Origin of the sequence: Spiroplasma sp. TIUS-1, from assembly GCF_010365785.1 — a bacterium.
Taxonomy (GTDB): Bacteria; Bacillota_I; Bacilli_A; order Mycoplasmatales; family Mycoplasmataceae; genus TIUS-1.
The window spans coordinates 57672-115342 of the sequence record NZ_CP048387.1 but is presented as its reverse complement, the minus strand read 5'-3'; the positions used below and the strand labels follow the sequence as shown (position 1 = coordinate 115342).

The window sequence follows — 57671 nt, the reverse complement described above, 5'->3', positions numbered from 1 at the left end:
AATCTAAACCAACAGATCCAAAGTTTGTAATTGTAAATGTACCTTCCGTCATTTCTGCCATACTTAATTTTTTGTTTCTAGCTTTAGAAGCAAGTTCATTTATTTTTGCAGCTATTTCAAATACATTGTATTTATCAGCAGATTTAATAACTGGAACAACCAACCCTTCAGGAGTATCGACAGCTATTCCTAGATTAATATTTTTTACATGTTTTATTGCACCATTTTCAAAATCATTTCTAACATTAATGTTAGGCATTTCTTTTAATACTAAAGCTGTAGCTTTTACAATAAATGGCAGAAATGTTAATTTAACTTGAAGACCATCTGCATAATCTTTAAGCTGTTTTCTTAGATTAACCATTTCAGTTACATCAATATTTTTTATTCCACTAAATGTTGCTTGAGTGTCATGGGCTTTTTGCATTGATTTAACAGTTGCTTTTCTAATTGAATTCATTTTTATTGATTCAAATTGCAGTGGTTCACTATAGTTAGGAATGCTAATTTTTGGATTATTGTAATCAACTTTTGAAACTGGTTTGTTTGACAATGCAGGACTTGGCATACTTATAGGATTGAATGATTGTGATGTACTTATAGATACATTTCCATTTTCAATATCTGCTGCAAGTATCCTACCATTGGGTCCACTTCCTTTAATTTGGGAAATATCAATCCCTTTTTTGGCAGCCATTTTTCTTGCTAAAGGTGATGCTTTGATAGCACCATTATTAATTGATACATTATCAGTTTTTATAATTTCTCTTTGAATAACTTCATTAGAAACAGGAGTTGATCCAACAACACTTGCATTTTCTTCAACTGGTTCTGAAACAGATTCTTCTACTGTGGCGCTTCCATCATCTATTTCTACAACAACTTCACCAACACTAATATCTTGGTTGGCTTTAATTAATATTTTGGCAACTTTTCCGTCAACAGGTGATGGTATTTCAGAATCAACTTTATCAGTTTCTACATGAAATAAACTATCACCCATTTTTACGCTATCTCCAACTTTTACTAAAACTTCAGTAACTTTACCTTCAGTTAAGCCTTCACCGATATCTGCAAATTTTACTTTAAACATCGACCCTCCTAAAATTTAAAACCTAAAGTTTTTTTCATTTGTTCTAATACTCTGTATGGATTTATGTGGAAGTATTTTTCACCACTATCAAATGGGATTACAACATCATATCCTGTACATCTTGCTAAAGGTGCTTTTAAATATTCAAAACATTCTTCTTGAACACTGGCAATTATCTCTGATGAAATTGAAAAAGATTTTACAGCTTCATGAACAACTACTAGTCTTCCTGTTTTTTTAACAGATTCAAAAACCATTTTTTTATCTCATGGTTTGATTGAGCGTAAGTCTATTAAATCAACACCAACACCTGGGTTTTCTACTTTTAACATTTCCACTGCTTTTTGACAGTCAACTGTTTGAGCTCCATAAGTAACTACTGTTATATCACTACCTTCAGAAATTTTATAACCCTCACCAATTGGTACTGTATAAAATTCATCAGGTACTTCTTGTTTGAATGCTCTATATAATTTTGTTGGTTCTAGTATGATTACTGGATCATTTGATTCAACAGCTGCACATATTAAACCTTTAGTATCATAAGGTGTAGAAGGACAAACAACCTTAACTCCTGGTAAGTGAGCATAAATTACTTCCATAGCCTCTGAGTGAAGTTCTAATGATCTAATACCGCCACCCATTGGCATTCTAATAACCATTGGTAAAAAATATTTACCTCGTGTACGGTTTCTCATTCTTCCAACATGTCCTAAAATATTTTGTAAAGAGGCTCAACCTAGTCCTTGGAATTGAATTTCTACAATTGGTCTTACTCCATTCATAGCCATACCAATTGCCATACCTGCAAATAGTGCTTCTGAGATTGGAGCATCGAAACATCTTTCCTCTCCAAATTCTTTTTGTATACCTTGGGTAGCTCTAAAAACTCCACCTTCATATCCAACATCTTCACCATAAATAATTACGTTGTCTCATTTTTTCATTGTTGCAGTAATACCTTCGGCAACTGCTTTAATATTATTGATAGTTGACATACTAGTGTCCTCCTTTTAATACTTGCGGATATTTATCAATGAACTCTTTGGCTTCAGCCAATTGGTCATTTAGATCATCTGTCATTTTTTCATATGTATATTTGAAAATATCTTCCAATGGGTAAGCCTTTTTCTTTTCTGCAAGATCAAATTCAGATCTTACTAAATCACTTTGTTCTTTATCCAATTGTTCTTGTTTTTTTTCATCTCAAATATTTAATGAAATTAAATATTTTTTCATTCTTACTAATGGATCAAATTTTACCATTTCTTCATACTCACCTTTTGGACGATAAACATCAGGATTATCAGATGACGAATGGGCTCCCATTCTGTATGTATCAAATTCAATCAAAATTGGTCCGTTGCCTTTTCTTGCATATTCTATTGCATCAGCTGATGCTTTATATGAAGCAAGAAAATCATTTCCATCAACTTTGATAGAAGGCATACCTGTTGCAATTCCTTTTACTGCAAAGTTCATTGATTTAGTGGCTAATCTAACTGGAGTTGAAATAGCGTATTTATTATTCTCAATAATAAATACAACGGGTAAATTATGTAAGACTGCAAAGTTCATTGCTTCATAAGTTTCACCCTCTGATGATCCTCCATCCCCGGTTGTAGTAACCGCTACACCTTTACCTTTTCTTAATTTTTCAGCATATGCAATACCTACTGCTTGTGAGTATTGACTTCCAATGATAATGTTTGGTGGCAGTGAATTAACACCTTCAGGTGATTGGCCTCCAAACTCATTACCCATTCAGTACATCATAATTTTGTGTATTGGCATACCCATTGTTAATCATGCTGCATTGTTTCTGTATCCTGAAGCAAATCAATCTAACCCTTTTTTTAATGCAATAGTATATCCAACTTCACAAGCCTCTTGTCCTGTTGAAGAAAGAAATGAAAGTAGTCTTCCCTGGCGTTGCGCTTTATTTTGGAAATCATCTTGTCTTCTTGATAAGTTCATAATTTTATATGCTTCTATTAAATCTTTGTTTTTTAAATTTGGAACCATTGTTGGATTAACAATTTTTCCATCTTTGTCTAATATTTGTAGAACCTTATTTTTTAAGGGATCATATTTTTTTAAGTAGTCCATTTTATCCTCGTTTAATTTAATAATATTTTTAGAAGATCTTCTGGTTCAAAACTTGGACCAAAAATACCTTTAATATCTGCCTTTTTAAGACATGTTAATAATTCATCATGTTCGAAATTTATACCTATCATTTTTTCTTCTAATTGTTTAGTACCAGAGAAGCCTAAGAAGTCACCATAAATTTTGCATTCGGTAATAATATTTGAATTTATATTTAAAAATATTTCCACCATTCCTTTGTTCTCTAAATACTCCCTAAACTTAAATTCAAAATCAGAATTTTTATTTAAGTTTCATGAATTTTGACTATATTTATTTTTAACAATTTGTTCAACGTTTAATTGATCTTGATTGTCTAAGATAATTGTTTTAATTTCTTGTTTTGTTAAATACTGATCTAATAGTTTAAATTTGAAATTTTCAATATCTATTTTTTCAGAAACTTCATTATTTATATTTGTAACATTTGATTTTACTGAACTAACACTTTTTGTTTTTATTTTATCTTTACTACCAGTTAAGTATTTTTGTATCTTATCAAGGTTTGAATTAAATAATAGTGTTCCGTGCTGTAAGAATCTATTACCACTTTTCCACATAGCGTTTCCAGATATTTTTTTTCCGTTCAAAACTATATCATTCTTGCCACGTATTTCAGCTGGCGCACCCAATTTATTCAATGTTTCAATAACTGGTTGCAAACTATTTTTAAACATAGAAACAGCTGTATTATTATGGTCAGGATATATAATACTAAAGTTTACATTTCCTAAATCATGAAAAACTGTTCCACCGCCTGTATTTCGTCTAACAATTTTCACAAAATCTTTATTAGCTATTTCTAAGTTTACTTCTGATGCAACGTTTTGATTTCTACCTACAATAATTGAATTGTCATTTTGAAATATGAATAATATATTTTCTTTTGCAAATTTTCTATCTGTTACAAAATATTCTTCTAATGCCAAGTTATACATTGGGTCATTATTTTTGCTTATATATGTGTACACTGTTTGCTCCCTTTCTCCTTCTCCTTTATTATATAATTTTTTTTATTCAAAACTACATAATGACAAAAAATTACCAATCTTTTCAAATATGTTAAACAACTGTACTTATTCTTAAAATAAAAAAAACACCTTTTTATTGGTGTTTTTCTAAACTTCGTATTTAGATACAAATGATTTATTATTTAGATATTCAAAATCACTTTCAAAATTAAAAAATGCAACAGATTTTGCAACTAATGCAATTTCTCTTTTCATACTTCTTTTTGCCCCATATCTAAAGTCTCCTTCAATTGGAGAATTATAATATCCCATAACTGCACGAATTTGATGTTTTCTACCTGATCCTAAAACTATATCAGCTACGCCTCTTCTAAATTCAACAGACATCTCACAAGATTTAATTCCATATTCTTCTTCAATATACTCAGGAAAAAATAAAGATTTTTGAATATCTGAATCATATTTCATAAATCCCTTAACTTCGTTTGGTCCTTTGTATATTTTTTCTAATCTAGCAATGTATCGCTTTTCAATTTTATTTTTATCTTTGATTACTTCTAAAAAATAATCTAATGCTTTTTTATTTTTTGCATAAATAACTAAACCTTTTGTCAGTTTATCAATTCTGTGAACATGACTAACAACAAAACTATTTTCTTTATTTGGTTGATATTCTTTTTTCTTAAATAAATATGATTTAACCATTAAATCCAATGAGTCATTTATATCAGAATGCACCTCTAGATTAGATGGTTTGTCAGCAATCAATATATTTGTATCTTCAAATATTATTTTCAACTCCTTGTATGGTATCGGAACAAATTCATCTCTGTTTTGTTCAATTGCAATTTTAGAATAAATTTTAACATTGTCTCCAACATTTAAAATTACAGAATGATCTTTTACTTTCTTGTTATTAATTTTTACATTTCCTGTTCTAAATAATTTATAGATTATTGAAAGAGACATATCCTTTTGAACTTTTTTGACAAACTTAAATATTGTTTGCCCCTCATCATTTGTATTTACTGTATATTCAATCATCTTATTACTCCTTAAAATTTACTAATTACTAACGACACATATGCAATAGTATTTCACGCAATATGTATTGATGTTGAATGTCCAATTGATCCAAAAATTGTAAATGCAGCAGACATTACAAATGAACCAAATATGTATATAGGAATACTAGCAAAGTCCCCTGTATTTGTTACATGCATAGTTGCAAAAAAGATTCCACTAATTACTAGTGTAACTCATCTATTACCACTAAATAAAGCTATAAAGTAACGAATAGTTAACTCTTCAAAAATTGGAGCAGCTAATATTACAAAGAAAAATAATAATATAAAGATAAAAATCTTTTCTGTCAGATTATTTGCTATAAATATTAAATCTTCAATTGATCCTTGATTAACTGAACTCCTTATACCAGCCTTGTTCATTCCTCACCCTCATAAAAACATTAATGGCACTGCAATAACAACAGCTAATAGAACTGTGAATCATTGTTGATTTTGAAAACCACTTATAAAGTTTCTTCTAAATCCCTTAATCTTTATAAAAGCAAATATGATGACTGTAATCTGATATATTGTTTGAGTGATTAAACTCAACAGCATATTATTCAGATTTATTTGAAGTGCAGCAGCAATAAAAGAAACAAATATCAGAATGCCAATAGATATTAAATTGGCAGAGAAAAATATTACTTTATATTCATTGAAGAATTTAGTTCTTGAAGCATATATCAGGGCAAATATTCAACTAGCGATTGTGATTATCATTTGGGCAAGATCAAAACCATAAGACTCAGAAAATTGATTTCCGTTTAGTATCGTAAAAAGTAAGCTTGTTGCAAACGGAATAAACAAGGCAATCGCCATTATCATTCCACCATCTCTTTTTCAGTTAGTTACTGAAAAATAACTCTTTCATTTGGTATCATCTAATATTAATTTGTGTTTATTTTCAATCTCATTCATATGTTTATTATATATATAAAAAAATCGCCTTAGCGATTTTAGATTAATATTAAGCGATTGTAACGATTAAGTCTCCAGCTTTTACTTCTCCAGTTTTAACAATTGTCATTTTTTTACCAGCAACTGAGTCTGTCATAAAAATAATTGGTGTTTCTATTGAAGGTACTTTAGGTGTAACAGATGCAAGATCAACATTAACTAATGCTTCACCTTTTTTAATTTTGTCCCCTTGGTTAACTTTGATATCAAATCCTTCTCCTGCTAATGCAACTGTGTCTAATCCGATGTGAATTAATAATTCAACTCCGTTATTAGCTTTAATTCCATACGCATGACCTGATGGTTTGAAAACTGTTACAAGTTCTCCATCCATTGGTGATACAAAGTTTCCATTTGCAGGAACGATTGCTACACCGTCTCCCATCATTTTTTCTGCAAACATTTCATCTTGAACTTCTGTTAAGTCAATAATTTTTCCATCTACTGGTGCGAAGATTTCTAATACTGCATTAGATGCAGCTTTTACTTTTTTTGAAAATAGTCCCATGTGTTCTCCCTTACTACTTATATATTATTTTATAGTTTTTCTTACTAAATTTAACACTTCTTCTGAAGTTTCACATTCTAATGCTTTAGCTGCCAATTCTTGAGTTTCTTTTAGTGTTAATTTTGACATTATGCTTCTAGCTCTTGGAATTGATGTAGCTGACATTGAGAACTCATCTAATCCTAATCCCATTAATAATGGGACTGCTTCTGGTTCTCCTGCCATTTCTCCACACATTCCAACTCATTTTCCGTGTTTGTGTGCTCCGTCAATTGTTAGTTTTAATAAGTTTAATATTGATGGTAAATATGGTTGATATAGATATGACACTTTTTCGCTCATACGATCTGCAGCCATTGTATATTGAATTAAATCATTTGTTCCTACTGAGAAGAAATCTGCATACTTAGCAAACTTATCAGCAATAACTGCTGCTGCTGGAATTTCAATCATCATACCAATTTCTAGATCTTTTCCAACTTTCACGCCTTCTTTTTCTAATTCAGCTTTACATTCTAAAGTGAATGCTTTAGCTGCTTTGAATTCGTCAACTGTTGCAATCATAGGGAACATTATACCAAGAGGTCCAAAAGCTGAAGCTCTTAATAATGCTCTCAATTGAGTTCTAAAGATTTCTTTTCTGTCCATTGTAAATCTTATCGCTCTATAACCTAAGAATGGGTTTTCTTCGTGAGGGAATTCAAAATATGATAACTTCTTGTCCCCTCCAATATCAAGTGTTCTAATGATTGTTGGTTTACCTTTCATTAAATCAACAACTTTTTTATATGAAGTAAATTGTTCTTCTTCTGTTGGTCAGTTTGAATTATCCATATATAGGAATTCAGATCTAAATAATCCGATTGCTTCACCACCATGTGATAAAACATTTTCAACATCATTTGGAGAACCAATGTTAGCTGCTAAGATGAAATCCTTAAAACCATCTTTTGTAACTGTGGGTGCATTAATGAATTTTTTTAATTCTTGTTTCTGTGTTGCAAAAGCAGCCGCTTTTTTTTCTCAAACTTTTTTGTCTTTTGGATTAATTTCAATTTCACCAGTTAATCCATCCATTGCTACGATGTCTTTTTCTTTAACTGAATGAAGAATGTCTTTTAATCCTAATACCGCAGGTATCTCTAAACTTCTTGCCATAATAGCTGCATGTGAAGTTCTTCCCCCAACATTACAAGCAAAACCCTTAACTAGTTTTGGATTTAACTGTGCTGTCTGTGAAGGTGTTAAGTCATCTGCAACAATTACAACTTCTTCATTGATAGCTGCAAGGTCAATAATTTTTAATCCTAGTGCATGTTTTAATAATCTCTCTGAAATATCTTTAACATCAGCTGCTCTTTCTCTAAAGTAATCGTCATCCATTGCCTCAAACATAGTTACGAAATTTCCTGTAACTTCATGAATAGCTTTTGAAGCTGAGTATTGAGAGTTATTAATTAAATCTAAAATACCTTCTCCAATTGCTGGATCTTCAAGAATACTTAAGTGAGCTTCAAAGATTTCTGCTTTTTCTGCTCCTAATTTTTCAAGCGTTGTTGCTTTTAGTTTAACTAAATCATCTTTAGTCTTAGCCATAGCACTTTCGTACTTAGCAATTTCAGCTTTTGGGTCTTTTGATTTAGCATCAACAATAACTATTTTTTCTTCTTTTAAGATGAAAACTTTAGCAACCGATATACCTTCAGAAGATCCAATACCTTTGTAAACTTTGTTTGTCATTTAATAATTTCTCCTAGTGTCTCTTTAAATAATAACACTATTTAAGAATGAATTATAATCAAAAAAAATGACACTCCAAAGTGCCATTTTTAAATAATTCAATAATTTTAATTAATAATTTATTCTTGATTTTTTAGGTTTTTTTTCATGTGTTTTATAATTATTGTTTTTAGATTCATTGTTTATTAAACCATTTGAATTTACATTATTTTCATTTTTATTTTCATGCTCATCAATATATAATGTTTTCTCGTAATTTATTAATTGGGTATCTTCAGACTTTACTCTTATTTTTGTTACTTCAATTCCTCTATCTTCACAAATATACTTATTAACTGTTCTATAAACTTTGGATATCATGTTAGGACTTCTTTGTATTATTGAATCCTTTACAGCTCACAAAGTTGAACTTCTATTATCACTTATTATACTTTTAACTTCAGACACCATTGATTCATATATGTAATTGTTTTCAAAACTATAATTAGCTTTTTTAAGATATAATTTGGATTCATTTATTAATCCATATAGTATCGTTTCAAATCTTTCTTTTCTTTTAGCTTGTTCAAAAATACTTCAAATTATTAGAACTATAAAAAATATTACAGCAAAAAAAATCAAAACTCCAAAATATCATGGCATATTACTCCTTATCTATATGTAGTATTTTTTCAATACTACTTCATAGTTTATCTTTATACTTCTCTTCACTTCATCATAATGTAGATGGAATCCTTACAAACTGCCATCCTCTACTTTCCAAATAAGATTGTCTTTCAAAATCCCTTTGTACTTGAATATCGGATGAATGATAAGCTCAACCATCACACTCTATAGCAAGAATAAATTTGTTTAAATTTTTATCAAAAATTGCTTGATCTAAATAGAACCCGCTCGTTTCTACTTGAGTCTTTAATTCATATCTGCTTTTATCTAATTTGCTTTCTAAAAAATTAAATACTTCAACTTCAAATTCAGAATCAAATATTAATCCATCTCCACCTTTACTAAATAAGTTTTGATCTATGTTCAGCAATGATTTAATTTGTTCCTTAGATTCTTCATTGTCTTTTTGTAGAAGCTCAACATATCTTAAAAATTCTTTAAAATGTTTAGGTCCAAGATTATCTTGCTTAATGTTCAACACTTCAGAATTTATAGATTTAAAAATAATCATCTTCTCTTTTGCTCTTGTTATAGCAACATTTAATCTTTTTTCACCGCCAAACTGACTTAATGACCCAAATGAATTTCTAAATAACCCTTTTTCATTTTTTGCATAACCAATTGAAAATAAGATTATATCCCTTTCATCACCTTGAACATTTTCAATATTTTTAATAAATAATTCAGTACCATTTGATAAATTCATTTGTTTAAAAACATTGTTATTTACAGCAGATTCTTTTTCCAATAAATCAGTAATTAATTTTTGTTGTGGACTGTTAAATGTAATTACACCTAATGACTTATTTTGATTTAATTCTTTACTATAGAAATCAATAATGTATTTCACAATTTCTTTTGCTTCAGCATCATTTGTATTGTTAATTCATGTTCCATTTATATTTTTACATTCGATAGATCTATCATTTGCATCATTAGAATTAACTACTTTTAATTTATTTTCATAATATCTACTATTTGAAAAAGCAATTAATGGTTCACTTTTTGATCTATAGTGATATTGCAACATATATTTTTTATATCTACCTTTTGCAAGATCAATTAGTGATTCATGAGTTATCAAATCTGCAATCCCTTGGTTTTCCAATTCTAAATTGTCAATTTCATCTTCATCAATTTCTTGCTCTCCTCTAGAAGAGAAGAATGATGAAGGAGATAATTGTTTATCATCTCCAGAGACAATATATTTTTTTGCTCTAAACATTGAAGGAATACATTTTTCTGTATAAATTTGTGAAGCTTCGTCAAACAATGCAAATTCAAACTCGCCTTTTTCAAGTGGTATAAGTTTATGGTTTGCCATAACTTCAGGAGACCCAAATATAATTGGAAATAATAACTCCATTATTGGATAATATCTTTTGAATCAAGTTTTTAGTCTAACATTTGTTTTAGTACTCTCAATTTTTCTTACCATATCATTAAATAATGTCTGTAATTTTTTTTCTTTGTAAGAGTCATTAGCATCATTGTAAGTTTTAGTTTGTATGATATAAATTATTCACTCAATTCTATCTGCATATATTTGCTCTGTATCAAATAAAACTTTTGTTTTGTTGTATTGAGCTATTTTTGAATTTCAATCTGAATTATAAAAGTTGATCAAATTTTCATTTATCTTTTTGTATTTTTTAATGAATAGAAATTTAATATCCAATAGAGAGTTAATTTTTATGCTTTTATCTAATGAGCTTAATACAAACTTAAGTAAAACTAATTTGTCGTCGTTATTTTTGATCATGTTTAATAAATTCAGAATTCTGCAGTCTTGTGTTTTGAATTGATTGAATTTTTTCTTTTTAAATAATCCAAGTCTAGATTTTTGTTTACCTAAAGTGATTCAATTGAATAAAACATATTCAATTGAATCATCACTAAATAAATTTCTTCACATTGTTTTGGGTAGTTTTATTTCATTTAATGATTCAATTAATTTATTTACATTTTCAATATCGTCGTCACTGCATATACCCAAAATTAAATCAATTTCATTTATTTCAAGCTTATCTAGTTCGTTTTCTAATATTGAATATTTCTCATGATTTAATTTATTATTTGAAATTAAAGTTAAATATCTTTTACCAAGATCGGTTTTGAATAACGCTTTATATTCATTTAATTTTTTAAAAATGTTGTCAATTTCTATATCGATATTTGTTCTTTCCGTAACATAACTACCATTGTTAATATTTTTTAATACTATATTTACAGTTTCTTTGATTTTATTATGAACATTAGAAGCTTTTTCATTGTTATGTAACATTAGTACAAATAAATTTAATTTATTCATTTTGTCATATACAACAGTTGAAGCAACTTTTTTTTCAGTAACAAATATCGCTCTTTGTTTTAAGTCAATAATGTTTGCTAAAATGTTTACAATTGTTTGTGATTTTCCAGTTCCTGGGGGGCCAAAAATATACGATGAATTTGATAGAGAATTAATTACAGCTCTTTTTTGTGTATAATCCATATTTGAAATGGTTTTAATTTCATTTGTTTTTCATTCAGCTTTATCTTTTGAAAAACTATCATGAACTTCAGATGAAATTTCTTCTAAAAAATCTGGATCTTCCATTTCATCGTATGCAGATAAAATTGTACTAGAAGCAATATCAAAAACTCCAAGTGCAGCATAGTTACATGTGTAAGCATTTAATCCTAATGAACTCCTAGATATAAATTCCTTAAATAATTCTGATTTAAGTCCTTTGGGTGCAGATCTCAATTCATTATTGTAAGACTTACTTCAATTTGAATTTAAATCAATCATTTCAATTCCAACACTTTTTAATATACTTTTAAAATATGAAAAAGATTCAGTTTCTCCTAATTTTTTTTGATCACTGATATCTAATATTGAAAATGTTTTATTATTTTTATTCGCGAATATTGATAATAGTGAATTATTAATTATCTTTTCATCCTCAATAAATAACTCATATCTGTTTGTGTTTATTTTTTCAATTCTTAACTGTGTAAACATTAATGGAGCTCTAAAATATTCTTTTTCTGTATTTGCTAATACCCCTTCAATAAAATATGTCCCTAAAAATAATGCATCAACATTTTTTTCTTGATTGTATAATTTTGCCTTGTTCATAATTTGACCAAGTAATTTACAAAGATTAATTTTTCTTTTTTCATCTTCTTTTTCAGAGTGTCCTGAATTTTTAATTACAAATTTTTTTGAATTCATAGCAATTTGCAATGAAATATTTTCTTCTTTTTTAGTAGCTGAATAAATCATATTTTGATTTTCAAATTCGAATAAATCAATTGAGTGCGATGTTTTTGAAAATTGGTTAAAAAAAGTTCCAGATTTTCTATTTGTAGAAACTAGTCTTGTTTTAAAATTATTTATAACTGAGTCTTTTATATTAATCATGTTCTTACCTTTTAATAATGTGATTATATCTTCCAAAATTGTGTTATTTATTTTAATTATACTTTGACTAAATTAAATTACTTAAATTTAGTCAAAAAAATGACACTTCAAAGTGCCATTTTTTAATATAAATTGTAGAAATTAGATTAAGTTGTTTTCTTTCATAGCTGCTTCGATAGCTACGATTGCTTCTTTTTCATCTGTTCCAGTTGCTTGGATTTCTACTTCTGTATTTGTTTTAATTGCTAACGCCATAATGTTCATGATTGATTTTAAGTTACCTTCTTTTTCACCAGATTTGATTTTAATTTCTGATGTAAATTTAGAAGCTTCTTTAGTCAATATTGAAGCTGGTCTTGCGTGTAGTCCTACTGGATCTACAATAATTGCTTTAATTGAAGTCATTTTAATTTTTTCCTTTTATACTTATTAATTATATCATTAATTGCTTTTTCACCACACATTTGAATTAAGTGGAATCATTTTAGTTTTATACTTTGGATCTGAAAATGCAATGGATATGAATTTTCCTTGAATTGAAATTACCACACCCAGCCCAAAAGCTGCATGCTCAACAATATCTCCTTTTACAACTTCTTTAGAACTTGTATTAATTTGTTTTTGTTCAACTGTTGGAATAATTATTTTTGAAGACATCTCACTTGAACTGTGATAAAAAATATTTGATTCTAATTCATATAACTTAGAATCTATTTCTTCCAAAAACCTTGATGTCGATAATACCTCTCCCGCTAAATGAGAGAAAGTTCCAACCGAGTACATAATGTAAAGTTCTTCTTTTGCTCGAGTAATAGCTACATAAAATAATCTTCTTTCTTCTTCAAGAGCATTAACACTAATTTTTGAAAATCTAGATGGAAACACGTTATTGTTAACTCCAACAATAAATACAACACGTCTTTCAAGTCCTTTTGCTCCATGAACTGTAGACATAACAACTTTGTTTGGATTCTCATCGGTCTCTGCGTTAGTTACATCAATTGCTTCATTTTGTAAAAAGCTAATAAATAATTCATGTGTATTTGTAATTTCACCATCAGTAAGTTCAATGTAAGATTCCAATTGGTCATAAAATGTTAGAATGTTTGCCTTAGCTTCTTCATCTTCTCTTGACTTGGAATTAAATTGCAGTTCATATCCCAAACCGCTAACTATTCCTTGCAATATTTTTACAGGTTTTTCATTGCTATCTATTTCACTTTTAGCTGTTATAAGTATGTTCTTAAAACTTTCCAAATTTTTTGATATTAATTGCAACTCATCAAAATCCTCTAAAAATAAACTTAATACAGTTTTGTCTTTTGACTTTGCTAATGAAAATATTTTTTCAACTGTCACCGCTCCAATTTTTGGTACGTGTTTAAACACTCTATTGAATGCAATTAAATTTCCATGTGTCATCATCTTTATCATAGATGATAAATCTTTTACGACAGCCCTGTCTCTAAAGGCCATTCCCCCGTATATTTCAAATGGGATTTTTTCATTTTGAAAGGATGTTTCAAATGGTCTTGAAATCGCGTGATTTCTATAGAGAATAAAGAAATCTGAATATTTATATCCTTTTTTATTAACTAACTCATTTATTTTATTTGATACATATTTTGCTTCAAATGGTTGTGATGCAGCTTCCTTAACATGAACACTAGCTCCAGATTTTGTATCTGAATAAATATCTTTTTTTTCACGCATTTTATTTTTATCAATAAAATCATTTGCAACATCCAATATTTTTTGGGTTGAACGATAGTTTTTATTTAAGAATACAGTTCTAGCATTTTTAAAATTTTTTTCAAAATCTAAAATAATATTTAATTCACTTCCTCTTCATGAATAAATATTTTGATCTGGATCACCCACAACGGTTAAGCAACCACGATTAGCAAGTAAAAGTTTTACAATATGATATTGTGAAGTTGATGTGTCTTGAAACTCATCAACCAATATATATTCAAATTTTTGAGATCACTTAATTAAAACATCTTTATTAGAAATAAATAAATCTTCAACTTTTAAAATTAAGTCATCAAAATCAATTGAATCATTATCTTTCATATATCTTAAGTACAAGTTATAAACTTTTGCAATTTGAATTTCTTTATAGTTTGTTGAGTTATTCGGAGATATTTCAAGACGTTGATTTTTTCATCTTGAAATATATCCAATAACTTCTTTATCTTTCAATTTACTGTCAATATTATTTTCTTTTATCAACCTTTTAATTATTGTTGACTGATCTGATGTATCTACAATTTGAAATGCTGAAGTTAAACCCACACTCATAAATTCTTCACGCAAAACACGAACACCGAAAGAGTGAAATGTAGTTATAAATCTTGGAGTTGTTCCAATTAAATTATGTATTCTTTCCTTCATTTCATTGGCCGCTTTGTTAGTAAAAGTTAAAGCCAATATTCTACTTGGATGAATTCCCTCGTTTTCAATTAAATGCCCAATCTTACCAGTGATGACTCGAGTTTTTCCTGAACCTGCTCCAGCTAAAATTCTAAGGGGTCTATTTAATTCAAGTAGAGCATCTACTTGTTCATCATTTAAGGATTTAATTAAATCATTTAATTTACTCATTTTTGTCATCCTTATTTTCTAATTGTAAATCTTCTTCATTAAAAACTAAAGGAAGGTCTTTCACTATTTCATATTTTGTATCTACTTTTTTCTTTTTAATTATTGTTTCTAATCTATAAACACGAACTTTATTTTTCATGTCAACTCAAGCCAAGTTATCTGCCTGGACATAAATTGTGGCTAATGTATATATACTTCAACCAAAAAATATTATTAATCCAGCACGAGCAATTCATCCAACTTGACTTGCAGTTGCGTTTGTTTTTAAAGCCACAACAACTTCAATAATTTGAGTTAAAAGAAATAAACCTATTGGGATTATTACAAATACTAATTCTCTTGTAAATATTTTCCAAGCTCCAACTTTTGTTTTATTATCGCTCAAAACTATCAAACCAAAAATAAATTTAAACAAAGTTCTTCCATTTGTGAAAATTGGAATCAAGATAAAATATAAATTTATCATTAAAAATTGTATGAATATAATAATTATTGTTTTGACAATACTTGAATCAACATTACTAAAACAAAACATTACTACAAGTTGCAGTAAACTAACTAAGAATAAATCAAAAAATCTAGCTGCTAGCAATCTTCCTCAAAATGGTTTAACTAACTTCTTATTCAATAAAAAAGAAGGAACATCATTTGAATAATTTCTCATGGTTCCTCCTAGTTATTTAAATTATTTTGTAACTCTACCGATAAGTTTGATATGTGATTCAAAATTTTCCACCATATCTTGGAATTTTGTATCTTTTGCTTTTAAAAATACTTTATTTGATTTCATAAACTTAATTCTTTTTTCTTTTTTGAATTTCATTTCTACAAACTCAACACCTTTTTTAATAAGAACTTTATTTCCTTCTCATTGTAAATTCCATAATCATCTATGAACTAGCAATTTATAGTAAGCGTATTTAACATAATCTTCATTTACTTTATAATCATTAGTTTCTCTAAATCAATTGAAGATATGTGTTCATTGATTAACAGTATCAAACATTGAATAATCAACAGGTCTAACTGGATATGAACTTTTAATTTCATCAGCAATGTAGATATATGTTTTGGCTTTTGAAAGAAATTTATAAACGAATAATAAATCATATCTTTGATTTCTTCTAAATTTTAATTTGTTTGCCTTAGCAATTTCGGTCTTGTAAATTTTATTAAACACTAATTCTGATGTATAAGCTAATGGTTCAAACTCTGTATTTAAGTCATAAACTTTATTATTTCTTAAAAATAAAGATGATTCATATGATCTAGTTTTGTATTTCAAAGAAGTTGTATATTCAATAATGTCTGGTTGATCTTTTGATTCAATTAATGTTGCAAGAGCCTCAACAAAGTTATCACTAATTTCTTCACCGTCATTGATAAATTTAATATATTTACCTTCAGCAATTGCCATTGCATCATTTCAACAATTTGCTTTTCCTTGGTCAAGAGAATTTTTTATTAATTTAATGTTTGAATTTTCTAACATTATTTTTCTAACTTCTTTATAACCAATTGAGTCATCACCCTCTTCTGAGCTATCAACAACAATAATCATTTCATAGTCTTTCAAAGTTTGAGTTTTAATTGACTTAAGAGTCTTTTTAAAATCAATTTCATTTAATTGAGTTGTAACAATAAAACTTATAATCATGTTGTTGTCTCCTTCGGATTATTTATATTATTTTATATCAATATTTAAATTATTAGAATAATAAATTTTTAGGTGTTCTTGGAAACGGAATAACGTCTCTAATATTTTTAGCTCCAGTTAAATACATAACTAGTCTCTCAAATCCTAACCCAAATCCAGCTGATTTGAAATACCCAAACTTTCTTAAATCAATATATCATTTTAAATCTTCTGGATTAATTTTTAATTCATTACACCTTTCAATCAACTTATCATAAGAATCTTCACGTTGACTTCCACCAACCAATTCTCCTATTCCTGGTACAAGCAAATCAGTAGCTGCAACTGTAATTCCATCATCATTTAATTTCATATAAAACGATTTTATTTCTTTTGGATAGTTTGTAACAAATACTGGCTTTGCAAAGTGCTTCTCGCAAATATATCTTTCATGCTCTGTTGAAAGGTCCATTCCAAATTTAATATTAGATTCTTCAAAATTAATCTTTTTAGAAGCTTCAACTAATATATCAATTGCTTCTTTATAAGTTACTTGTTCAAAATTATCATTTGACATTTTTTGTAATCGTTCTATCAATCCTTCTTCATAGAATGATTCACAGTATTTAAGATCTTCTAAGTTATTTTTTAGAACATAGTCAATTACATGTTTTACTAATCCTTCAATTATTTCAATATCTTTGACTAAATCTGCAAAAGCAATTTCAGGTTCAACCATTCAAAATTCAGATGCATGTTTATTTGTATGTGAATTTTCAGCTCTAAATGTTGGTCCAAATGTGTAAACTGAATTAAATGATTGCGCCATTGCTTCAGCATTTAATTGACCAGAAACTGTAAGACTTGCTTTTTTTCCAAAAAAATCTTGGTCGTATTTAGCATCTTTTCTAGTTGTTACAACAAATGCTTCCCCTGCTCCTTCTGCATCATTTTCAGTAATAATTGGTGTGTTCATATATACAAAATTTTGCTTGATAAAATATTCATGTATAGCAAAAGCTGCTGAAGAGCGAATTCTGAATGTTGATTGGAAAGTTTTAGCTCTAGCTCTTAATTGAGGAATTTCTCTTAGATATTCCAAAGTATGTTCTTTTTTTTGTAGTGGATAATCTTCTGCACAGTTATCCAATAAAATTACTTCAGTTGCACTAATTTCAAATGGCTGAGGTCTATTAGGAGTTTCAATTATCATACCTTTAATTGAAACGATTGCTCCAACTCTTGTTTCAGAAAATTGAGAGTATCCTATAGTTTCTGGCTTATATACTACTTGTAAATCTTTTGCATAAGTTCCATCATCTAAAACTAAAAAAGAAACAGCTTTACCTTGCCTGTTAGATCTAACTCTACCAATGACTGTAATCTCTTTTTTTAACTTTTTAAATTCTTTATATATATCTATTATTTTCAAAATATCTCCTATTCTAATAATTTAGATTTAACGTCTCTTTTGTCGTTTTCATCAAATACTTTTAATTGTCATTCTTCTCTAATATTTGCAGCCATTTGTTTTTGATTTTCATCAAACAAATTTAAGCTCTCTAAGAATTCAATAATAATTTCATTATATTTTTTAAAATGAAACTTAATGCACTGTGTATGTGGGGCTGATGAAAAAACCTTAATCCTATCATCAATGTGCCCTTTGTAATATCTTGTTCTTTTAATCACATATTCATATGTTTCTTGGTTCATTGTTTGCTTGTCATCCAATGAATGAAAAAACAATGTGGGGAATAATTTAAAATCAGATTCTGAATTAGCTCTATTTTTTAAAAATCTAAACAAGTTAATATCTTTATAACTAATAATTTCATCATCAATAATTGTGGATGATTTATCCATTTTTGCAATAAACTTTTCAAACAATTCTGCTTTTCTTTTTTTTCTAATTCATCAACTAAGTCTTCTTGAAAAATGTCATATTAGTTTTGATATGTTTACATATCCTGCATCAGAAACAATAAATTTTAAGTTTAAATCATCTAATTCTTTATAGTATTTTAGTGACGCGAAGTTTGCCACAAACGCTCCCATACTTGTTCCAAATAGTCCCATTTCTTCAACCTGTCTATTTTGGTGTAGTCAACGAACTGCAGTAATGAAATCATGTGTTTCGTTGACTCCAAGTGTTGTTATCTTGTCTTCAGAATTACCATGTCCACGAAAATCAATTGCCATAAGGTTATAACCTAATTTAGCAAATATTTGAGCATGATATGTGATTCAAAATTTATTACCTGTAAATCAATGACTTATAACGACTCACTTTTTTGAACCTACATTTGGTTCATAAACCATACCATTTAACTTAGTTCCATCAAATGACAAAATATTAAATTCTTTCAAATTTTCTGAGTCATTAATCATAAGCTCTGGTCTTTTATAGAATTTTTTGACCATATTATTATATTTAGCAACTTCTAAATCTATATATGGTTGTTTACTATTTTTTAATATTTGTTTTCTAATTTTGCGACTTGGCTTATAATTATTTTCAAATGCTCCATAGAAAATAGATAAAAACTTTTTTGTTCTGTTGACAATTGTTGTTTGTTGAACTTGTCTTTGTATTAGTTCAGTGGTGTTATTTTTTGATGTGTTCCTACTGTCTAATCTATTTTCTTCCATGTTATCCCTTTTTATTTCTTACTTTTACTATTATGTATATTTAATAAGTTTGCGATTATCATATCGTTGAAGAATGTGTAAATTCCAACATCTGATATTTGAATAAGGTCATCTGATTTGTTAGTTGAAGTTACAATTACATGCTTAACATCAATGTGTTCTTTAATACCCTTAGCTGGTTCTTTAATACCAATAAATATAATTTTTGCTCCAGCATTTTTAATTTCTTGTACAAAATTTTTAAATCTTTCTGATTTATAACTTAGAGTTGAATAAAGAATAAAAACATCTTTTGAAGTAGTGTTTTCAATAACATCTTTAATAACTGATTCTTCTTTATCACTTAATATTGGTCTTGAACCAATTTTGTAAATAACTCTTCATAATTGTCTTGCAGGGGCTGCAAGTTCACTATCTCAATAAATTATATTAATATTTTCAGCTTCTGTAATTAAATCAACTGTAAATTCTAAGTTTTTTTCGTCAAATGAATTAAACCCTTGATTAATTATTTCAATGTATTTGTCCTTGATAGATTCATCAAATGATTGGTTTGAACTTTTTCTTGTTTGATCAGCATCAAACTTAATTGTAGAAAGTAGCTCTTTGTATCCACTTAATCCAGCTTGGTTTATTAGAGCATAAATAGCACTGTATCCCGTTTTTGCTTCTTGTGCTAATTTTTCAATTCTCATATCCTCGTCTGCGATAGTTAAAAAGTTTTTACTTATGTATTCAATTAACTTCTTTTCTTTTGGTGTTAAATCACTTGGATTTATTTTTGCAATGTTTAGTGCGAATGATTTCATTTTTTTATTTCCTTAATTTTATTATTGTTCTATATCCTAACATTCCCATCATTGCTGCATTATCTGTACAATATTCATGCTTTGGAATTATAGATTTTATTTTGTTTTCTTTTGCCATTTCTTGGAATTTGTTTCGTAACATTGAGTTAGCAGAAACTCCTCCTCCTAGAATAACAAATTTTGGTTCATATTTTTTTACTGCTTTTTCTAATTTTTCAATTACATATTCTACACATGTTTTTTGGAATGAATAAGCAAAAGAGTTTAAGTCTAATTCAGTTTTTGATTGTTTTAATTTGTGCAACAAATTAATTGAACCAGTTTTGATACCTGAAAAAGAAAAATCATACTCATTAATATCTCTTGGTTTTGGTATTTTATATTTAGATTCATTTGATATCTTAGCAATTTTATCAATTGCGGGTCCACCTGGATATGTTAATCCCATTTTAATAGCCACCTTATCAAAACATTCTCCAATAGCATCATCTTGTGTTTGACCCAAAGTTTCAAATTCCAAGTGATCTTTCATTAAAATGATTTCTGTATGACCACCACTAGTTATTAGAGCTACTGCTGGAAATTCAATATCATTTTCAATGAAAGCGCTGTAAACGTGACCGTGTAAATGGTTTAGTGGTAACAAAGGTATTTTTAAATATTGAGCCAAAGTTTGAGCAACTATTTTACCTATAATTAAACTTCCAATTAGTCCTGGATTAGATGTATAAACAATATAGTTTAATTCTTCTAATTTAATTCCAGCTTCTATTATTGCTTCATCTAAAACTCAGTGAAAGTTTTGGACATGTAATCTTGAAGCAAGTTCTGGAACTACTCCACCGTATTCTTTATGTTGTTCTATTTGTGATGAAATTATGTTTGATAAAACTTTACCATCTTTTAAAATTGCTACTGAGAATTCATCACAACTAGATTCTATTGCTAGTATATTCACTATTTTTTTGCTTTCTTAACACATGTCTCTAAAGCAATCTTTATCATTTCCATAAAGTTTTTTTCTCTTTCTTCGGGAGTAGTAACTTCATGAGTGATGAATGAATCAGAAACTGTTAATAAACACGCTGCTTCTTTTTTATTAATAATTGCGTTTGTGAAAAGCGCAACACTTTCCATTTCGACAATATCTAAATTATTCTTTTTAGCAAACGCTAATGAATCTTCATAACGGTAAAATACATCTGATGAATGCGCTGTACCAGTATGAGTTTTGATTCCTAATTCTTTAGCAGTTTCTTCTAATTCATTATAAAGTGATTCTGTTGCAGGAACAATGTTACCGTCAATGTTTCCAGCAATTTTAGGATAATTACTTTCACCAAAAGCTTCTTTAACATTATAAACGTCATACACATTTAGACCTTCAACATATGATCCTCCTGAACCAACTCGTATTATTGTTTCAACATCATAAAATTTATATAGTTCGTACGAATATATACCAATTGATGGAACTCCCATTCCACTTCCGGCAATAGTTATTCTTACCCCATTATAAGTTCCTGTAAACATCAACATGTTTCTAACTTTATTAACAACTTTAATATCTTTTAAAAATTTATTTGCGATAAATTCAGCTCGAAGCGGATCGCCAGGCATCAATACGTATTTTGCTATTTCATTTTTTTCAGCTTTGATATGCGGTGTCATATTTAAATCCCCTTTTATTATTTATATTTTAACATTTTTATAGTATTTTTTTTCACTCCGGAGCATAATTCTTCAATATATTAAATAAAAAAAATAAAAAATTACTTCTTATTTTTTATTTCAATTAGACGAGTTGCTTCAGTAATTTCATTTGTTAAATCTACAATTTCTTTATCTATAACTTCAAAATTTGCTTTTTTATGTTCATTAAATAGCTTATTTAATTCGTCCATCGTTTTAGCTTTTTTTATTTTATATAAATATTCACTGTGAACTTTTTTAGAATATATGGCTCCATTTTTTGCACGTACTATTGCAGATCCTTTTACACTTCTATGAATATAAATTGATGATATAAAAAATGCAATAAAACCAAATGTTGCAAAATAAGGAATTCAAAGTTGTCCAGCTAAACCAAAGTCAGTTGAATAATTATCTATATCACTTATATAAATCATATTATCTGCTCCAACTCATCCAGCTTGGATGACATTAAACATGTATCTATGTGGGAATAAATAAGTTATTGTATTTAAAACTTCATAACTTGCAATTATGTAATATGGATATGCACATCCCAGGAAGTTTCAGCATAAGTTAAAAAATAAAATAGAAATAACCTGACTAATCTCACTTGATTTTGATCATTCATTTAATACATAAGCTGATAAGTTTGAAAGAATGACTAATAAAAATAAACCTGTTATAACCATTCATCAGTTAATATTTGCAATATATTCTTGTTGTCCTTTGTAACCTATAAAACCTAATGTAAGTAGCATTGAAGAAACAATTACAGTGATGGTCAATGATACAAATGTTTGTGCTGTAATTTTTATTGATAAACGCAGTGGTATATTATCTAACTTTTCAACTCAACGATTATTTCTTTCAATAATTAAAGTTCTATGAAATGAGTACAATGAGTTTCTCAAAATTGATCCCCCAACTAATGAAATTAATATGAATGGATCATCTGATTTAAATGTAAGTCATACAACCAAAATAACAAGCGGAAGAATTACTCCTTGAAGGATATTCAATCATGATGCAAAAAAGTTTTTCACACCTATTTGGAATATCAATCAAAATTGATTTAATTGAGTTTTATTAAACATTATGAACCTCCATTATTTGGAGTTTTATTATTTTCAATTAATTGGTTTAATTCCTCAAGATTATTTATTTTCTTAATTAATTCAATTCTTTTATAAGCATTTGAAATTTCAATATTGTTTGAAGTTGATTTAATTGCATTGATTCGCTTTTTGTAATTTAGCATAACCAGTCAAGTTAAAGTCGTAAAGATTACTATTGACCCTAATAAGTAAGGCAAAAATACATATATTCCATAACCAAAGTTAGCTCCACCATCAACTATACCAATTTGAAAATCTGTTGCGCCTATTCATCCAGCTTGCATTATATTGATTGCATATTTTTGTGGAAATAGATAAGTCAAATAAGTGAAAAACTCATACTGAGAAATTTCACTAATTGGAACACCAAGACCAAGGAATCAAACACATGTATAAAAAAACACATTTGATCAGAATGAAGCTTTATCGTTTGTTTTTACATACTCAACAATTAAAAATGAAAACAAAATACATGTAATAACTAGCATTAAGTAACCAATTAAAAACATACCTCAATTAACATCATTTAAATTATTTCTTTGATCTGCATACAGCATGGCAGTTGTAAAAAGTAGTGTTGTTATTATAAAATTTATCAAAACATTAAATAAAATTATTGACGCTAAAAAATTTCATTTTGATATTGGAGTTGAGTATATTTTGTTTAAAAATCCTTGATTTTTATAATTGAATAAAATTCTAGTTGTGGCATGAATGCAGTTTCTTATTGTACCTACACCAATAGCTGATGCTAAGACAAATGGATCATAGGCAAAAGCATTTGGATTTGTTTGTTTAAATGTTAATCAAATAAACAAAGTAAGAAAGGTAAGTGTTCAACCATAAGTAATTGTTACAATATCTTGTCTATAATGGTCAAACTGCATCTTGAATAAAATGTTAAATGATTTCATTATTTTGACCTCACAGCTTTTTTGATTTCTCTGAGCTCTTTTTTAATTAATTTCTTTTTCATTCTTTTCAATTCATTTTTTTCCAAAGTTGTCATCGATAATGATTTTTCATCTTCTTGATAAACAACTTTCAACTCAAGCATTGGAAATAACTCCAATCTTAAAAATCTTACAAATTCAGCAAGTCATGGATTGTATCGAGAGTAAACCTTTTTGAATTCACTTTCCAAATGAATTTTTTTGTATTCTTTTAAATATTTTTTATGCTTTTTTTCAATATTCTGAATTTGATTTGCCAAGGTTATCATTTCACTTTTAGAAATAAAATTTTCAGAATAATCTATTAGATTTTTATGAAAATTTTTAACATCAAGCGACATTTTTGAAAGGGATTGATTTAAGGATTCAACTTCTTGGGTTAATATAAATTTAGACATTCTTTCTCTAAACTTAGAACGCTGTTCACTTAAAATATTATATTTACTAACAAATCTTTCAATTATAGGTTTAAATACTGGATCTGGGGTTAATGGTTTAATTGATTTTTGTTTAATTCTATTAATGATATCAAGTGAGTAACTTGAATAAACAAAATTATCATTATTTTCGTGTTCACGAACAATAAATCCCTTGCTCATTACAATTAATCTATTACACAAAAAGTCAAATGTGAAGTCATCAGGATTTACAATCAAATATGAAACTCCATACTCTTCTTTGTATTCTTTCATAAAGTTCAACACGCGTTCCTTATTATCCATTGATACAACTTGAGTAATTTCATCAATTACAACTAATTCAGGCTTCGGAATAAATGTTAAAAACAATGAAAACATTTTTAAAAATGTTTTATCACTATTGTTAACTTTTTGATTTAAAGATTTTTCAATATCAAAAACTTCATACAATCTACTCATTCATTCATCATCATACATTTCAAATGAAGTTTTATACAAATTAACAATATCTTTTATTTTTATTCCAGTGGGTCATTCCAATGATCTTTGAGTATAGCCTATTGCTTTCAGTAAGTTACTCTCTTTGAAGTTGTAATCAATTGTTCCATTAGTTGAAAATTCTTGGTTTCCAATGATGCTTGCTAAAATAGATTTCCCAGAATAACGAGGTCCAATAATAGCAACAGTCTCATTTTTCATTATTTTTAAATTAATTTTTTTTAGTGCTCACTTGTCTTTTCCAAAGACTTTAGCCACACCATTTAGACTAACTGCTCATCCTGCCATGTTATTAATTTCCCCATCATTCAAACCCATCTTGATATTTATATGATATTACACTTTACACATTTATGTGAAATTTGAAAAAGAAAAATAAGAGAATTTCTCTTATTTTTTAATTATTATCTTGTTAATGTTTTTACCATTTTCTGAAAATCTTTTTTCATATTCTGTCATAACATTTAGTTGCATTTCCTGAGAATCTTTATGTAAATCAGTAGTACTGTATACAATAGTAAATTTAGATTCTGCTATTTGTTCCAAACTATATTCATAGAGTTTATCGTTATCAGTTTTAATTTCAATTGATCCATTTTCATTTAAAACTTCTCAATAATTATTTAGAAACTTAATATTTGTCAATCTTTTTTTAGCATGTTTTGCTTTAGGTCAAGGATCTGAAAAGTTTAAAAATATTTTACTAATAGAACCTTTTTCAAATATGTCTAATAAATTTTCAGCATATCTATTTATAAATAAAATATTATTTTCTTTCTCTCCAGATTCAATAACATTTCTTAAAGCAACACCAATAACTGTGCTTTCTTTTTCCATTCCAATTCAATTTTCATCTTTAACTTGATTAGCTTTACCTTTGATAAAGTTACCTTTACCACAACCTATTTCTAAGTTAATTGGTTTATCATTTTTAAAGTTATTATCAAATTTATTATTAATGAAAAATTCTTGATTGGCTTCTATATATCTGCCTGTTCAATTTTTATGTCTTAGTCTCATTATAAAACCTGAGTCACGATTGTAATAAATCCAACTAGAATTGCGGCAGTCATAATTTCAATAACTGCTATCGCTATTGGCATTGGAATTGCTACTTCTCTACCCTGAGTCTTTAATGTTCACAATGGAATTAAAGTTGCAAGTAATGTAACTAAGAATATTGCTGCAAACATACCTGTAGTAATTATTACAGTATCAATCAACACTTCTGTAATACCACTTGTATTAAATATTAATTCAACTATCAATGAGTGAATGATTGCTAATCCCATTAACATTAAACAATTCATTAATGATATTGTCATCTCTTTTCCAATTACATGAAGTGTATCTCTTTTTTGAATTTCTTTTAAAGAAATACCACGATTCGTAATAACACTTGATTGCATAAATATTAAAGGAATAACTGATAAATATATTGATGAACCGGTAATACCATAAAACACAGCTGGGTTATTTTTTAATGTATCTGAATCATTTGCTGTAATAACTCAAAGCAATAATAATGAAGTAAGAACTGAAACTATAGCAACAGTAATAATTGTCATTACACGATGTCTAAACAGTACAAATATTCCAGTTTTAAAGTATTCATCCTCACTTGGTGTAACTCCACCAAGTTTATAAATATCTTCTGTAACTTCTTCTTCAATAACATCAAGAACATCGTCTACTGTAACAATACCAACTAAAATTTCTTCGTTATCTACTACTGGCATATTTATGAATTCATAACGTCTAAACATTTCAACAACTTCTTCTTGATCTTGAGTTGTTTTCAAACTCATTACACGATCATCCATAATGTCTTTTAGGTTTTTTGTCGACTTATTAAACAATAGAGTTTTAGCCTCTAATCTACCAACTAAAACATTGTAGTCATTTACAACATAAAACTCTTCAACATCTTTTAATGAATCCAAATTATTTTCAATTTCTTCAATACATCTTTTAACTGTTCAATCTTCATTTAATGCAATAAAGTCAACAGACATAATTGAACCCACTGAATCATCAGCGTGTTTCAATATTTCATTAATGTCATCTCTTGATTCTTTTGAAATAGCTTTAAGAACTTTTTTTGCACTTGAATCATCCACATCTTCTAAAATTTCTACAATTTCATCTGATGGTACTTTTTCAAATAATTCTCCTAAACTTTTTAAAGATAGATTTTCAATAACAATTTCTTTTAATTCAGATGATAATAATTCAAATAGTTTAGCTTGGTATTTTGAATCAAAGAATTCGAACATCTTAAAAGCGTGATCCAATTCTTCTGTATCTTCTAACGCTTCTACAATATCTGCATCATAGTAATCTTCAAATAGATCAGTTAATAAACTGTTATCGTTTCCAATAAACGCAGCTTTTAACTTAGCTTTAATTTCACCTAATTTAATGTTTTCAGTTTTTTCCACAATGGCCCTTATCTTATTTGTTTAGTAGATATAATAGTGAATCACTTATTTCAGTTGGGTTTTCAAATTGCCCAAATAGTTTTCCTGTAAATAATTTTATATCAATTTCTTTTAATTTCTTATATTCATTATATCTATTAATATTAGTTGCAATAATTTTTGCATCAATACTATCTGTAATAATCTTTAGTTTTGAAATGTATTCACTATAGTTTTTTACTTCCATACATTTTTTGGCAATATCTATATCTAAAAATGCATATGATGGTTGGAATACCTCTAGGTTTGACAAGTTATTATTTATTTTTCCAAAGTTATAAACAAATGTATTTATTCCAATTCCCTTTAATTTTTTTATATTTTTTCTAATTACGTCAAAATCATCAATCTCAAAAGAAGAATCAAATCCAAGGTATAAGTTATCTCAAGTATCAATTTTTGTTTTTAATGAGTTTTTAAATTTACTAATGTCAAATTCTGTACTAGATAATATTTTGTGATCGTATTTTAAAAATACATTTGTTTTTGCTAACTTATGTGTTTTAACAGATAAACGTTCAAGTGAAATTGTTATTAAGTGACGTCTTAGTAAAGAAATTGAAGCTTCAGAATTTAGTCTCTTGGCAATTTCACCTTCTCCTGAATAAGCAAAATTAACTTTATCTACAATGTTATCTACAAGATACATTTGATAGCTTTGTGTATTGGTATCATAAATCGGATTCATTGTAACTTCACTTGTATTAAGTGGAACTTGTTCAAGAATTGTATTTAATTGGTGTCGTATAATCTCAGATTCTTTAATTGAATCTAAGTTAATAATATTTATTTCATCAGAATGTAAGTGCTCTTCTCTTTCTTGATGGAATTTATTATAGAAGTTTAACAATTCTAAGTTATTAGAATGTAATCCAAAAAATGAAGCAACATTCTTTAGTTTTAAATCTATGTTTAGATTTTCATATTTAAAACTCAAGTTTATATCGTTATAACTTTTTTGAATTTCTTTAAGTTGTTTATTAAATTCTTCATCTAATGACAATGTAAATTTATCTTCTAACAGTGGAATAAGGACCCCAAATGTATGGTAATCCCTTTTAAAAAAAACAGCATTTTGATATCTTTTTACAATCAAGTTATAAACTTGGTCAGTAATATTTTTTGTAATTTCACTGTTTAGTTTTTTATCAACAGACTTTTCAAATGTAAATACATCGGCAATAAAAAAAGTTAGGTAAATTGCGTAACTGATATTTTGATTTTGAATATTGTTTAACATAACTTCATTTGCAGAAGCGTTATTTACATAATATTTATTTTCATATGTTACTGCGTTTTGTAAGTTAACTGCAGACATGTGTAGTCTATCAATTAGAGCTACTAATGCGTACGAGACATATGACATCAATAGTCAGACACAGATTAAAAGAATTTGATTTATTACTTCTGCTTCACCACTAAATATTCCAAAAAATCTTACAACAATAAAAATCATACTTCCAAGTGTAATTAAAGATCAAATCATTCATGGTTTAATTCTTGTAAAAATTGTTCTCAAAGCAGCAAGAGCAAAAATTGCTATATAAATAATTAATATCAAAATAACAAATCAAGATACCTCAATTGAAGGTAGAAGATTTTTTTTCAGAGTAGATAAGTAAAACAAAGATATTAGGTTAACTGATCCAACAATTATTCCTGAAATATTTGATATAAATACAATTGCAATTCAAAAATATAATATTTGGAATAAGTATAAAAATAAACTCACATCAGTAGCATCTTTAAAAATCAAAAGCTTAAATATTATTGTTACAAATAATGAAATGGCCGATAAAACTATACCAATAGCTACATAATAATATTTTCCATAGCGTTCAAGTAAATGTTTTGTAAATCCTCATACAAGAGCATAAACAAAAATAATTATCCCTACATAAAGGAGACCATTAAATATAAATTTAAGTAAAATTTGTTCCATATTCAATTCCCTTCTTTATTTAACAATAAAAAAATGGTGGAGATGGCGGGGGTCGAACCCGCGTCCAAAATACACCAACTAATAACATCTACAGTTTATTCAGTTCAACAATACATCAAGAGGCGACTGAACTAACAAGATTACCCAATGATGTCGACTATAAGTTTCACAACACCCTATTGCCGCTTTTGGATGCGCTATCGTGCCTGGCTATTCACTAATCATCGGGACACGAGACCAAATCATAGTGTGAAGTGCTATAACTTAACTAAGAGTTAAAGGTTATTAAACGGCTAAAGCCATTCCAGCTGATGCATTATTGATCATAAATGCTGGCATTTCAATTTTTTCTGTTTTGTTTGCAGTTAAGAAACCTAGTGGTATTATGGTCTACCAGACCTCTGCAGTTAGAAGCTGAACATATCTTGTCGAAGCCAAGACATCCCCATAACTACTATTATATATATTAATTTTTAAAATAAAAAAAACTACACTCCTTTAAGTTGTGTAGAAATATTTTTTGTTAATATTTAAATTTGTTATTAAGTTAATGTTATTAATCTGCGTTTAAATGTTTTATGCAAAGCATTAGTTGCAGAAAGAACGATTATTATAATTATTGAAATTGCAACAATGAATATTACTCATCAATGAACTTGGAAAGGAATAATAAGATTCATACTTCCCATTAATGTTAAAGTTTTGTTGACTAATAAAAGACCAATAACTATACCCAATATAACAAATATTAAGTTACATATTCCTGAAATAAACATTGTATTTGCAACAATTGTTTTTTTGTCATAACCCATCGATCTCATAGTAACAATGAATTTAGAATATTTTGATACAAATATATCTGACAATATAGAAATAATTAATCCTACAATAATTAATATCCCAATAATTAAAAATAGTGAAACTAACATAATTGTTTCAGCAACATTGATAATTACTCCCATTTTAGAACCCAATACTTCAATTCCCATATATTGAGATTGCAAGTCATCAAAGTTTTCTGGGTCCAAAAATCCTGGAGATTTTGGAGCAGCTACTCTAACTCCAGAAGTAACCCCATAAGGTTCTTTGAAACTTGAATATTTAGTATTAAAATCCTTATTTTGCATTGCAAACATCAAAGGTTGCTCATGTAATTTAGATAATTCATTTTTCATGTAATAACTATTATTATTTTTAATAAATTCTAATTGTTCTTTTGGTGTTCTTGTATCATACATTTTAAAAGTTTGGTTACCCTCATCTATTTTATAAGTACCTTTTACTTCTCCATAGTAGTTATAATCAACAGGAATATATTTTATTGTCGAAAGACCCGCTAGTAAATTGACAATATCTTGATCAGCAATTATTTCATTTCCTGATTTTGTGTTTAAAGTTCCAACTTTTTCTAGCTTAATATTTTTTATGCCCATATTGTATTGGTAATCATCTGTAATTGTGATTGCAGAACTATCAGTACCAATAACTTCAGTTAATCATGGCATTGCAAATTTAATACTATTTACATCATCAACATATGCTCCACTTGCTCCTGACTTTATATTATTTTTAGGATGGTATGGAGCTATTCAAATTCAATTACTGTTTTTGTATTTATCTCCTCAAGAATTTAACACATCGACAGGAATCATTTGTGTAGCAGCCGAAGAAGAGATTTCTCCTGCCCATTTAGATTGAGTAAAAATATCTAATCATTCCTTATCATTATTAGTTAAATTATAATTTTTTAAACCTTCCAAATTTGCATATCTTGAGTTTTGTAAAAATGAGATTGTGTTTTTTTCTTCTGTTGCTTCAACAGGGATAAATAGTTTAATATTTGACATTTGATATTCAGGTCTAATAGCATATTTAACAGCAGTATCTGAATTAATATCCTCAGCATCTGTAGAAATTCATGAATCAATAAACATACTTGCCCCATTTTTATTTAATGTAACTTTTTCTGGATTTGAAGTATTGTAAATATTTGACAATGTCATCTTACTTGCTGGAATTGTATCTGGATTTATAAACGGTTCAGCAATTTTTTTAAATTCCTCACTATTTTTATCTGTGATATTATTTTCTTTCATTAGGAAATTGATTATTTCAGTTGATTCGGACACTATTCTATTGTCATAAACTCAAGCACCCTTAGGAATAGTGACACCTTCTTTTGAATTTAATTTCGCTTCAGTTATTTTAAAAGAATTAACTATTCCACTTGTATTAAATTGCTTATCTGCTATCGAATTTGTAATAACTGGAATTGTTAATGTTTTAGAAACATGACTGTAAACATTAATTCCATTTATATTTATATCTTTATCAAATTTTTCAGGGTTTTTGAATAATTCATTTAAGTCATTAATGTCTTTTTGGCTTTTAATAAACGCATTTGAATTTTCGCCATTTAAGTCAAATGCTTTTTGCCCTTCTTTTAAACCAAGCAATGTAGCATCTGAATTATTTAATTTAATATTCAATGTAGTTGATAAGGTTTCAATATCAGGTGTGTAATTTTCAGAATTTAATCCTAAAACAAATTGTGACATTCTATTTGGTGATTCAGATAAATACTTCATTCCAACACCTGGAACAAATGCCAATGCCAATAATAGAAGAGCCTGTTTTCAATCATCTACTTTTGGTATTTCTCCAACTAATTCCTCTAATTTTTCTGAAAATAATTCAAACAACTGAGGAACTAAACTATTCAATTGGTTGGAAGCAGCTTTAATTTGTTTTAGTTTTATATTTGCAATTTGACTCATTGATTCATTATGAATATTTCCATTTTCTAAATTAATATCAGTATTTCAAATGTAAGCAATTATAGATTCAAATAAACCTGGTGAAAAAGAATAACCATTTAGATTTGTTACTTTACCTATTGCTTGGTTTATAAAAATTGGTAAAAAGTTTGTTCCTACTGAACCATTTTTTGCAGCTAATGCGTGCTCTTCAAATCATCGAACTTCGTCATTAGATGCACTGTATATCATCTTAGGAGTAATTGTAGAGTCTCAAACTGAATCATTATATAATTGAGATCTATCAAAATAAATATTTACAATATCTTCAATTTCTTTTGGTTCAGTAAATTGTTTATTTAGGTTTGGTAATCCTTCTGTTGCAGTTATACCTTGTCTTGCAGTTGGTATATTTGATACTGGATTATTTTGAATATATTTATTTTCATATGTAATGTTTTGTGTTGAATTTTTAACATACAAATTTAAAACTGAAGGTACTGCAGCGGAAAATGTAATTATTATTGTAGCAACAAATACCGATACAACTGTTATTGTAATTTGTTTTCAACCACGTGCTGATATTTTTATAGGGAATCTATATTTAAAAGATAAACCTTCAAAAAATTTTGACTTATATTTACGATCTTTTATTTTTACATTTGATTCATGATTGATAATTTCTAATGCAGGTTTTCTAATTAAATATAATGTCATCAAATAAGATGCAGTCATTGCAAATAGTTGAAATAAACAAATTGCAATAATTAAAATTTTTCAATCAAAAATAAATTCATACATCGTTGTTGACATGTATTTTGAAAATATTGATGATATGACTTCTTGAAATAGTCCAGCTGAAATTCAAGCAACAGGTACAACAATTATTCCGATAATTAACGAATAACCAAGGTAAGAAACTGCAATTGAAGTTGGTTTAGTTCCCATTGCTTTAAGGAAACCAATTTGTTGAGCATTTCTATCTATTAGTTTTTTAATTGTAAATAATAATGTATAAACAACTATTGCAACTATTATCAATGAAGCAATTAGTGAAAATGTATTAATAATTTTAAGAATCATTGGTTGCAAATCTCAATTTAATGCAAAATTAGTTTTTGCAAAATCTTTTATATAACTATTTATAAATGATGTATCTTCAAAATTATTGTCAATAAATTTATCATAAGACATTTGAAACTTTGTTTTGTTTGACATTAACAATGAATCAAACATGTTGACTTTTTTTGTAATTTCTTTATCAGAGCTTCTTGTTTTATTGTCGTCCAAAAAATAAATTGTACTGAATACTGTATCTTTATCCATACCTGTACTCATCATAGATCTAATTACTGATTTTGGTAAATAGACTATAGCGTTACTTTTAGCATCGGATACTGGAATGTCAGGATCTCCTAATGGATAGTATGTTAAAACATCAACACCTAAACCTGAAACAATAAACGATGTTGACCCAATCATAATTGAGTCACCCACATTAATATTATTTGCAATTGCAAATTGTTGTGAAACAACTACTTCGTTTGACGTGACAGCTTCAAGCCCAGCAATTATTTTCAAATTAAATTTTTCTACATCATCAAAAATAACAAATCTAAAATTCACACCTTGTTCACGATCATAGTAATATGCTTCTTCTCTTATTAATAAATTTAAATTAGATATATTTGCAGCCATTTCTTGATGCATTACATTCATTGAATAAATTGATTTATTTGAATAATCACGATCTGTGATGTCTGATTTTTTTGCACTTAATTGAGAAGCAATTTTTATTCCCGGATTAACCTTTTCTCATACACTTAATGATTCATATGTTTCCATCGACATAATTGACAATTCATTATCATAATTCAAATATAAAGGATTAGCATAACCTCTTTTACCTAATATATTTTTTTGAGTAATCTTGATATATTCATCGCTATTTGTTTCTAAAATAGATATATCTTCAACTTGGTGAGCAAATTTTAATTTTTTATTTCCTTCACCATTTGCATCATAAATATATTTATTATCTAAAGATTTATAAAAATTATTTTCCATAACATAATCATCAAATAAATATGTTCCATACATATATGAAAAAAATGAGTTCAATATATCTTTACGCATACTTGAATCACTATTTGAAGGTTTAGTAGTAGATGGGTTATTTAATATAATTTCACTTCCGGAACTTTTCAAACCTTTAATATTAATTGCTAGCAATCCAACTTCTCCTGAGTTAAATGCTATTTTATTAAAATTGTTAAAATAATTTGTATATGCCTCTATTAATTTTTCTTCATTTTCGAATGGTATTTCACTTTCCCATGGTTTTAATTCAGAAACCATTTCATTTACTCTAGAAATACTTCTCTGAACATAGATTTGTCATTGATTAACAATGTCGAATGCAACAGACTCTAAAGCATTATATATGTAAGTTTCAGTTTCTGTCATATCTGGTATTTCCCAAATATTTTTATATTTTTTAATATTTTCATCAAACTCAGGTTTTCTGAAATCCAATTCCAACTTTTTATTTTCAATAAAGTACATCTCAAACAATGATAAGTTTTCAGTTGAATAAAGACCTGATTCTACTTCTTTAAACCTACTATAAAGTGAATCAGCTAATAATGAAGTAATATCATTAACAAAGTTAATAAGTCCATTTTTTTGATCACCTGAAATTGATTCTAATATTCCTTCTACACCGTTCATAAAGTTTAATTCTATATCCTGGTATGAGTATTTGATTTGACCTTTATTTAAATCTATTTCAAAATATAAACTTTGTCCCAAAAAACTTCCTAGTAAACTCTGAAAGTTTTCTTCTGCCAAAATCTCTCAAATACTTTTAAACTTTGATTTGACTTTTCCATTTTCATCAAACATAGCATCGCTTATGAAACTTTTTTTATTACTTTCATCAAATGTATTAAACTGAAGATTAAAAGAATCATTTTCATATTTATTATTTGATTTTACATAATTCAATTGTTCTGGCATAAAATCTAAGATTGGTAAAAATGTTTCATTCTTAGAAACTAAATTTGATTCATCAGCTTTTCTAGTATACGTATAGTCAAATTTTTCATAGTTTTTTACAACATCGTTATACATTTTATTCATACGTTGAGTAACCGATGTACTTGTAGCTAAATAGAATACTGCTAAAAATGATAATATTATCAAAATGAAAAATTGAATCTTTTGTCTAAAAAGAGCCTTTGTTCCTTGTTTGAATAATAATCATAATTGTTTCATTTTTATTTCCTAATTCTTTTTTGTTATCGGAGTTAAAACTAAATCCTTATATTTTTTATCATCTGAAGTTGGATCCAAATGAATTTCAACTTCAAATTCATAAATTTGGTCTTCTAAATCTTTATACTTAATTAAATATTTTAAGTACGAAGGTTCAGTAGTATTTGAAAAGTTTTTATATTCTATTAGTTCAGTTGAATATCTATTATCATTTAATACCTTCATGTAATTTGATTCATGTGGATCTGGAATGATTGTTTTTTTTGCTTGATCTAGTACTAATTTAATTAAATTGAAAATTCCATCTAATAAATTTCCTGTATATCCACTTTTAGAATCTCATATTTTTTGGATACTTCTCATAAGTCCATCTTCAGTATAATTACCCTCTTGATAACCCAATATTTCATATGATAAGTCAATTGGCTTGATATTTTTTCTGTCACCATACGTAAACTTGAAGCTTTTAACTTTTCCACTCATAAGTAATACTCCAGCAAAGAAATCAGGTATTCCACCTTCAATATCTTTCATCCAACTTGCACCCACTTTTTCTAATAAATCATCATAAGAAACATTCAGTGGGCCAGTTTGAATTGCTGTTACTACACCGCTATCCATTTTATCTTTTAAATTGAATTCTTTAAATCCGGTAAATGCTTTTAAAAATCCTTGAATATTTTCTGCCGATGCTTCAATGTTATTGGTAACATTCTTTAATGCATTTGAAATGTTTTTAATTGCTTCTGCAATTGCACTAACATTGTCAAAAGTTCCCGATATTAAGAATTCAATCAACTCACCAACATTTTTATTAATTAGTGGAATCTTAATTCTTAAAATTGATGAAGGATCAATTACAGTTTCTTTACCCTCTTCTGGAGGATTTAAGGTATCTAAAACTTTACCTATTAAGTTATCACTCATAATTGATGTAATTATTTGATTGGACGCCATTTCACCTAATTCTAAATATTTATCAACATCATCTTGTTTTAAAAGTTTTAGTAGTCAACTAAGATTGCTATCGTTTTTAATTTGTGAAAAAAATCCCGAAGCATTTGAATCAGATAACAAAAAAGGAATATAGTTTACTAATACATTAGACATTTTATCTATATTTAGATTTATCAAAAGTGAAACTCATGAAGGAATTTTTTCTCTTATAATAGGAGCTAACAATTTTTCACCAAGCGGTAAAAACAATGGAACAATACCATTAGAAATTCTATCTTCATTCTTTGCCCACTCACCACCTCACTTAATTTGAGGAGGTATAAGTGATATTTTAAAACCTATTTTATTTTTTCCATTTTCTCCGTCAAGATCTACAACCTCATCAGGTTGAAAAAGAATTTTTAATATTCTGGTGTTTTGTGAATTAATCTGACCATTTTCATTTGGTTTTAATATATCTGTAACTACTTGTAAAATTGTTCCTCAGTTAGATTTCAAACTAGAAAAATAATCAACAGTTTCAATTTTAGTACTTTGAACTTCTGTAAAAACCTCAAAGTTGGTTTTGGTTTTAGAAAATACATCATTTAATCCAGTTGCGTCTTGATTTATATAATTATCAAACGCTTGCACATATCATGTTAATCCCATAATAAAATTAGTTAATTTAACTTTAATTTTATCTAAATCAAATGCCAGATTACCTTCAACTACTTTTTCAATAATTTTTGTGTACTCAACTAAGAAGGTTTCGGAATTATATAATTTATCATAATTATATTCAGTAAAATTAGATGACAACGCCAGAACTTCTGCAAAATTACCCATTGCTCAAAACCTAATATCATTTTGAGTGAAACCGGATTTTGTATTGTAAAAACTAATTAATTCACTTTTACTATTTATCTTTAATTCTTCAATTAATGAGTTATATGTTTTAATATCCTCTGTAGTTTTAGAAATGTTATAATCAATTTTTTCAAATTTCGTTGCAAAATCTGTAATCTTTGCTTTGATCTCGTCCATGTTATTTCCATGCTTTTCAAGATTTTTAAAAATATTGTACATCTTATCATCTTCAATTAATGTTTTTGTTAATGACGGCAATGCTATCTTTAAAAACAACTCCGGCTCAAAACCTTTTATATTTAAATGTATAAAATTAACTAAACTACTTGCTACTTCAACTAATTTCCCAAACTCACTTTCAACAACTGGATTATCAAATCCTGGCTGATTAAATATATCTTCACTAAACTTATTCATTGTTTCATCAGAAAAATATAATGAAAATAAATTACTCATTTTTGTACTGTCTTCAGTATTTTCAAATTTACCCAGTGTACGTGAAGATAAGTATTTTCTTACAGTAGGACCATTGTATCCTTCTGTATATGCAGTTATTGCCGGTTTGAATCAATGAGATGAAGATTTCATTAGATTTTTTATTTTATTATCTATACTTATTTGGTGTGTATCTAAAAAACTACAACTTACTAAAGTTGCAGCTGAAGTTATAGATATAGCTATCGTTCCCAATAGTGCATATAATTTTTTCATATAACTAACTATAGACAAAAAAAAAAAAAAAACATAGATTAAGACAAAAAATGTAAACTACATATAAACAGAATGTTTAATAATATTATTTTTATCTAATCATGTTTTTTATTTTAATATTTGTTTTTTTCACAATAAATAACCTACATAATATAGGACAACCATTAATAAAAAGTGTAATGTAATTATTAATTCTGGTGAAACAATTTTGTGTACAACTGCAATTTCAGAATCTAGACCATTAATATTTACTATTTCCATTTCAAAATAATAATTCAATGAGCTATATGGATTTTTACCTTTGTAATCAAATGATTGAAGTAATAAGTTTGCACTGCTATTAATTGGTGCATTAAACATCATACCTCAAACAGTCAATGGATTTAAAATGTGTACAAATGCATTTGTACCAGTTTTATTTTTTAGTTTCTCATCAATTATTGGCTCTTTAAATTTATCACCAACTCTATATGAAAGTTCGTGCAGAACAGTAAAGAATGAAACGTTAAATACAGCAACCTCAATTGAGTTTTCATACATATTTTTTTCGCTTTCAATATATGAATAAATATAATCGTTATTTCAATTTGAGTCGTAATTATCACTGTCAAGTGACATAATCAAACTTCATTCATTAAAGATTTCAGTTAATACCCTAATTGTATTTTTATAGTAACCAGAGTTAATTTTTGATAAATAACTATTAAATATGCTTGGGTCATAGCTTAAGTTATATGATGGTCCATTTATAAGTGAATGTTTAGGAATTAAATTATCAGTCACAACTAGATTATAAAATTCTTTGATATTTTTATACTCTTCAGGTTTAACATTGTGATTTTCTTTTTCAATGAACGGAATTCCTTTATGCAATTCTTTATCAGAAAATCCTTCAATTGACTCTAATTTTTCATATTCATTTAACATATCAAAGAAAACGTCTTTTTCATCTATGTCAATAATTAGCTCTTCAAAATATTTATCATAAAGTAATCTACTTATTAATTCACCCTTGTAACGGTATACTTTCTCATTATGTCCAGAAGAACCAGAACCAATTCCACCACTAATAGTTGCTATTAGGTTTGAAACTACAGGAGAAAATGCAACAATGATTGTCAAAAAATATAATACCATTTTTCCAAATAACGCACCAAATACTAATGATATAAACATTGTTAATAATGGAACTAAAAACAATAAATATAAATTTCATACACTAGGTATCACAAATGATTTAATATAAATTACTTTAGAACCCATTGATCCAAAACTACCACCAATTAGACTTGCAATTAATACTATAAATCATGCTGAGAAACACATTGCAAATATTCAAATTAATCTAGATAAAACAATTTCTCAAGGTTTATAACCATATCTTTTTTCCAAATCATATAATGCTAAATCCTTATCTCTAAATAAAGGAGTAGCTGCAAACATGATAAATAACAATGATAAGCAAATACCCGAAATTAAATTAAAGTATGGCATTAATTGTAAAACAATGCTTGAATCAAAAATTGCAACTTTTGAAGCTATAAATGCTCCAAGTAATATAAACGCAACAGCTAAACCAATTAGTAAATAAACAAATACTCAAAACTTTTTGTTTCTCATATTAAATTTAAAAATATTAGCTGTTAGGTTAAATATTTTTTTATTTTCTATCTTCATTTAAAAGCTCCTCAATACTCATCTCTTGTTGGAATGTTTTTTTTGCTGTTTCTTTATATAATTTTTTTAGATCACTTACTTTATCATGTGGTTCATCATATACTATTTTCCCTGAGTCCAATATTAGAACACGATCGAGCAAGTGATTTACCTCATCAATTAAGTGAGTAATAATTACAATAATTGTTCCTTCATTTTTGAAAGCTAACATAGCTTCAATAATTTTGTTTTTGTGGTCAACATCAACATTTGCAGTCGGTTCATCAAAGAATATAATTTTTGGTTTTAATAATAAGCAGACAAATAAAACTAATAATTTTTTTTCACCACCGGATAGACTACTAATTTTTTTATCCAAGTAACTACTAATATCAACAATTTGTGAAGCCTTCGAATATCTATTAATAAATATTTTTTGAGGCATCATGCTTAACATTGCTATGTAATCAACGTAATCTTTTGATTTCATATTTTTTGGTAGATCACCACTTTCACTAAAGTAAAACCACTCTGAAAAGTTTATTTTATCTTTTTCTACACCATTTAAACTTATTTTTCCAGTTTTAATAGAGGTTTCTTGAAAAATCACTTTTGTTAATGTAGTTTTACCTACTCCATTGTTTCCAAGCAATCCATAAATATTGCCACTCTCTAGCTCTAAATCTAAATCTTCTAAGATTGTTTTTCTGTTGTAAATTTTAGTTACACTTTCAATTTTTAATTTAATTTTTTCCATAACAACCTCCTACTAATTTTTTCTTCTTCACATTAAGTATGTTAGTGGAAGTAGTATTAACGCCAAGAATGCATAAAATACAAACAATCACTCTGTTAGAACAATTCTTTCATATCCTTTAAATGAACCATCTTTGTTATACGTAATTTTAATATTTCTGGCATAAAGAGCATTATTACCACTTGAATTTGAATATGTTATTGCTTCTTTTAATCCTGCATTCAATCCCATTGAAGCTCTTTGCATTAATGCAAAATGAGTAAATGGATTTAGCATCATAGATGCCGCTTCTGATTTAGTTGGGTTAAATACTATATATCACTCTTGGATACCACCATTTAAAGAATTCATTCCTTTAACAAAATCGCTGTATGAATTTGCAATAACTGTTTCACCATCTTTTGTATATCTCATTTTTTCACTAATTCTTGTGTGATCTTTAAAAAGAGTACTTATTACTGTAGAAAATAATGCCATAGATGGGTTATTTTTATAAGCCTCACTCAATTTCACTTTTTCAGAAGAAGAAAAACTTCTTCAATATGAATATGAATATTTAAAACTTGAATCAAGTAAATCTAATTTATTCATATAATGATTTAGCAAGTTAAATGAAAGTTTATTACTATCATCAATATTTGCATAATCAAAAGCTTCTCAAGCATCTTTTACATCATATATAGTTTTTCTAATATCATTGTTATCTTCGTTAAATAAATAGACATCACTTTGGCTTCAATTTAAGTTTTTTGTTAATTCATTTAAATTATCAAAAAATGCTTTAGTTTCAACATATTTTTCAGGTTCTATCGGATTATAATCAGCAATCACTGCATACTCATATCCATAATAACTATTATTATTATTATTAAAAAAATTTTTTAGATTATTAAATGTTTTATCTTCATTTAATATACTGTCATCAAATCAAAGTGATTTATCAACAGTTCAATCTAATTCATTATCTCTTGCTTCATTTCAACCACCTGTTACATTTTGTATTGGAGCCATGTTAAATAAAAACAAAATTATTATTATTAACAATGAGGCTCTTGTTGGACCCATTAAAAATAGAATTACCAAAAACAATAATAAATACACTAATGCAAATACTATTTCTCAACCATATATTCCTATAAATAGTGCATATAGAAAATCACTATATCCTTCTTTGCTTAGTATTGCAAAAAATATTGAAGATAATAATAGGTTGACAATTATTGTTGAAAATATAGTTGTAACTAATCAAGTTAATCTTGAAAAGAATATAGCTATCTTGTTGTATCCAGCATTTTTTTCAAGTTCAACTACCTTATGTTTAATATTGTTAACAAATACTCGTACACAAAATACACTTATCAATATTGCTATCATTACGATATGAATAATTATGGCAATTGTAATGAACACTTCATTATATGTTCCATCATTTAATTGTCCTCGGTTTAAAGTTAAACCAACAATTCCGAACGTTAAAGTTAATCCTGTAGAAATTATTAAATATAAACCAATTGTTAATCAGAAAGCAAAAGATTTTGCATTTCACTTTAATTGAACTTTAAATAGTTCAAATGAGTTTTTTAAACTATTTAACATTATTAATATACTCCTTAATTTTTTCTGATTGAGTAGTTCGATCAATTGCATACTCATCAAATAATTTAACCAATGATTCACCTTTTACAACTGGTTCATCATATTTAATTAAACCATCACTCATTATTACTACATGATCTAGTATGTCCTCTACTTCTTCTATTAAGTGAGTAATAACAACTACTATTGAATCTTCAGCTTTTAGTGTTTTTATTGTTTTTAAAATTAGTTCTTTATTATTTAAATCAACGTTAGCAGTAGGTTCATCAAAAAAAGCTATCTTTGGTCTTAATAAAAGACATAGAAATAAAACAACCATTTTCTTTTGACCAGCTGATAATGATTTTATTTTTTTGTTTCATCATTTTTTAATATTAATTATTTTCATTACTTTCGCAACTTTTTCATTATAGTCTTTGCTAGGTTTTTGTGCATAGTCATAACATCTTCCGATATATTCTTTTACCTGTGTATCAACTGGTAAATCAGCACTTTCACTAAAATATAGTCATTCAGAGTAGTCTACATCTTTAAGTTCTTTTCCATCCACTGTGACGCTCCCGCCGTCATAATCAAAGTTTTGGAATATTAATTTTACTAATGTTGTTTTACCTGCTCCATTGTTTCCAAGGAATCCATATATCTTTCCAGATTCAAAAGTTGTAGTTACACCGCGTAGTGCAAACCAACCACTAAACTGTTTTTTGACATCATTTACTTTAATTATTTTCTTCATACAATGATTATATAGTGCTCAACAAAAAAAAAAAAAAAGTAAAAATAATGATAAGTTTTTATTTTTCCTTGCTCATTAGGTTTTTATCAAGATCAGACAAAATATATTCAGATAATATAGTTCATTAGTATCATAGTTACTTACTGAGATATTATTTTGATCATTTCTATTTATTTAATACCTGGTGTAAAATTTTTAATATAAGGAATAAACATAATGAATAAAGAATTGAGTAAAATTAAATATTCTAGTTTTACAACTAAAACAAACAAAAATAATAAATTGTTCCAAATCCTATGGATTGCAACTTTAAATACGGTCATTCTATTATTTATTATTGGAAGTATTTGAGATCTTAAAATAGCAAAGGCATTTGGAGATTTAAATGATAATGGGTTTATAAGTTGACTAAGTATGTTTTGGGATAAATTAGCTTATACAATGACAGTTCCTTTTATATTTGCAATAACTGGTATATTTATGGAAACATTAAATAAAAAGTACGGTAAGCAAAAAATAACTTTTTCAATAATAATAAATATTATTTATATATCATTCATTATTATTTTTACTATTTTGTTTGCCTTTACTACTAAGAATATGGCTAACTCAATATCAATATATGGAACTGGTAGAAGTGATTGGTTTGGTTTAGATAGAATCCATACCATTCTAGTTATGTCTATTGAAATTGGAATAGAAGTAATAATTATGATCGGTTTAGCTTTATATCTAAGATTAAACTTTTCAAGAAGAAATGACTTGTTAACAAGAAACTACTGAATTGATGGAATAAAGGTTTTAGTAGTATTCGCTGTTGTAGGGTTCATTGTTGATCCCTCATTAAAAACATTTTGAGGTAGACCCTACTTTATACACGTTGATTATCAAAATGTAATTAATAGTTTGCCTGACAACTGAACAAAGCCTTTACCTAGTGATATACATAATGCTGAGTATTTAGATTGATGACAAATTCAAGGATTTAATCCTGATTATTGAAAAGCTTATTTTAGTGGGGATTATGGTAATACACATTGAAATAATGTTGCATTCCCTTCAGGTCACATGAATTCATCTTCAATGTTAGTTTATACAACTATATTATTATTAATGAACGAAAAACGTGGCGACAAAATTTCATGATGAAAATGATTAATATTTATAATTGTTGTCTTTGATGTATTTATGATGGCCATTATGCAAATGGTTTCAAGAACACATTGAATAACAGATTTAATGTTTACACTTGCTCTATTGCTTCTTGTGTTCAAACCCCTGAATTGATTAACTGATCATATTATTTATTTTGTTCTTTCTCTAATTTGAATAAAAACTGGATCTACTAAATCGATGGTTGAAATTGAAGTAAAAAATAAAAGAGTTATATTTATTAGTATCGATAATACTTACTGACAAGTGGCAAAAGTAAAAATAAGCAAAATTGAAACATCTAAAAAATTCAAACGATGACATTCAAATAACTTTAAATATTAAAAAAAACTCATTGAGTTTTTTTATTTTTTAATGTTATTTAACCTTCTTGATATATCACGAGTTTTAATTGTTTCACGTTTATCTACTGTGTTTTTACCTCGACCTAAGCCAATTTCTAGTTTAGCCAACCCTTCTTTTAAATAAAGTTTTAAAGGAACAACTGTTAATCTATCTTCTTGAATTTTTTTAGATCACTTTTCTATTTCACTTGCATTTAATAATAAGTTTCTTGTTCTAGTGGGCTCATGACCTTTTTGAGTTGAGAACTCATATTTAGGTATATTCATGTTTAGTACTTGAGGTTTACCTTTTCTCATCAAGATATATGATTCAACAATAGAAGCACCATTAACACGAATAGATTTAATCTCAGACCCTAATAACGAAATACCAGCTTCATAAGTATCCAATATTTCATAATTGAATTTTGCTTTTTTATTTAGAGCTATTATTTTTTCAGCCATTAGTTTAAGTTCCTATTTGTATTAATTATATAATTAACTACTTAAATAAATAAAAAGAATCATTGTATGATTCTTTTTATTTAGTGTTTGCAAATGTAAAGTCAATCATACGTTTTTTAACGTCTGCATCTTTTACTTTGATTTTTATTTTTTCACCAAGTTTTCACATTTTTTTGTCAGATGTTAACATGACTCCACCTTTTTCATCATAGACTGCTCCAGGCATTGATGAAATATGAATTAGTCCCTCAACTGAATTTGGTAGCTGTACAAATATACCAAATTTTAAAACAGCTGAAATAATTCCTTCGTATTCTTGCCCTATATATTTTTGCATATATTCAGCCATACACATTTTATTAACTTCACGCTCAGCATTGATAGCTTTTTTTTCTGTTTCATTAATAATCTTACATGCTCGTTCAATAAAATTTTCAACAGCCTCTAAGTTAGTGTTATCCTTTTGAATAGCAAATTTTTTTAAGTAACGGTGAACCATTAAATCTGAATAACGTCTAATTGGAGAAGTAAAGTGTGTATAGTAAGGAACTGCTAATCCAAAGTGTCCAATGTTTTCTGGTTCATAAGCTGCCTTTTGCATATGATGTAATAATGTAATATTAATAACTGTTTTACGAGTTTGATCAGTTACAGCTGCATCAATATCTTTTAAACCTTGTGATAAAGCTTTTGGAGTAATTCCATTAGTTATATTAATGTTAGTGTTAATACCTAACATTTTTAAATTGCTAATTCATTCAATAATACTTTCTTCTTCTGGTTGCCCATGATTTCTATAAAGAAATGGCTTTTCTAAATCTAGTACAACTTTAGCTACTGCAACGTTTGCAGCAACCATAAAGTTCTCGATCAATTTTTCACTTTCCCCGCGCTCACGAGCAATAATGTCAATAACTTCAAATTTATCATTCAATATTGCCTTGGGTTCCGGAATTTCAAAATCAATTGTTCCCTCTTGTCTTTTTCGTTTTTCTAATATTTCATGTAGCTCAAAAGAAATATCAAGCATGTCTTGTACTTCTTTTGGATATTCTGATTTTCTTGTTTCAAAAAACTCATTTACTTTTTTATAAGTTAATCTTCCTTTTGATTTCATAATAGATTCATAAACATCTGTTTTCAAATGAGTACCTGTTTTATCTATCAAGATATCAGCTACCATACATAATTTATCTTCATTTGGATTTAGAGAGCAAACACCATTTGACAATACTTCAGGTAACATTGGCAATACTTTATTTGCAAGATATACTGAGTTACCTTTGTATAGAGCTGCATTATCTAATTCAGTTCTGGGTCTAACATAATACGAAACATCTGCTATAGCTACAGTTAATAAGTAATTGTCATTAACTTTAGTTACACAAATTGCGTCATCTAAGTCTTTAGAATCATCACCATCAATTGTAACTATAGTTTTATCATATAAGTTTCTTTCCAAACGTTTTTTAATATCTGGAAGATCCTTGTTAATTGGTTTAGCAACATTGTCAGCTTCTTGCAAAACATTCTGTTCAAACCCAGGTTTACAATCATTTTCATAAGCTACTGATATTATTCTGTCTACTGCTTTATTAGCATCGCCAATTATTTCTTCGATATAAACAAACAGTTTACCTTCTTTAACATTAGAAACTTTAACCCTAACAATAAGATCAGCTTTCAATTTAAATTTAGATTTATTTACCAAGACAATTCTATAATTTATAAGAGCCTTATCACTTGGTACAAAGTCAATAAATTTTTTGTCCCTGCTTTCTTCTAAAGTACCAACCATGAATTTTATTTCACGCTTAATAACATCAATTACATTTCCACGTGTTCTACCATCATCTTCAGTAATAATTGAAAATAAAACAGTGTCATAAGAAAGACAGCCATTTAAAGCAATACCAGGTATAAAAAAATCATCTTCTCCAACAAATGGTTTAATGAAGCCAAATTTTTTAGAATTAATTCTAATTGTTCCTAGTTGTTGTTTTTCATCAACAAAATAAACAATACTATTAATTGATAAAACAACTTCATTAGTTTCTTCAAATTCTTTTAATGATTTTGCTAAAGATTCATTATTGATTTTTAATTCATCAGCTAATTCAATAAAAGAAATAGATTTTTTAGCTTTTAATATATTTAAAATTTTATTTTTCATTTTACAAAATTACGTTAGTCAGAATGGCCATGACAACTGCAACTAATGCTAGAATAATACCCAATCCAAGCATAACTTGAGAAAGAGTTTTATCTAGTCCGCGTTCTTTTGAGTTAGCGAACAGTTCATCATTACCACCATTAAGTGCACTTAAACCTGTTTGAGATTTTTTATTTTGAACCAAACCAACAATGATCATAACAATAGCTACAATCATACAAAAAATTTCTAATCCAAATATTACAGCATTAGTTGTTTCTTTAAATGAATTGGAATATGCAAATAAGTTCATACACTTTTCTCCTTTAATGATATGATACTATAATTTAAGTATATAAGGTGATTTATGCAGTGATTAGATAATGTGTTTTCTTTTATTAATTCAATATTTAAGAATTGATATTGAAAAAGAAAGTTTAAACACAAGTACAATAATAAATTACAACGAATACTTAATTCAGACAAATGACAGGTAATTGACTTAAGACCTAGTGCAGCATTTAATGAACATCACCTAGTTGGTTCAATCAATATTCCTATTACAACTTTTAAATTAAAATATTATGAAAAAATCAAACTAAGGAAAAAGATACTTTTAATAAGCAATGATTATAGAAGTAATTTAAATGTATATATTGATCTAAAAAATAAAAGACTAAAACCTTATGTTTTATTTGGTGGATATAAAGATGTTAGAAACAATCCTAAATTAGATCATCTAACAGTGGCAAATTTAATATAAAAGTATTATCTTACTTTTTTAAATTGCTATCATACAAGCAACAATTTATACCAAGAATTATTTCTGTAAAAATTATCAGTCTCTACTAAAATACCGACATTGTTGTCATGTGACTAAACATTCACTAATAGCCTTAATTTATCTAATTTTGATATCCACTTTTTATCTAGAACACTAGAATTAACAATTTGATCAACATAATCTATGTTGATTACAAGATTAAATCTTTTCATATACATCAAATTCATCTTTAAATATTATTTTGTATCCTACAAACTTTTTAAAATTTTTAGTAATTAGAAAATCTAAACTATTATAAAATCTATATTATCGTTAACTGAATAATTAAAAGAATTAATAATTAAAAAAATAGACTTGAGTCTATTTTAAAATTTATAAATCTTGCTTGTTACTAAGCTTGGTAAAAAAATGATAAAACTGTAGGAGTTTCTGTTTCGGCATCTTTAACTTTAAAAGTAATTTTTACAGTTCCTTGGTATTTATCACCTTTAGCTGTAGCTGTAACTTTACCTTCAGCAGGAGTTCCTAATTCATAGTTACCTTCTGCTCCAGCATTTTTTTCGTTAATAGCTGCTGTAATTGTAGTCACTTCTGCATCTACTAAGTCTTCGAAATTTGTAATTTTAATTAAAGTTGATAACTCTTCTTTAACTACTTCTACTTTACCAAATGATAATGTAGCTGTAGCTGTAGCTTCTGAATCAGCTCATTCATAAGTTACTTCTGGGTTTTCACCTTCTTCAAAAGTTACTTCTGGAGTTTTTGCTTCAACTGCAACTTTTGCGCTAAAAGTAACAATAACTGTCTGATCTTTAACTTCAGTTTTGGCAATAACTGAAATTGCATCTTTAACTGCTACTTCAATTGTAAAACCTTTCATAACTTCTTCAACTTTAGTTATTGTAGCCTCTGAAGTTTCTTGTTTTGCAATTTTTTCAACTGCTTCTTTTGCTTCATTAACTTTTTTTTGGTCTGCTGATACTGGTGCAGGATCTGTACCACATGATACCAATACGGCACTTGTAGAAACTACTAATCCAGCAGCTCCTAACATCGCTAATAATTTTTTCATATATAATTTTCCTTATTTTAAAATTTAATTTATGATTATTATCACTATATTGAATTAACAAATAATTATTAGATTAATTAATAATATTTTTTAATCAATCAAAAATACTTATTCCAATATTGCTTGTATAAATTATAACATCTTTGACAAAAAAAAAAAAAATTCAATCTTTTAAATAAAAGTGGTAATTTTTACCAAAATGATTATTTATGCTTTATGGTTAACGTCTATATCCCTTTTTTGCTTAACCTAATTTTTATTTTAATTAATATTTTTGTATAAATTTTCTTAATATTTTTTTGATATATTTTCAATATTGGAGAAACTAATATTGAAATAAATATACTTGTTATCAGTGTTAATGCAAACACTATAAAGTCTTCTAAACCATTACTCATATTTCAATTAGATACAAATTGATCTTTATACCAATACAAGATTGTGTAGTGTGCAGCATAAACAATAATTGATAAACTACCTAAATAATTTAAAAATTTACTATATTTAATATCTCAAATATAAAATAGTGAAAATATACAAAATCCAGCAACTATAGTTAAAGCACTTTGATTTGATGTTGATAGTGAAGAAATAATATTCAAAAATGGATATGATTGATTTTTATCTAAAACATTTAATAATAAAGAATACGAAAGCACTTTAATAAAAACTAAAATTACTAATACAGGTAAACATATATTTAATACCAATTTCTTTTTTTAAAAGAAGCCCTTCTGCTAAATATTTTTTAGTCCAAGCTCCAAACATCAAAGAAAAAATAAAACAAACGGGTTTGAATATCTATATGAATCAACAGTATAAATATAATTCAATTGTGATAATTGAACTACCAGATAAAAAATTATAATAATTGTAAGTGACGTATATTTATCCAAGTGTTTAATACCAAGAAACAATAATGGTGAAATAAATAATGTGAAAAGCATTGCTCATAGATACCAAAATTGTACTTGTCCAAATAGGAAGGTCTTTGTTCAATCAATAGTATTTAAAGTTCCTGTTATTGAGTGTGTAATTAAAGTTATTAAAACATTTAGACTTATTAAAAAAATAATTGTGGGTATAAATTTAAATCCTAGGTAGCTATCATTTCTTTCAAATAGATAAAATCCTGAAATAATTGCAAAAATGGTCACAGCTGAATAAGTTAATGAAAGCGAGTAATCAAATACTCCATGAACATGAATTATTACAACAAAGATACATAGTATAAACCTTAATACTTCAATATTAGAACTTCTTCTTTTTTCAACAATTATATTCTTTGTTTTAAGAACGAACACTTTTTTACTCCAAATTAGTTAGATATTTTTAATTACTTTTACCAAAAAAAAAAAAAATCAAGTCTCATAAATTAGATGTGAGACTTAATTTTTATTGTATTTAACTTTACTTTTTAAACAACTCGTCTACGTTAACATGAAGTCCCTTAGCTATTTTTTCTACAGCCTTAAGTGATATATTTCTATAACCTCTTTCAGCATCAGATATATAGTTTTTATGTAAACCAGATTCAAAAGATAATTGTTCCTGAGATAATTTTCTTTCTAATCTAATTTTTTTCATATTCTTTGCAAAAATATTTATTATTTCTGGTGTATTACTGTTTTCCATATTAATTATCATTAACCTCACGTTGCATTATTTTAAACAAATTACTTATACCTGCTTTTGTTATACTAATACCTTCAACTCTCATTAAATACTCAAGTTCAGAAAAAGAAGAATCAGGATTTGATAATCTTATTTTACACAATGCTTTTATTTTTTTAGACATATCTCTAAATTTTTCTGAACTCATTAATTTATTAATTAATTCAATTTGATATTCAGCAGCCTTGTTTGTTTTCTTTTGATTGGATACATCTAAATTAATTGTTCTGTTTAAACTATTTTGAAAGTCACGATCAATTCTAGTTGCTTCATAATTCATCATTGATGTTGTCGCATCTATGTATCGCAAAAAGTCAGAAATTAATGTTGATTTCTTCATATAAATTACATATTTATTTTTACGAACAATTAATTTAAATGGAAAATTTTTTAACAGCTCCATTGCGTATGTTGCTGAATCTTCTTCATTGAATTGGAGTTCTAAATGATAGTTAGTTGTAGTTGGTGAATTAACTGAACCACAAGCCACAAATAAACCAGCTACATATGAACGATGAATACTTTCTTTTTTAGTTCATTCACTTGGAATTCTAATTACTTTGTCTCCATTGTCAAAGTCATATATATTTTGTTCTGTTAAAAATTTTTGAATTTCTCCTGAAAGAATTAATTCAAATACTTTATTTTTCTTTAATTTTTGATGTTGAATAATTCTTATATCAATGTCACCTTTAAATATTGTTTTAAGGTGTTCATATATTGAACGAATTACTTTATTACTATTTGAAGACATCTGAATTGATAGCCCTTTATTTGTAATTGAAAAATTTGCATTATATTTAATATAAGCATTTAAAAAGGCGCTAACCTGTTTTTCTTTAAATGTATGAGAAAGAATATCTTCTTTTACTTCTAATGAAAATGACATATGTATACCGCCTTGTTAAATTATTTACTTAAATAAAAATATTGTTTTTCATATTTATATTCAGTTTTTCTTAATACGTATGGTGCAACGAATTGACACAATAATGCAATTGCTAAACCAGCTAAAGCTGTTAAAGAAATTAGTGTAACAGATAATGGTTTATCGTATTTAATAAATAAAGAATCTTCTGCTTTTGAGACTTCTAAGAATACCCTTACTATATTTCATAAGAATAAATAAGCGCCTGTTTTAACACCACTATGCAGAACTATATAATTATCTGGATTGTTAGCTTTGTATAAAGCTTTACCTTTTTGTCAACGTGTTTTGTAAGTGTTTAAATTTTCTTCATATTTGATTCTTTCTTCTGAATTGATTTTATCAATAAATGCTTCATTTCATACTCCTTGGTATGAATGAGGTCATTCTTTATTTCAAACAAATAAAGATTTAAATGTATCGTTTGCATTTATATAGAATTGATCTTTATATTTTTTATTTGGTCCAGAAAATAAAGATACAAAGTAAGGTGCACCAATTATTAATGCTCAAGCTAATCCTAAACCAATTGATTCATACAAGAAATATGGATGCATTATATAAAAATTACCATGACCATATAATACTAGATTTCTTCAGAAACCAGATAATGATAAAGCTTCAGCTGATCCACCAGAAAGTTCAGTCATTGGTGGCCCCATTAGCTCATGGTTGAAATAATTACCTCATCTACCAATGGCTTGTGATAATAATATATGTGGCAAGATTGAATCTAAGATTGCTAATATTGAAATTTTATATTTTCTAGAAACATATCAAGCAAGAGGAGTAGCTCCGATTGCCGCAAATAATATTCCTCCATGAATAGCCATACCTGCTTCTCAAAAAGCAATTAGATCTATTATGTTATGGCTATAACCTTTTATACCTATCTTCCCAAATAATGACGCCCCCATCAAAGAAAAAGGTACAAGTACTGAAAGTGCAATTATTATTTCAGTTACTGGTATTTTTCTAATACGACATGAGATTACAGAAATGACAATTGCTACTAAAATAGAAGAAGAAATAACTAAAGCATAACCTTGAAAACCACCAATTTGGAGCTGCTCATCAAAAGTTCAAATACCATAACCTGGTTTTCCATATTCATTATTTTCTCAGTTATTTCATCAATTCATTTTATTTCTCCACTTGATTAATAAATGTTTGATATTAGTCTAGCAATTCTAAATATTTAACTGCTTCTTGTCCTGCTAAAGCTCCATCAGCAACAGCTGTGGCAATTTGTCTAAAAGGTGTAACACGTACATCTCCAGCTGATCATAGTCCTTTTACAGTTGTCTCCATTTTTTCATTAACAATGATATTTTTATCACTATTCATTAATTTTTCATCTTCAATAAATTTTGATTCTGCTGTTTGTCCAATAAAAGGAAATATTGCTGAAACTGGTATAGTTTTTATATCATTAGTAATCAACGATTTAACATCAACTGTTTCAACTTTGTTTGTTCCATTAATTTTTGTAACAACTGAATCTAAGATAAATTCAATTTTTGGATTTGCTTTTGCTTTATCAACAGACTTTTTATCTGCTCTAAATTCTTGCCTTCTGTGTACCAAGTAAACTTTGTTAACAAAACGAGTCAAGAATATAGCTTCTTCAATAGCAGAATAACCACCACCTACTACTACAACTTCTTTCCCTTTGTGGAAAGCAGCATCACAAGCTGCACAATATGAAACACCTTTTCCATACAATTCAACTTCACCGGGAACTCCAATTAAGTTTTCTTTACTTCCTGTTGCAATAATTAGAGCTTTGGATTCGATAACTTCACCATTTTCTAAAGTAACAATAAATGTGTCATTTTCTTTTTTAAATGATTTTAATCCTGCATAAATAAAGTTAGCTCCCAAATTCATGGCTTGTTCAAAAAATTTAATTCCTAATTCAGGTCCAAGTATTGTATTAAAACCTGGATAGTTTTCAACTTCAGCAGTTTTCATAACTTTACCACCTGGCGTTGACCTTTCTAATACTGCAACATTCATTTCAGCACGTGCTGCATAAATTGCAGCAGATAATCCAGCAGGACCAGCTCCAGCAATAATTATGTCAAATTTTTTATTCATATAATTATTTCTCCTTTTTATATTAATATGATTTTTCATACAACCATTCTGGTTGTCTTCACTTATATGGCGCAATGAACTGTACTAGTACAAGTGCAAATATTGATACTAAAAATACCGTTACTAAGAATATGTAATTTGCAGCCATTGAGAATTTAAAGGTTAAATCAAATCCTGTTCTTTGGTGTTCTAAAGACATACGAATGATTGAATAACCCATTAGGTAAAGTGATGCTTGCACTCCGCTGTGCATCACTTTATATCCATCTGGGTTGTTTAAATTATATAACAATTTAGAGTCCTTTGTTAATGAGTTAACAACTTTGAATCTATCTCATCTATAAGGTCTTAGTGCAATTGATCTTTGCTTTTTTAATTCCTTAATTTTTTGCTTATCTGAAGTCAATTTTATTTTTGCTCTAAATTTTCCTTTTATATTTTCGTACTCCATACTCGCGACTTCTTGAATTTTTTCATGATCATCATTTGCAATTATATATTGTTCAGCTAACTTGTTATCTGCTTCATATAAATAATATGCACGCTTTCAAGCATTAGCTTTTGTATATCAATAACGTGAACCATCAGTCTTTAGGTCTAATTCTCTTTGAACAGGTATTGATAAAAGTTCTTCTTTGCTTATTGCAACACCTTTAATTGGAAACGCATGTGGATTTTTCTTTCAAGGTTTAGGACTAAATAATTTAAATAAAAATGGAACTAAAAACATAATTACTAAAAATAATATTAAGTTAGCAATTGATTCATATAAGAATAATGGTTCATGGAAAGTGTATCCTTTCACTATTTCTGATATACCATTTTCATCAGGAACATACATTGGATATAATCTAAATTTTATTCAATTAGGTAGCCATTCTATTTTTCATAATTCTTCAACACTAAGTTCATTACCTAAAATCTCATGATTAAATAAGTTACCTCATCTTCCTAAAGCCTGAGCAATTAAAATAGCAGGAACAATACAATCTAAATATACTCATATTGAGATTTGCAATTTATAGCTTACTTGTCTTAGATAAATATATCCAGCAAATGAACCAAATACCATTCCACCAAAAATTGACATCCCACTTCTTCAAAACATAAAGTAATTTCAGATTTGTCATCCGTAATTAAATCCCCCTAATTTACCAAAAAATGATGCTCCAATTACTGCTGCTGGTAAGGCAATATAAGTTAAGGTAACCATATTTGATAAAGGAATACCCCTTTTTCAAATTCTTAAATAAATTAAACCAATAGCTAAAAAACCACCAATAGTAATCATTAGTGGATACATAAAAAAGAGAGGTTCTACTGCAACTTCAACATTATTGCCAAGTTTCATTAACTCCTCTAAGCTTTGATTTTTACCACCTGGTAGCCAACTCATCTTTATTCCTCAAAGTCCTTTAATCTTGCAGATAGTATTTCTGTAGCTGGTATAAAGTCATTTGCTTCAGTAGATTTTAATTGAGAGACAGCTGTTTCAATTAAGCTTGATAAGTTTCTACCTGATGAAACTGGCATCTGAATGTATGGAATTTTTAGTCCTAAGTATTCCTTAGTTGAAAAATCATTTCCCAATCTATCAAACACATCCTCTTTATTAAAATCTGTAATTTCAATAACAACATCAACTGCAGTTTCTTTTTGAATTATTTGATAACCAAATAACTTTTGCATTTCAACAATACCAATACCACGTACTTCAATTAAGTTTGTAAGTAATGGATGTGATTTACCAAACAATCTATTAGCTTTTTTGGTAATAACGATTCTATCATCTCCAACAAATAAGTGATTAGTTTTAACAAGATCCATAACAAGTTCTGATTTACCAATACCACTTCTTCCAATGATAAGAACTCCCTTACCAAAAATATTTACCAATGAAGCATGTACTTCAGTAGTTTCACTAAAGTATTCATCTAATCAACTAAGTACATTTTGTGTAAATGAACTTGTTTTTTGATCAGAAGATCTTAAAACAGGAATTTTAAATTTTTTTGAAACTTCCAACATATGTTTGTTTTTAAATTTAGGAGTTAATATGAAAGCTGGAATATTTAATTTAAAAATTGAAGTTAACTTTTCAATTTGTTCTTCTTTTTTAAATTGTTCTAAGTATTCAAACTCTTTAGAAGACAAAAGCATTATTCTATGTGAGTTTGTTCCCTTTGGTACAAAACCAGCTAGTTCTAGTCCAGGTCTATTCATTCCATAAGTTACTATTTTGTTGTTTAAGTATTCGCTTCCACTTTCCACTTTTAATCCAAAATGATCTACCAAATCTTTTGCTGTTAATTTCATATTAATTACCTCATTAACTATATTCTACTATATGCTCTAAAACAAAAATCAAATTAGTTGGTTTTGCTATAAAATAATAATGTAATGGTAATTATGAAGATTTTAAAAACAGACAACTTATACACAAATGAATTTGTTATCAAGAAGTCACGCTTCATTACCATTGTTAAACGAGTTTATTCTAAGTCAGATATTGATAGTGTTATAAAAGAAAACTTACAAAAAGATGCTAGACACAATTGTTGAGCTTATATTTTGAATGATGGAGTACATGTTACTGAATCATTTCACAATGATGGAGAACCTTCTGGTACTAGCGGAGACGCAATATTAAAGACATTAAAGTCAATGTTATTAACTAACGTTATTGTTTTTGTTGTTCGATATTTTGGGGGTACCAAACTGGGTACTGGTCCGTTAACGCGTTCATATACTCAAGGGATTAAGACAATTGTAAACGAAAACAATTTATTAAAAGATTTGGAAACAGGGATTCAATTAACATTTTTATTTAATATCTCTAGTGTTAAGAAAATTGAATTGCATGTTCAAAAAGAATTTATAAATATATCAAAAACATATATTGAAGACAAGGTTCAAATTGTAGGTACTACAAAAAATGAGACAGCATTATCTTCAATAAGCGATTTGATAGAATTAATAGAAGAGAAAATTATTATTTTCTAAGGAGCCAATATGGTTAACAACAATATCCAAAAAACTAAAAAGCCAATACTAATAATTGATGGTTATCATTTACTTTATAAGGGCTATTACGGATCTTTAAAAAGAAAAAGACAATCATTAAACCGTGATGGTCAATTGATAAATGCTGTTTATGTATTTGTCTACAATATTTCTGAATTAATAAAATCAGGTAAATATCACACAGTGATTGTTGCTCTTGATGTTGGTAGAGCTTGTTGAAGAAAAGAGTTATATCCCAAATACAAAGAAAAGAGAAAAGAAACTCCTGAAGATCTAAAACCTCAAATGCAAATTATGCGTGAGTTTTTAGATGCTGCTAAGATTCCAAGATATGAACACCCTACTTGTGAAGGTGACGATGTGATTGGAACAATCTGTAAAATTGGATGTAAGCTAGGTTTTAGTTTCGAAATTTTGTCTGGAGATAAAGACATTTACCAATTAGTAGATGATAAGGTTAAAGTTATTTCTCAACAAACTAACAAAGAAGAACCAGTTCAAATTGATGCCAATAAAGTTAAAGAGCTTATGGGTGTTGTTCCTAAACATATTCCTGACTTAAAAAGTTTATGCGGAGATAGTTCAGATAACATTGCTGGTGTTAAAGGTATTCACCAAAACACAGCTTTAAGTTTAATAAATCAATATGGATGTGTTGATTGTATTTTACGAGATATTGATGCTATTGAAGGATTCAAACCAACAGTAATTAATCGTTTAAAAGAATTTCAAGAACAAATTGAAATCTCTAAAAGGATTACAACTATTCAATGCGATTTAGATATTGGTCGAATTAACTTTAGTCCTTTAAAAATGAACTATATTGGTTTATGTGGATTTTTAAAACAACAGAAAATGTTTTCATTTTTAAATTTATTCAAAGAAGAAGTTGAATGACAAAAAGAAATGCGCAAGAAAAGATATGAAAGAATTGAAAGTGAGAATGCTAAAAACTCACAAAATAAAAATCCTCAATAAAGAGGATTTTTTATTTTTGATTTGGTTTATATCCTTGACTATCAACGTCATATGCATTTTGTGTAACAATAGTTAATGAATTTTTATCTAGTTCAAAGATTCCTCTGTGAACATGAATATAACGGAAATCTTTTGATTTGCTTTCTTTTACTTTCATATATGAAAGTTGCAGTCCACCAATTAATGACATGTGGTTCTTCAATAATGTAATTTGCCCGTTAGTTGAAGGTAATGTTACTTGTTCAATTTTTAACTTATCACAGAACACTCCATTGGGAGTTACAATTCTCATCTCCAAACTATCCATTATTTTCTTCCTTACGATGTCTTTCAATT

Annotated in this window: 49 protein-coding genes and 1 other RNA gene (2 of these 50 cut by a window edge); 4 read left to right on the top strand and 46 right to left on the bottom strand. The window is 27.5% G+C overall.

The genetic code is table 4. The features are described from left to right. The 32 genes from STIUS_RS00525 to STIUS_RS00370 form a co-directional block, all read right to left on the bottom strand. Positions 1 to 1093, bottom strand: the 5' portion of a protein-coding gene (locus STIUS_RS00525; RefSeq protein WP_162649330.1) for a dihydrolipoamide acetyltransferase family protein. Its footprint begins 215 nt before the window's first position; the window shows 1093 of its 1308 coding nt (coding positions 1-1093); it begins with the start codon at positions 1091 to 1093; the stop codon falls past the left edge of the window. Between the two features lie 8 nt (positions 1094 to 1101). Continuing rightward, the gene (locus STIUS_RS00520) at positions 1102 to 2091 is read right to left on the bottom strand and encodes an alpha-ketoacid dehydrogenase subunit beta (RefSeq protein ID WP_162649329.1); all 990 of its coding nucleotides are present in this window, start codon (positions 2089 to 2091) and stop codon (positions 1102 to 1104) included. A gap of 1 nt (position 2092) precedes the next feature. Then, positions 2093 to 3202 carry a pyruvate dehydrogenase (acetyl-transferring) E1 component subunit alpha gene (gene pdhA, locus STIUS_RS00515; RefSeq protein WP_162649328.1) on the bottom strand — a complete coding sequence of 370 codons (1110 nt, stop codon included), beginning with the start codon at positions 3200 to 3202 and terminating at the stop codon, positions 2093 to 2095. A gap of 11 nt (positions 3203 to 3213) precedes the next feature. Continuing rightward, positions 3214 to 4212, bottom strand: a complete 999-nt coding sequence (locus STIUS_RS00510) for a lipoate--protein ligase (protein WP_162649327.1) — start codon at positions 4210 to 4212, stop codon at positions 3214 to 3216. Between the two features lie 147 nt (positions 4213 to 4359). After that, positions 4360 to 5256, bottom strand: a complete 897-nt coding sequence (locus STIUS_RS00505) for an RluA family pseudouridine synthase (protein WP_162649326.1) — start codon at positions 5254 to 5256, stop codon at positions 4360 to 4362. Positions 5257 to 5267: 11 nt separating this feature from the next. Beyond that, positions 5268 to 6200: a CPBP family intramembrane glutamic endopeptidase gene (locus STIUS_RS00500; protein ID WP_162649325.1), complete on the bottom strand. Its 933-nt coding sequence runs from the start codon at positions 6198 to 6200 to the stop codon at positions 5268 to 5270. Between the two features lie 49 nt (positions 6201 to 6249). Continuing rightward, the gene (locus STIUS_RS00495; RefSeq protein ID WP_162649324.1) at positions 6250 to 6747 is read right to left on the bottom strand and encodes a PTS glucose transporter subunit IIA; all 498 of its coding nucleotides are present in this window, start codon (positions 6745 to 6747) and stop codon (positions 6250 to 6252) included. A 24-nt stretch (positions 6748 to 6771) separates the two neighbouring features. After that, positions 6772 to 8487 (bottom strand): phosphoenolpyruvate--protein phosphotransferase, encoded by a 1716-nt coding sequence (ptsP, locus tag STIUS_RS00490; protein WP_162649323.1) that lies wholly within the window; start codon positions 8485 to 8487, stop codon positions 6772 to 6774. 111 nt (positions 8488 to 8598) lie between these two features. Continuing rightward, positions 8599 to 9129 carry a hypothetical protein gene (locus STIUS_RS00485; RefSeq protein WP_162649322.1) on the bottom strand — a complete coding sequence of 177 codons (531 nt, stop codon included), beginning with the start codon at positions 9127 to 9129 and terminating at the stop codon, positions 8599 to 8601. Position 9130: 1 nt separating this feature from the next. After that, positions 9131 to 12562, bottom strand: a complete 3432-nt coding sequence (locus STIUS_RS00480; RefSeq protein WP_162649321.1) for an AAA domain-containing protein — start codon at positions 12560 to 12562, stop codon at positions 9131 to 9133. Positions 12563 to 12703: 141 nt separating this feature from the next. Beyond that, positions 12704 to 12967 (bottom strand): HPr family phosphocarrier protein, encoded by a 264-nt coding sequence (locus tag STIUS_RS00475; protein WP_162649320.1) that lies wholly within the window; start codon positions 12965 to 12967, stop codon positions 12704 to 12706. 36 nt (positions 12968 to 13003) lie between these two features. Continuing rightward, complete coding sequence (locus STIUS_RS00470) at positions 13004 to 15169, bottom strand: ATP-dependent helicase (protein WP_162649318.1); 2166 nt, start codon at positions 15167 to 15169, stop codon at positions 13004 to 13006. After that, positions 15162 to 15833, bottom strand: a complete 672-nt coding sequence (locus STIUS_RS00465) for an RDD family protein (protein WP_162649316.1) — start codon at positions 15831 to 15833, stop codon at positions 15162 to 15164. Before STIUS_RS00465 ends, STIUS_RS00470 begins: the two co-directional genes overlap by 8 nt. Positions 15834 to 15854: 21 nt before the next feature. Then, the gene (locus STIUS_RS00460) at positions 15855 to 16826 is read right to left on the bottom strand and encodes a glycosyltransferase family 2 protein (protein ID WP_162649315.1); all 972 of its coding nucleotides are present in this window, start codon (positions 16824 to 16826) and stop codon (positions 15855 to 15857) included. Between the two features lie 52 nt (positions 16827 to 16878). Beyond that, a complete protein-coding gene (gene asnS / locus STIUS_RS00455) occupies positions 16879 to 18237 on the bottom strand; it encodes an asparagine--tRNA ligase (protein WP_162649314.1) in 1359 nt (452 codons plus the stop codon). A gap of 8 nt (positions 18238 to 18245) precedes the next feature. Further along, positions 18246 to 19457 (bottom strand): alpha/beta hydrolase, encoded by a 1212-nt coding sequence (locus STIUS_RS00450; protein WP_162649313.1) that lies wholly within the window; start codon positions 19455 to 19457, stop codon positions 18246 to 18248. A gap of 11 nt (positions 19458 to 19468) precedes the next feature. Further along, positions 19469 to 20266 (bottom strand): MurR/RpiR family transcriptional regulator, encoded by a 798-nt coding sequence (locus STIUS_RS00445; RefSeq protein WP_162649312.1) that lies wholly within the window; start codon positions 20264 to 20266, stop codon positions 19469 to 19471. A gap of 4 nt (positions 20267 to 20270) precedes the next feature. Next, positions 20271 to 21224 carry a tRNA (adenosine(37)-N6)-threonylcarbamoyltransferase complex transferase subunit TsaD gene (tsaD, locus tag STIUS_RS00440; RefSeq protein WP_162649311.1) on the bottom strand — a complete coding sequence of 318 codons (954 nt, stop codon included), beginning with the start codon at positions 21222 to 21224 and terminating at the stop codon, positions 20271 to 20273. Next, a complete protein-coding gene (gene deoD / locus STIUS_RS00435) occupies positions 21224 to 21937 on the bottom strand; it encodes a purine-nucleoside phosphorylase (protein WP_162649310.1) in 714 nt (237 codons plus the stop codon). Before deoD ends, tsaD begins: the two co-directional genes overlap by 1 nt. A 101-nt stretch (positions 21938 to 22038) precedes the next feature. Then, positions 22039 to 23055, bottom strand: a complete 1017-nt coding sequence (locus tag STIUS_RS00430) for a hypothetical protein (RefSeq protein WP_162649309.1) — start codon at positions 23053 to 23055, stop codon at positions 22039 to 22041. Beyond that, a complete protein-coding gene (locus tag STIUS_RS00425) occupies positions 23055 to 23990 on the bottom strand; it encodes an ABC transporter permease (protein WP_162649308.1) in 936 nt (311 codons plus the stop codon). The genes STIUS_RS00430 and STIUS_RS00425 overlap by 1 nt, the downstream gene beginning before the upstream one ends. Continuing rightward, positions 23990 to 25234, bottom strand: a complete 1245-nt coding sequence (locus STIUS_RS00420; RefSeq protein ID WP_162649306.1) for an ATP-binding cassette domain-containing protein — start codon at positions 25232 to 25234, stop codon at positions 23990 to 23992. Before STIUS_RS00420 ends, STIUS_RS00425 begins: the two co-directional genes overlap by 1 nt. 102 nt (positions 25235 to 25336) lie before the next feature. Then, positions 25337 to 25966 carry a tRNA (guanosine(46)-N7)-methyltransferase TrmB gene (gene trmB, locus STIUS_RS00415; RefSeq protein WP_162649305.1) on the bottom strand — a complete coding sequence of 210 codons (630 nt, stop codon included), beginning with the start codon at positions 25964 to 25966 and terminating at the stop codon, positions 25337 to 25339. Then, a complete protein-coding gene (locus STIUS_RS00410) occupies positions 25966 to 27387 on the bottom strand; it encodes a magnesium transporter (RefSeq protein ID WP_162649304.1) in 1422 nt (473 codons plus the stop codon). Before STIUS_RS00410 ends, trmB begins: the two co-directional genes overlap by 1 nt. A 13-nt stretch (positions 27388 to 27400) precedes the next feature. Further along, a complete protein-coding gene (locus STIUS_RS00405; protein ID WP_162649302.1) occupies positions 27401 to 29368 on the bottom strand; it encodes an EAL domain-containing protein in 1968 nt (655 codons plus the stop codon). A gap of 34 nt (positions 29369 to 29402) precedes the next feature. After that, positions 29403 to 29815, bottom strand: a transfer-messenger RNA (tmRNA) gene (ssrA, locus tag STIUS_RS00400). Positions 29816 to 29910: 95 nt separating this feature from the next. Beyond that, positions 29911 to 35400, bottom strand: a complete 5490-nt coding sequence (locus tag STIUS_RS00395; RefSeq protein ID WP_162649301.1) for an ABC transporter permease — start codon at positions 35398 to 35400, stop codon at positions 29911 to 29913. Positions 35401 to 35409: 9 nt separating this feature from the next. After that, on the bottom strand, positions 35410 to 37917 hold the full coding sequence (locus STIUS_RS00390; protein ID WP_162649299.1) for a hypothetical protein: 2508 nt from the start codon (positions 37915 to 37917) through the stop codon (positions 35410 to 35412). Positions 37918 to 38025: 108 nt separating this feature from the next. Further along, positions 38026 to 39594: a hypothetical protein gene (locus tag STIUS_RS00385; protein WP_162649298.1), complete on the bottom strand. Its 1569-nt coding sequence runs from the start codon at positions 39592 to 39594 to the stop codon at positions 38026 to 38028. After that, entirely contained in the window at positions 39578 to 40330 is a 753-nt protein-coding gene (locus tag STIUS_RS00380) for an ABC transporter ATP-binding protein (RefSeq protein WP_162649296.1), read from the bottom strand. Before STIUS_RS00380 ends, STIUS_RS00385 begins: the two co-directional genes overlap by 17 nt. A gap of 12 nt (positions 40331 to 40342) precedes the next feature. After that, on the bottom strand, positions 40343 to 41926 hold the full coding sequence (locus STIUS_RS00375; protein WP_162649295.1) for a hypothetical protein: 1584 nt from the start codon (positions 41924 to 41926) through the stop codon (positions 40343 to 40345). Continuing rightward, positions 41916 to 42662 (bottom strand): ABC transporter ATP-binding protein, encoded by a 747-nt coding sequence (locus STIUS_RS00370; RefSeq protein ID WP_162649294.1) that lies wholly within the window; start codon positions 42660 to 42662, stop codon positions 41916 to 41918. Before STIUS_RS00370 ends, STIUS_RS00375 begins: the two co-directional genes overlap by 11 nt. A 216-nt stretch (positions 42663 to 42878) precedes the next feature. Here STIUS_RS00370 and STIUS_RS00365 point away from each other — a divergent pair, with 216 nt between their 5' ends. Next, positions 42879 to 44159, top strand: a complete 1281-nt coding sequence (locus tag STIUS_RS00365; RefSeq protein WP_162649293.1) for a phosphatase PAP2 family protein — start codon at positions 42879 to 42881, stop codon at positions 44157 to 44159. Positions 44160 to 44179: 20 nt separating this feature from the next. Here STIUS_RS00365 and smpB read toward each other — a convergent pair whose 3' ends face one another. From smpB to secG, 3 genes are all read right to left on the bottom strand, one after another. After that, positions 44180 to 44623: an SsrA-binding protein SmpB gene (gene smpB / locus STIUS_RS00360; protein ID WP_162649292.1), complete on the bottom strand. Its 444-nt coding sequence runs from the start codon at positions 44621 to 44623 to the stop codon at positions 44180 to 44182. 76 nt (positions 44624 to 44699) lie between these two features. Further along, positions 44700 to 46796 carry a ribonuclease R gene (gene rnr / locus STIUS_RS00355; RefSeq protein WP_162649291.1) on the bottom strand — a complete coding sequence of 699 codons (2097 nt, stop codon included), beginning with the start codon at positions 46794 to 46796 and terminating at the stop codon, positions 44700 to 44702. A 1-nt stretch (position 46797) separates the two neighbouring features. Next, positions 46798 to 47088 (bottom strand): preprotein translocase subunit SecG, encoded by a 291-nt coding sequence (gene secG / locus STIUS_RS00350; RefSeq protein ID WP_162649290.1) that lies wholly within the window; start codon positions 47086 to 47088, stop codon positions 46798 to 46800. A gap of 54 nt (positions 47089 to 47142) precedes the next feature. Here secG and STIUS_RS00345 point away from each other — a divergent pair, with 54 nt between their 5' ends. Beyond that, a complete protein-coding gene (locus tag STIUS_RS00345) occupies positions 47143 to 47538 on the top strand; it encodes a rhodanese-like domain-containing protein (RefSeq protein WP_162649289.1) in 396 nt (131 codons plus the stop codon). Between the two features lie 412 nt (positions 47539 to 47950). Here the strand turns inward: STIUS_RS00345 and STIUS_RS00340 are convergent, their stop codons facing one another. The 9 genes from STIUS_RS00340 to hprK form a co-directional block, all read right to left on the bottom strand. Continuing rightward, positions 47951 to 48631 (bottom strand): lipoprotein, encoded by a 681-nt coding sequence (locus STIUS_RS00340; RefSeq protein WP_162649288.1) that lies wholly within the window; start codon positions 48629 to 48631, stop codon positions 47951 to 47953. A 227-nt stretch (positions 48632 to 48858) separates the two neighbouring features. Next, positions 48859 to 49290 carry a hypothetical protein gene (locus STIUS_RS00335; RefSeq protein WP_162649286.1) on the bottom strand — a complete coding sequence of 144 codons (432 nt, stop codon included), beginning with the start codon at positions 49288 to 49290 and terminating at the stop codon, positions 48859 to 48861. A 78-nt stretch (positions 49291 to 49368) separates the two neighbouring features. Continuing rightward, the gene (locus STIUS_RS00330; protein WP_162649284.1) at positions 49369 to 49935 is read right to left on the bottom strand and encodes an acyltransferase family protein; all 567 of its coding nucleotides are present in this window, start codon (positions 49933 to 49935) and stop codon (positions 49369 to 49371) included. A 106-nt stretch (positions 49936 to 50041) separates the two neighbouring features. Then, entirely contained in the window at positions 50042 to 50266 is a 225-nt protein-coding gene (locus STIUS_RS00325; protein WP_238988691.1) for a helix-turn-helix domain-containing protein, read from the bottom strand. A gap of 1 nt (position 50267) precedes the next feature. Further along, entirely contained in the window at positions 50268 to 51194 is a 927-nt protein-coding gene (whiA, locus tag STIUS_RS00320) for a DNA-binding protein WhiA (RefSeq protein ID WP_162649283.1), read from the bottom strand. A gap of 20 nt (positions 51195 to 51214) precedes the next feature. After that, positions 51215 to 52375, bottom strand: a complete 1161-nt coding sequence (locus STIUS_RS00315; protein ID WP_162649282.1) for a prolipoprotein diacylglyceryl transferase — start codon at positions 52373 to 52375, stop codon at positions 51215 to 51217. A gap of 34 nt (positions 52376 to 52409) precedes the next feature. After that, a complete protein-coding gene (gene trxB, locus STIUS_RS00310; protein ID WP_162649281.1) occupies positions 52410 to 53333 on the bottom strand; it encodes a thioredoxin-disulfide reductase in 924 nt (307 codons plus the stop codon). Between the two features lie 22 nt (positions 53334 to 53355). Beyond that, positions 53356 to 54729, bottom strand: coding sequence for a prolipoprotein diacylglyceryl transferase (locus tag STIUS_RS00305; protein WP_162649280.1), 1374 nt, complete (start codon positions 54727 to 54729; stop codon positions 53356 to 53358). Positions 54730 to 54731: 2 nt separating this feature from the next. Then, positions 54732 to 55649, bottom strand: coding sequence for an HPr(Ser) kinase/phosphatase (gene hprK / locus STIUS_RS00300; protein WP_162649279.1), 918 nt, complete (start codon positions 55647 to 55649; stop codon positions 54732 to 54734). A gap of 93 nt (positions 55650 to 55742) precedes the next feature. Here hprK and STIUS_RS00295 point away from each other — a divergent pair, with 93 nt between their 5' ends. Both STIUS_RS00295 and STIUS_RS00290 read left to right on the top strand, forming a co-directional pair. Beyond that, the gene (locus tag STIUS_RS00295) at positions 55743 to 56336 is read left to right on the top strand and encodes a YigZ family protein (protein WP_162649278.1); all 594 of its coding nucleotides are present in this window, start codon (positions 55743 to 55745) and stop codon (positions 56334 to 56336) included. 9 nt (positions 56337 to 56345) lie between these two features. Beyond that, the gene (locus tag STIUS_RS00290) at positions 56346 to 57335 is read left to right on the top strand and encodes a 5'-3' exonuclease (protein ID WP_162649277.1); all 990 of its coding nucleotides are present in this window, start codon (positions 56346 to 56348) and stop codon (positions 57333 to 57335) included. Positions 57336 to 57345: 10 nt separating this feature from the next. On the opposite strand, the gene STIUS_RS00285 is transcribed toward STIUS_RS00290, so the two are convergent. Both STIUS_RS00285 and atpD read right to left on the bottom strand, forming a co-directional pair. Then, entirely contained in the window at positions 57346 to 57642 is a 297-nt protein-coding gene (locus tag STIUS_RS00285) for a hypothetical protein (protein WP_162649276.1), read from the bottom strand. Further along, positions 57635 to 57671, bottom strand: partial view of a F0F1 ATP synthase subunit beta gene (atpD, locus tag STIUS_RS00280; RefSeq protein WP_162649275.1) — the final stretch only. The gene runs 1364 nt beyond the window's last position; 37 of the gene's 1401 nt are visible here — the last part of the coding sequence; its start codon lies beyond the right edge, outside the window; the stop codon is at positions 57635 to 57637. The genes STIUS_RS00285 and atpD overlap by 8 nt, the downstream gene beginning before the upstream one ends.